The organism is Gammaproteobacteria bacterium (genome assembly GCA_029881255.1).
GTDB lineage: Bacteria > Pseudomonadota > Gammaproteobacteria > S012-40 > S012-40 > JAOUMY01.
Genome location: JAOUMY010000012.1, coordinates 1 through 57,671 on the forward strand (window position 1 = coordinate 1; position 57,671 = coordinate 57,671).

44 protein-coding genes, 1 tRNA gene and 3 pseudogenes (1 of these 48 running past the window's edge) are annotated in these 57,671 nt (G+C 47.6%); 37 read left to right on the forward strand and 11 right to left on the reverse strand.

Going from position 1 to position 57,671, the window contains the following annotated elements; translation table 11 throughout:
* From OEZ43_17790 to OEZ43_17845, 12 genes and pseudogenes are all read left to right on the forward strand, one after another.
* On the forward strand, positions 1–550 hold a 550-nt coding region (locus tag OEZ43_17790; GenBank protein MDH5547439.1), incomplete at its 5' end, for an RHS repeat-associated core domain-containing protein.
* Positions 551–571: 21 nt separating this feature from the next.
* The gene (locus tag OEZ43_17795) at positions 572–991 is read left to right on the forward strand and encodes a type II secretion system protein GspG (protein ID MDH5547440.1); all 420 of its coding nucleotides are present in this window, start codon (positions 572–574) and stop codon (positions 989–991) included.
* A gap of 131 nt (positions 992–1,122) precedes the next feature.
* Positions 1,123–1,283: pseudogene (locus OEZ43_17800) on the forward strand (RHS repeat-associated core domain-containing protein).
* Between the two features lie 424 nt (positions 1,284–1,707).
* On the forward strand, positions 1,708–2,073 hold the full coding sequence (locus tag OEZ43_17805) for a hypothetical protein (GenBank protein MDH5547441.1): 366 nt from the start codon (positions 1,708–1,710) through the stop codon (positions 2,071–2,073).
* 89 nt (positions 2,074–2,162) lie between these two features.
* A complete protein-coding gene (locus OEZ43_17810; protein ID MDH5547442.1) occupies positions 2,163–3,485 on the forward strand; it encodes an RHS domain-containing protein in 1,323 nt (440 codons plus the stop codon).
* Between the two features lie 20 nt (positions 3,486–3,505).
* The gene (locus OEZ43_17815; GenBank protein MDH5547443.1) at positions 3,506–3,922 is read left to right on the forward strand and encodes a type II secretion system protein GspG; all 417 of its coding nucleotides are present in this window, start codon (positions 3,506–3,508) and stop codon (positions 3,920–3,922) included.
* Between the two features lie 59 nt (positions 3,923–3,981).
* Positions 3,982–4,356: pseudogene (locus tag OEZ43_17820) on the forward strand (RHS repeat-associated core domain-containing protein).
* A gap of 395 nt (positions 4,357–4,751) precedes the next feature.
* The gene (locus OEZ43_17825) at positions 4,752–5,075 is read left to right on the forward strand and encodes a hypothetical protein (GenBank protein ID MDH5547444.1); all 324 of its coding nucleotides are present in this window, start codon (positions 4,752–4,754) and stop codon (positions 5,073–5,075) included.
* Between the two features lie 160 nt (positions 5,076–5,235).
* A complete protein-coding gene (locus OEZ43_17830; protein MDH5547445.1) occupies positions 5,236–5,859 on the forward strand; it encodes a hypothetical protein in 624 nt (207 codons plus the stop codon).
* A gap of 16 nt (positions 5,860–5,875) precedes the next feature.
* Positions 5,876–6,160: pseudogene (locus tag OEZ43_17835) on the forward strand (RHS repeat-associated core domain-containing protein).
* A 287-nt stretch (positions 6,161–6,447) separates the two neighbouring features.
* Positions 6,448–6,855: a hypothetical protein gene (locus OEZ43_17840; GenBank protein MDH5547446.1), complete on the forward strand. Its 408-nt coding sequence runs from the start codon at positions 6,448–6,450 to the stop codon at positions 6,853–6,855.
* 248 nt (positions 6,856–7,103) lie between these two features.
* Entirely contained in the window at positions 7,104–9,626 is a 2,523-nt protein-coding gene (locus OEZ43_17845; protein ID MDH5547447.1) for a hypothetical protein, read from the forward strand.
* Here OEZ43_17845 and OEZ43_17850 read toward each other — a convergent pair.
* Positions 9,522–9,884 (reverse strand): hypothetical protein, encoded by a 363-nt coding sequence (locus tag OEZ43_17850; protein MDH5547448.1) that lies wholly within the window; start codon positions 9,882–9,884, stop codon positions 9,522–9,524. The genes OEZ43_17845 and OEZ43_17850 overlap by 105 nt on opposite strands.
* A gap of 3 nt (positions 9,885–9,887) precedes the next feature.
* The gene (locus OEZ43_17855) at positions 9,888–10,337 is read right to left on the reverse strand and encodes a hypothetical protein (GenBank protein MDH5547449.1); all 450 of its coding nucleotides are present in this window, start codon (positions 10,335–10,337) and stop codon (positions 9,888–9,890) included.
* 445 nt (positions 10,338–10,782) lie between these two features.
* On the opposite strand from OEZ43_17855, the gene OEZ43_17860 reads away from it, so the two are divergent.
* The gene (locus OEZ43_17860) at positions 10,783–11,502 is read left to right on the forward strand and encodes a peptidyl-prolyl cis-trans isomerase (GenBank protein MDH5547450.1); all 720 of its coding nucleotides are present in this window, start codon (positions 10,783–10,785) and stop codon (positions 11,500–11,502) included.
* 275 nt (positions 11,503–11,777) lie between these two features.
* On the opposite strand, the gene OEZ43_17865 is transcribed toward OEZ43_17860, so the two are convergent.
* From OEZ43_17865 to OEZ43_17875, 3 genes are all read right to left on the reverse strand, one after another.
* Positions 11,778–12,062: an antibiotic biosynthesis monooxygenase gene (locus OEZ43_17865; GenBank protein ID MDH5547451.1), complete on the reverse strand. Its 285-nt coding sequence runs from the start codon at positions 12,060–12,062 to the stop codon at positions 11,778–11,780.
* Positions 12,063–12,278: 216 nt separating this feature from the next.
* Positions 12,279–12,355 (reverse strand) — tRNA-Met (locus tag OEZ43_17870).
* Between the two features lie 90 nt (positions 12,356–12,445).
* Complete coding sequence (locus OEZ43_17875; GenBank protein MDH5547452.1) at positions 12,446–13,459, reverse strand: squalene/phytoene synthase family protein; 1,014 nt, start codon at positions 13,457–13,459, stop codon at positions 12,446–12,448.
* Between the two features lie 237 nt (positions 13,460–13,696).
* Between OEZ43_17875 and OEZ43_17880 the strand changes: the two genes are divergently transcribed.
* Positions 13,697–13,900, forward strand: a complete 204-nt coding sequence (locus tag OEZ43_17880; protein ID MDH5547453.1) for a hypothetical protein — start codon at positions 13,697–13,699, stop codon at positions 13,898–13,900.
* An 11-nt stretch (positions 13,901–13,911) separates the two neighbouring features.
* Positions 13,912–14,514 (forward strand): hypothetical protein, encoded by a 603-nt coding sequence (locus tag OEZ43_17885; protein MDH5547454.1) that lies wholly within the window; start codon positions 13,912–13,914, stop codon positions 14,512–14,514.
* An 11-nt stretch (positions 14,515–14,525) separates the two neighbouring features.
* Here the strand turns inward: OEZ43_17885 and OEZ43_17890 are convergent, their stop codons facing one another.
* Both OEZ43_17890 and OEZ43_17895 read right to left on the reverse strand, forming a co-directional pair.
* Positions 14,526–16,544, reverse strand: coding sequence for an Ig-like domain-containing protein (locus OEZ43_17890; protein MDH5547455.1), 2,019 nt, complete (start codon positions 16,542–16,544; stop codon positions 14,526–14,528).
* Positions 16,545–16,625: 81 nt separating this feature from the next.
* A complete protein-coding gene (locus OEZ43_17895) occupies positions 16,626–19,865 on the reverse strand; it encodes a DUF6174 domain-containing protein (protein ID MDH5547456.1) in 3,240 nt (1,079 codons plus the stop codon).
* Positions 19,866–20,290: 425 nt separating this feature from the next.
* Between OEZ43_17895 and OEZ43_17900 the strand changes: the two genes are divergently transcribed.
* On the forward strand, positions 20,291–23,188 hold the full coding sequence (locus tag OEZ43_17900; protein ID MDH5547457.1) for a beta-propeller fold lactonase family protein: 2,898 nt from the start codon (positions 20,291–20,293) through the stop codon (positions 23,186–23,188).
* Between the two features lie 53 nt (positions 23,189–23,241).
* Here OEZ43_17900 and OEZ43_17905 read toward each other — a convergent pair whose 3' ends face one another.
* On the reverse strand, positions 23,242–25,785 hold the full coding sequence (locus OEZ43_17905) for a response regulator (protein ID MDH5547458.1): 2,544 nt from the start codon (positions 25,783–25,785) through the stop codon (positions 23,242–23,244).
* Positions 25,786–26,099: 314 nt separating this feature from the next.
* Between OEZ43_17905 and OEZ43_17910 the strand changes: the two genes are divergently transcribed.
* The 13 genes from OEZ43_17910 (at position 26,100) to OEZ43_17970 (ending at position 40,428) form a co-directional block, all read left to right on the forward strand.
* Positions 26,100–26,894, forward strand: a complete 795-nt coding sequence (locus OEZ43_17910; GenBank protein ID MDH5547459.1) for a hypothetical protein — start codon at positions 26,100–26,102, stop codon at positions 26,892–26,894.
* A gap of 11 nt (positions 26,895–26,905) precedes the next feature.
* Complete coding sequence (locus OEZ43_17915; GenBank protein ID MDH5547460.1) at positions 26,906–27,562, forward strand: hypothetical protein; 657 nt, start codon at positions 26,906–26,908, stop codon at positions 27,560–27,562.
* Positions 27,559–28,233 (forward strand): ABC transporter ATP-binding protein, encoded by a 675-nt coding sequence (locus OEZ43_17920; GenBank protein ID MDH5547461.1) that lies wholly within the window; start codon positions 27,559–27,561, stop codon positions 28,231–28,233. The genes OEZ43_17915 and OEZ43_17920 overlap by 4 nt, the downstream gene beginning before the upstream one ends.
* On the forward strand, positions 28,233–29,456 hold the full coding sequence (locus tag OEZ43_17925; protein MDH5547462.1) for an FtsX-like permease family protein: 1,224 nt from the start codon (positions 28,233–28,235) through the stop codon (positions 29,454–29,456). Before OEZ43_17920 ends, OEZ43_17925 begins: the two co-directional genes overlap by 1 nt.
* Positions 29,449–30,183, forward strand: a complete 735-nt coding sequence (locus OEZ43_17930; GenBank protein MDH5547463.1) for an outer membrane lipoprotein-sorting protein — start codon at positions 29,449–29,451, stop codon at positions 30,181–30,183. The genes OEZ43_17925 and OEZ43_17930 overlap by 8 nt, the downstream gene beginning before the upstream one ends.
* A complete protein-coding gene (locus OEZ43_17935) occupies positions 30,183–31,427 on the forward strand; it encodes a hypothetical protein (GenBank protein ID MDH5547464.1) in 1,245 nt (414 codons plus the stop codon). The genes OEZ43_17930 and OEZ43_17935 overlap by 1 nt, the downstream gene beginning before the upstream one ends.
* Before the next feature lie 7 nt (positions 31,428–31,434).
* The gene (locus OEZ43_17940) at positions 31,435–32,496 is read left to right on the forward strand and encodes a histidine kinase (protein ID MDH5547465.1); all 1,062 of its coding nucleotides are present in this window, start codon (positions 31,435–31,437) and stop codon (positions 32,494–32,496) included.
* Entirely contained in the window at positions 32,493–33,242 is a 750-nt protein-coding gene (locus OEZ43_17945; GenBank protein ID MDH5547466.1) for a LytTR family DNA-binding domain-containing protein, read from the forward strand. Before OEZ43_17940 ends, OEZ43_17945 begins: the two co-directional genes overlap by 4 nt.
* Positions 33,243–33,476: 234 nt before the next feature.
* Positions 33,477–34,025 (forward strand): hypothetical protein, encoded by a 549-nt coding sequence (locus OEZ43_17950; GenBank protein ID MDH5547467.1) that lies wholly within the window; start codon positions 33,477–33,479, stop codon positions 34,023–34,025.
* Between the two features lie 180 nt (positions 34,026–34,205).
* Positions 34,206–34,631 carry a hypothetical protein gene (locus tag OEZ43_17955; protein MDH5547468.1) on the forward strand — a complete coding sequence of 142 codons (426 nt, stop codon included), beginning with the start codon at positions 34,206–34,208 and terminating at the stop codon, positions 34,629–34,631.
* A 95-nt stretch (positions 34,632–34,726) separates the two neighbouring features.
* Positions 34,727–35,983, forward strand: a complete 1,257-nt coding sequence (locus OEZ43_17960) for a TolC family protein (GenBank protein MDH5547469.1) — start codon at positions 34,727–34,729, stop codon at positions 35,981–35,983.
* Positions 35,980–37,230 (forward strand): efflux RND transporter periplasmic adaptor subunit, encoded by a 1,251-nt coding sequence (locus OEZ43_17965; protein MDH5547470.1) that lies wholly within the window; start codon positions 35,980–35,982, stop codon positions 37,228–37,230. Before OEZ43_17960 ends, OEZ43_17965 begins: the two co-directional genes overlap by 4 nt.
* A gap of 18 nt (positions 37,231–37,248) precedes the next feature.
* Positions 37,249–40,428 carry a CusA/CzcA family heavy metal efflux RND transporter gene (locus tag OEZ43_17970; protein ID MDH5547471.1) on the forward strand — a complete coding sequence of 1,060 codons (3,180 nt, stop codon included), beginning with the start codon at positions 37,249–37,251 and terminating at the stop codon, positions 40,426–40,428.
* Between the two features lie 11 nt (positions 40,429–40,439).
* Here OEZ43_17970 and uvrA read toward each other — a convergent pair whose 3' ends face one another.
* On the reverse strand, positions 40,440–45,923 hold the full coding sequence (gene uvrA / locus OEZ43_17975) for an excinuclease ABC subunit UvrA (GenBank protein ID MDH5547472.1): 5,484 nt from the start codon (positions 45,921–45,923) through the stop codon (positions 40,440–40,442).
* Positions 45,924–46,050: 127 nt separating this feature from the next.
* Here uvrA and OEZ43_17980 point away from each other — a divergent pair, with 127 nt between their 5' ends.
* A complete protein-coding gene (locus tag OEZ43_17980) occupies positions 46,051–48,180 on the forward strand; it encodes a GNAT family N-acetyltransferase (GenBank protein ID MDH5547473.1) in 2,130 nt (709 codons plus the stop codon).
* Here the strand turns inward: OEZ43_17980 and OEZ43_17985 are convergent.
* A complete protein-coding gene (locus OEZ43_17985) occupies positions 48,177–49,712 on the reverse strand; it encodes a B12-binding domain-containing radical SAM protein (protein ID MDH5547474.1) in 1,536 nt (511 codons plus the stop codon). The genes OEZ43_17980 and OEZ43_17985 overlap by 4 nt on opposite strands.
* Before the next feature lie 229 nt (positions 49,713–49,941).
* Here OEZ43_17985 and OEZ43_17990 point away from each other — a divergent pair, with 229 nt between their 5' ends.
* Both OEZ43_17990 and tcdA read left to right on the forward strand, forming a co-directional pair.
* Positions 49,942–50,649, forward strand: a complete 708-nt coding sequence (locus OEZ43_17990) for a hypothetical protein (protein ID MDH5547475.1) — start codon at positions 49,942–49,944, stop codon at positions 50,647–50,649.
* A 146-nt stretch (positions 50,650–50,795) separates the two neighbouring features.
* Positions 50,796–51,608 (forward strand): tRNA cyclic N6-threonylcarbamoyladenosine(37) synthase TcdA, encoded by an 813-nt coding sequence (gene tcdA, locus OEZ43_17995; protein MDH5547476.1) that lies wholly within the window; start codon positions 50,796–50,798, stop codon positions 51,606–51,608.
* Here the strand turns inward: tcdA and infA are convergent.
* Positions 51,601–51,819, reverse strand: a complete 219-nt coding sequence (infA, locus tag OEZ43_18000) for a translation initiation factor IF-1 (protein ID MDH5547477.1) — start codon at positions 51,817–51,819, stop codon at positions 51,601–51,603. The genes tcdA and infA overlap by 8 nt on opposite strands.
* Before the next feature lie 191 nt (positions 51,820–52,010).
* On the opposite strand from infA, the gene OEZ43_18005 reads away from it, so the two are divergent.
* The 5 genes from OEZ43_18005 to OEZ43_18025 form a co-directional block, all read left to right on the forward strand.
* A complete protein-coding gene (locus OEZ43_18005; protein MDH5547478.1) occupies positions 52,011–53,009 on the forward strand; it encodes a DUF1835 domain-containing protein in 999 nt (332 codons plus the stop codon).
* 35 nt (positions 53,010–53,044) lie between these two features.
* Positions 53,045–54,481, forward strand: a complete 1,437-nt coding sequence (locus tag OEZ43_18010; GenBank protein MDH5547479.1) for a cation:proton antiporter — start codon at positions 53,045–53,047, stop codon at positions 54,479–54,481.
* A gap of 89 nt (positions 54,482–54,570) precedes the next feature.
* Complete coding sequence (locus OEZ43_18015; GenBank protein MDH5547480.1) at positions 54,571–55,017, forward strand: MarR family transcriptional regulator; 447 nt, start codon at positions 54,571–54,573, stop codon at positions 55,015–55,017.
* A complete protein-coding gene (locus tag OEZ43_18020) occupies positions 55,014–55,721 on the forward strand; it encodes a DUF4336 domain-containing protein (protein ID MDH5547481.1) in 708 nt (235 codons plus the stop codon). Before OEZ43_18015 ends, OEZ43_18020 begins: the two co-directional genes overlap by 4 nt.
* Positions 55,722–55,889: 168 nt before the next feature.
* On the forward strand, positions 55,890–57,671 hold the 5' portion of the coding sequence (locus OEZ43_18025; protein MDH5547482.1) for a cytochrome c. Its footprint extends 393 nt past the window's final position; 1,782 of the gene's 2,175 nt are visible here — the first part of the coding sequence; it begins with the start codon at positions 55,890–55,892; the stop codon falls past the right edge of the window.

A 57,671-nucleotide genomic window follows, 5' to 3' on the forward strand; every position in this document is an offset into this window, starting at 1 on the left:
TGCAGAGAGCGGATTGCACTATAATTATTTTCGGTACTATGATCCGAGTTCGGGGAGATATGTGACGTCTGATCCGATTGGGTTGGACGGTGGGTTGAATACGTTTGGGTATGTTGGGGGGAATCCTAATAATCGAATTGATCCATTTGGGCGTAGTCCTGAGGATGTTTCAAACGCATGGAAATGGCTTGAAATTAACTATCCTGAATTAACTAAAGATGTAAACTACTACACAAATCCCATATTAAACTATACTCTGTACAGTGGCATGGCGTATGGAAACAGTATCGTTTTTCGAGAAAAATATTTAACCGATTGCCTTAGTGACCAACAAGTTGAGGAGCTAAAGGATACATTGATTCATGAACTCTTGCATTTACATTTAAGCAAACAATTGGGTGGTGATTTTAACTATATGGCCTCGGATATATACAGCGGCGGAGAGTATCATGACTGGGTATATCAGAAATCAGCAGAAATTTTACAATATTGGCAAGGTACCGTACCTGCAAATTCAGCCAGGCCAAGTATTAATACTTATCCTAAGTAGAAAAATATTAGAGATTAAGAAATGCTAAAAGCACTCAAAAATAAGGCTGTATTTGTATTGGTTATTGCATTACTTTTTCTATCGGGCTCTTACTGGATACTGCCAATTGTATATCAGTTGACTACGCACTTTGACGGAGAGTCAAAAGCAAAACAAGTTAAAGCAAAGGCAGATTTAAATCTGATTTCCAAATATGTTGCTATATATGAGAAACTAAACGGCGTGTACCCTAGAGATCTAGAAGTTCTTGTTCCAGCCAATGGGGGAAGTGTTAATGAGTGGTCAATAAATAAGATTCCTATCGACCCATGGGGGAATCCTTATAACTATATAGTGAAAATAGAAAATGGAAATGAAACATTCAGGTTGTGGACTTATGGAAGTGATCAAAAAAAGGGTGGAATTGGTGAAGGTGAAGATTTGCAAGAAACTTCTGAATAGTTCTTTCAATTTTAATGTCTACTTATCTGCCTACTGTTCAATTATTTAAATTACGTGCTATGTATCGATAAGCATGGAGTGTCACGCCATTCAAGTGATAGACTCAAAACAGTGGCTTAGCACGAGATCTCGAAGACAACACAAGCATCGATCTCGGTTTCGCGGGACAGTATTATGATGCAGAGAGTGGATTGCACTAATTTATTTTCGGTACTATGATCCGAATTCTGGGAGATATGTGACATCTGATCCGATAGGGTTAGATGGTGGGTTGAATACGTTTGGGTATGTTAAAAATCAACCGACAATCTCTGTCGATCCGTATGGATTAAATCCGTTTTTGGTGGTTGTGCCGAAGCCAGGTCCGATAGCAAATCCCATTGCTAGTCCTGTGCCTGGAGTTAGCGACGTGGATAATGATGGTATCGACGATAACGTAGTTCCTTTTCCCGGTCGTGGAGACACCCAAAGTAAAGGTGAAAATTGTCCGGCTGAACCAGAGGAAAAGGACCCCTGTGTAGTAGAATGGAATTATCTAAGAGGCCTATGGGAAGATATTCGGAGAATCGAATCAACTCGAAGTTTGCCATGGGATCAGATAAAGCAAATGAAAAGGTACTATAATGATCACGCTGAACGGTACAATGATACATGCGCAGCGTTAGGAAAATACCCAACTGCACCAAAATATTCAATCTTTGAACTTAGGTAGCGTTATGAGTTGTGAAAAACTAGATGAAAATGAATTAAAAGAGGCGTCTTCAATATTAGCAAGAATTATCGCGGCTAATTCGCATAATACCTTTTCTATATCAGTAAATGAATTGAGTGAACAGATTTATGTAGAAGCTATGGGATTTTGTAATACATTGATCAGTAACAATTGTGATCCCAATTCCGTTTCTAGTGCGATGAAATATCTGTCAGAAAAGCACACTTTTTCCTTTGATAAGGACAATGGCATACACTGGCCCTATATGTTGGAAGTTTTGTTGGAGATCGTCTGTCCGCGAGTAGAGTCTGGTGAATACTCAAAGCCTTTTATAAAAGGCTTTGAAAACATACTTAAAAGCTATAGATAGTTAGCGCGTCTGCAACAAGAATTGAGACTGTACACACATTCTGTGTAACTGCGTTTACACAAAATGTGTCTACAGTCTACGCACTGCCCATGTTTGTATTCTTGTATGACGCCAACGGCAACCGCCTACAAAAGACGACAGATGAGCGCGATCTTGCCTATAACTATGAGACGAACACCAACCGCCTCACCCTGGCCAATAACCGTTCAGTAATTCTGGACGAACAGGGCAACACCCTCTCAGACAAAGACGGCAAACGTCGTTTTGAATACAACCTGGCCAATCGTTTGGTGCGTTTCTATCGCAAAGACAGACTACACGCTAGCTATGCCTATAACGCCTTCGGTCAACGCATCAGCAAGACCCTGCATCACCGTGAAGACAAACATCACGACGATCACGACGATCACGACGATCACGACGATCACGAGGCGTATGGCAAACACGATAAGCATCCACACCAGACGATCGTCTATCACTACGACCTCAACGGCCAGTTAATTGCAGAAACCAAACCGGAAGGGGACTTGATCAAGGCCTATGTATGGGTGGATGCGACACCGCTTGCCCAGATCAGCGGACATGCAAACAAGGGAATTGGTCATGCGAAAGGTAAGCATAAAAGGGATGACAAGAAAGGTGACCGTGAATATGGACACAAACACGTAAAGGAAACGATACACTATCTCCACACCGATCACCTAGGTACACCGCGTATAGCTACGAATACAGACGGTGAACAGGTATGGCACTGGATGGGCAATGCGTTTGGAGATACGCAGCCGGTGTGGATAGATCATCACGAAGGGCATCATGAAGGAAAGGCCACACACAAATCGCATGACGAAGATAACGGACGTGAACATGACGATGAAGAACACATCAACCTCCGCTTTGCGGGACAGTATCATGATGCAGAGAGCGGATTGCACTATAATTATTTTCGGTACTATGATCCTAGTACAGGGAGATATGTGACGTCTGATCCGATTGGGTTGGATGGGGGGTTGAATACGTTTGGGTATGTTGGGGGGAGTCCTCTAAACTGGGTAGACCCTCTTGGGCTTGCGGAAGTATGCTGGAGCTGGGAGGGGCAATGGCCACATAAATATATTTGTGTAGGCGATAAATGTGCGGGAAATTGGCCGTGGCCCGAAGGTAATCACCCAGACTGTCCAAACAGAGGAATGATATTAGAAGAAACCAAAGATGTCGCTAAGTTCTGTACTAGCGATAATGGCGCTGGTGGCGAGTGTGAAAAAGAAGAATTTGACCAATGTGTTTTAGAAAGTATTGGAAAAGCAGGTGACTGTTCAGTGTACGACTGCATGACTAATAACTGTACTCACTGGGTAGATAATGTACGCGAAAGTTGCAAATGGGAAGCAACAAAAAATTGTTGTGCAAAGTGAGATAGTGTGAAGTAGCGACTATGAAAATCCAAAAATCAAAAAGCAATACTGCAGTTGTCGTAATGTTGCCGCTTGTTGCGGGATTCATTTTCTGGAATATTTTCACAAAAGAAAGTTCAGAATCGTTGGCAAGAAATAAATATGCACAGCTAGCTATAGATCAATTGAATGTAGAGATCGGTAAATTCCGGCAGCAACATGGTCGTTATCCGAACGAATCTGGTTGGTTCGTTGAGCTTAAGGACAGTAAACCAAATTCGGTATTTTTAGGAAAAATACCTTTAAAGAATGATGAACCTTTGGATCCTTGGGGCGCTCCGTATAGATATACGAATCCCGGAATACATAATACGGAAGCCTATGACCTTTGGACCTATGGCGCAGACTATAGTCCGAATGGCGAAGGGGAAAATAAAGATATTACTAATTGGAATTAGATCAAGGCCTTCTCGTAGGCAACACATCCGCGTAAAGGAAACGATACACTATCTCCACACACGATCACCTAGGTACACCGCGTATAGCTACGAATACAGACGGTGAACAGATATGGCGCTGGATGGGTAATGCGTTTGGAGATACGCAGCCGGAGTGGCTAGATCATCACGATGAGCATCACGAAGGAAAGGGTACGCACAAATCGCATGACGAAGACAATGGACGTGATCATGATGATGACGAATACATCAACCTCCGTTTCGCCGGACAGTATCATGATGCAGAGAGTGGATTGCACTATAATTACTTCCGATATTATGATCAGAGCACAGGACGGTATGTGACATCTGATCCGATTGGGTTGGATGGTGGGTTGAATACGTTTGGGTATGTTGGGGGGAATCCAAACAGAAATATTGATCTGTTGGGACTAAATTTATGTGATGTGCAGGTTGCCAGTAATTTAATTTCAGATACGTTTCCTGATTTAGATTTTCCCAACGTTACATACTCCTTCAGTTTACCTCGGGGCGTGGACGGAAGAATTATAGACGGCACAATCGTGCTTCCGGCTTATCAGATTTCGGCTACTTTGTCGCCGTCCCAGTTTAGGCAATTGGTAAATACCTTATATCATGAAACACTTCATGCTAATGATACAGTATTGGGGAGTGCTGAAAATTATTGGGGAGACAAATGGGACTCCGCTACAGGAGGATTTGGGCTCGGAGCGCACCACTTAGACATTTGGGAAAAAGCAGATATTTTTACCGAATCGAATAAGGAGAAAATTGATAGGTTGTATGATGAAACCAGCGGAGAGTGTGGATGCGAAAAATAGGATATGTCACTTTAGTTGTCATTACTATAATTGCTACTATTTTTCTCGTACCCCAATATTTTCCGCCAGATGATTCGCGTTGCATGGGAGAGATTGCGAGAATGCATTCTGTTAAAAGTGCCATTACGAAATTTAAGAATAAGTATAACCGATTGCCAAGCGATGTTGATCCCTGGCCTGATCTTGCTGAGTTTCTTGGTTATAATGCGACTCCATTGGATCGGTGGGGAAATGAATATGTGCTGAAATTTGGTAGGGACAAAAAAACAATAGAGGTTTTTGCAAAAGGGTTTGATGAAAATTGCCATTAATTACACAGAGACAGTAAACACCATTCTGTGTAACTGCATTTACACAAAATGTGTCTACAGTCTCCGTTTAGCCGGTGCTGCCTGAATCACACTATTCTTTGGGATACATTCCGCCGACTTTTGGGTATAATCCCGAGAAAATTATCTAAAACAATATCTCATGCGTCGCATCTCCTTATTTTTTCTTTTGATAACACCACTTTTCGGTTCAGTCTCGGCGGCGGACTATTCGACCTATTTTTCAATTGGGCGAGGGGTGTGGGCGCAGCAGCCTAGCTATCGGATAATTTATGACAATATTCAAATACAGGTAAATCCACTCACTGGGCTTGAAGAAGCGGTTAGAGGCTCTGGGGTTCTTGAGCATGAGCCTCTCGACCTGGCTAACCGCAACCATATCGAAATCGGTATTGATATACCATCGGATCTCCTTTCAGGATTTGTCTATGAGTTGAGTTTCGCCGCAAATTTCTGGTATCAGCCGACAGGGAAGACGGTGATATCGGAAGATACAACGCTTATCACCGGGTATACATGGCATGAATACCCCTTGACGATTGGACTTCGGTATACAGGTTTACCCAACGCAACGTCTTTAGCGGCCGGTGTTTCAAAACACTGGTCGTCGTTCCATTCGGTTTATTCGAATCTCAATACCTCGAATGTGCTTTCCTTATCAGTCGATGCTAGAACGCGTTTGGTTCGAGATCTTTACGCGGAAGTTGTATATAGTCGTAACCGATCACCTAGGCACGCCGCGTATAGCTACGAATACAGACGGTGAACAGATATGGCGCTGGATGGGTAATGCGTTTGGGGATACACAGCCGGAGTGGCTAGATCGTCACGATGAGCGTCACGACGGAAAGAGTAAACACAAATCGCATGTCGATGAAGAACACATCAACCTCCGCTTCGAGGGACAGTATTATGATGCAGAGAGTGGATTGCACTATAATTATTTTCGGTACTATGATTCGACTACCGGGAGATATGTGACGTCTGACCCGATTGGGTTGGATGGTGTGAAGAATACATATGACTATGTAAGTGGTAACCCTATTATTCGGATTGATCCAACTGGAAAAAACTGGATTGGGGTTTTTGTACCAGCTGTTTCTATTGGAGTCGGTTTAATCTGCAATTCTAAAGGCATTGGGAAATGCAAAAAGAATTTTCCTAACTACGGTGATCCTTTACACTCTGATTACAAGGGGTTCCTAAAATGTACTAGTGGTATTGCAGGAGTCGTAGGTCTAGGTATGGGAATCAGCACAGATCCGATTGGAGGGGCAGCTTCGGCGGTCGGCGATGCTGTTGGAAATACTAATAATTAGGACTGTGATATGTTCAATTTATTTGTCATTGGGTTATGAAATTATTTAATGTAATTTTGTCGGCATTGTTTTGTTTTATAGTTGCTTTTCTTCCATATATTCAGGCAGCTTCCGGGTCGGGAGTTGACTGGATTATAAGTGTTTGGAAAGCACTAAGTTTGGGAATTGATCTTCCAGAAGAAAGGCTGGCAGAGATATTCTATATCTCAATTGCAGGATTTTTAATTGGTGTTACATGTGTTGTTCTTCTAGTTACAAAAATAACTAAATGGAGTGAATTTTCAGTACTTTTGGGATCGTTGATATCCTTTGCTGCAACAATTTTGTTTGGCGTCTGGATTTTAAGAGATATTCCTGTGATTTCGATCGGTATGATACCTCTAATATTTTCGGTTTTCAGCTCTTTCAATTCAAAAACAAAACGTCAAGTTTCTGAGAATTGAGGCTTATCATAAGCTGGCTCACATTCAATGTCGATTTGGTGCTCATACAATGGCCATGACCTCTACTGCCTTCAAAAAACACAATAGTGAACCAACTCATAAGTATATCCCTGATATTAGGTAAAATACCAAATCTTGGGTATTCGCAGTGGTAAGAAATGACGGTATTCTGCGCATACGATTTAGACTAGCCGAAACAAAAGATATATTCGATAAATAACGGCGTAATCTGCAGAAGGAAAGGCAATATGAACAACAAGAATCAATTTTCACTCCTATTTTTAGTGGCTTCCATGACGATTTTGAATGCGTGCGGTAGTGTTACCGCGCCTGGTGATGAGAAAGACACCAATGTTTCTGCAGTCGTCAGTGAGAAAACGAAAGTCATATTGAATGGCAAGGACAGCACGCTTCAATTGACCGCTTATGCTGTAAATAAGATCGGCGAGCGCTTGGATACGCCACTTGAGTGGCATTCAGATAGTCCGGATCAGGTAGATGTAACACAAGAGGGCATTGTAACCAGTTATGTGACGAATGGATTTGCGCGTATTACTGCATCGGTGGGGGAGCATAGTGGCATACCTTTTAATATCACCGTCGCGACAGTGGCCGTTGATACATCTATTTTAGAGAGCGAACATATACTTGTGGTACCCGTTTTTAATGATCCCGATGCGCCACCGTCTAGCGAGAACCCGTTTAAGGTTACCGTATCGAATGAGCGTGTGGTTAACATAGGCGACAAATTCATTGTTGAAGGTGATAGGTTTTTCGGCGGTTCGGTAGTAGACATAGCGGAATCAAACGGGGGCAAAGTTATCACTGTTTCGCCACTGGCGCCCAAACTGTTATTTAGTGATTTAAAAGTTGAGCAGAAGACCAAAATCGAGAACTTGGAAAAATTCGTAAAACCTGAAGTACGCGATGCCTATGATATTAGCAGCGATGAGGAAGGGCGTCTTACTTTTACCTTGAAAAAAGAAAATGATAGTACACAAGCTAAACCACAGAACAAATTGCTCCCTCGCGCAGCAGCAATCGGAAGCGTCGACGGTAGTGCTAGCTATCGGGAGTGGTTTATGGTCTGTCGTGTTCAAGGGGCTGCGGGCGATACTGATCCTTTCTATATCACTCCTCCGGATAGTATTACCTTCGATTATGATCTCGATCTGGTATTCGATTATGACTCTGAAGGCATTGGTTTGAAGAGGCTCGCGATTGACGGTGTGATCGAGGGCGGGATGTATTTCGAGGCCGATGTTGTGGCGTTTGAGACTGCGACAGAATGTGAGATAGATATATTCGATATCCAGCTACAAGTCGATGGCATATTTGAGGAGTTTTATAAACTGGAGGTTCCTCTGCGAGTCGGAATGTTTGCGGAACAAAACGCCTTCGCGAATACCGGTAATATCAAGGCCAGCGCCCGTGTATTTGGGCAGCTATCAATGGGCTTGCAGTGTGATGCGGAGGGTTGTGGCCCTTTACAACAGAGCAGCGGCGAAGCTTGGGCGGATTTTGACAATATTGTGCCTGATATAAACACCTTAACTGAAACGGTAACCGTCCATCGTAAAGTGATGGCATATTTCGAAGCGGGATTACGTTTGTTAGGCTATGAGTTTTTTGGCTATCGCATCGGTATTTCGGAAACCACCAACATAATGACGGTACCCGGTGATATCGTAAACGAAAATTTTGAATCAGAGTATTTTCTGGCGATAGAGCAGGGGTTTGTGCCTGGTAAACATGAGGGTTTGTGGGCCTTAAAGCCTGTCGCAGAACTGCTCAAATACAAAGAAGATGCAGTGTTCACGCAAACCCTGGATCAACAGATACTTTCACGCTCGCCTCTTAGCGAAAGAGTGACTGCTTTCCGCTACCTAAATGAACAGGGAGAGCAACGCTTAAAGTTAACAGCCAATATTGTGCATACCTCGGAACGGTATTTGAAAATTCCCGAGAATACGAGCGACGAAACGGACATTTACAATATCCAGAATATTCAGTTTTATCGCGTGACTGACCCAGACAACGTCGTCGAAAGCATAAGTGAAGTTGAACCGGAACCACCTGTCGCGATAACACCTGGACGTACACAGTTCTCAGTTTCCGTTCCGGGAACATTTTCAGATGAACCGGACGTAGACTTTTATGCAGTGGTGACCACCAATCGAGGCCCCAAATCGCCTCGTACACTTTCTGATGGAACAAGAGCAGTCTTAAACACAAAATTCTTGCTCGGGAAGGCGATACGTCTCAGTGAGCGATATGAAGTGAGCTTCAGCAACTTCACACATGTAGGAAATTTTAATACTGGCAAAGTTGTCGGTAGAGTGATTGTTACTGATATCGTAGATGGTGTAAGAGTGCCAGTAGCAGGAGTGCCGGTGTCGTTCCTGAAAGACTTCGGGGACACGCCAACAGGCACTTATGAGTATCTTACTGTTGAGACAGATGCCTTTGGCGAGGCGATGGTAGAGCAGAATTATGTATTTGGTCCGGGTTTTTATACTTCCGCCAGTATCAATGTCTATGTTCACAACGATAACTATGGGGAGATCGTTGCGACTTACAATGACGGACCTGCTACATGCCCACCGCCTTGTTTTGCGAGTTTTGATAGCATAGAAATGCCCAATAGCCTGGATCGTATCATCGTTTCAAACGTAGAAGGTTTTCAACGCCGTCTGATGCCCGTTACATGGTTTCGAGAAATCGAATACAAGCCTTTTCGTCGGACGAAGACCAACCGTCATCAAGTATAGAAATAAGATGATTTCGCAGCCCAACATGGTGCTTGACGGCGAGACGAGTCGGTCCGGCTCAGCTGCCTGTTTTGCGCTAATAGCACCACTCTTGTAGGCCTGGGTCAGTTCTTCTGCCATTTCTTTGGTTTTTCGCATGTATTCAGCGCGTACAGCGGCGTCTTTTATAAAACGCGTAGCAAAGTTCACTGCCTGTACTTCGAGTTCTCTTATGGCGGCCTGGGCTTCAGGATCGCTTACGCGATTGTTGTCAGTCATGTGTTAACTTCCTTTCGGGCTTAGACGCTGGATACGAATAAAACGTTTTTCAAATACGTTATTGCGATGTGTCACTTCGGTTAAATCTTTTGCGAAGCGAAAACGTTGTCCGTTAGGTTCAATCGACACTTGGTATCGTGTCTCGGGGAGGAAGTCGAATTCCAAATCGTTTGAGGAAGTGATGCTGGCATTGTCAAACGCGGCAGCGGTGTAGGGTAGGCCTATATCCAGAATCTCCAGTATGTTGAACTGCTGATCGAGTAGTATGAGGTGTAGACCTTCTTCATAAGGGCAGTCGTCGGAGGTTATGAGCAAGTAGTACTGGTCGGATAACTGATATTGTTTTTCCAGCAGCAGTCCAGGGATAAGCAGCCCACAGGGTAATTTTTTATACTGCAGTTCTGAGTCGGTATCAGATTTGTTTTCGAGGGAAAACTCGGCGATTTCTTCCATAATTCATCGACTTGATTTTAATTCAATTTCCTACGAGGGTGACAGTTTACCCGTTTTCAGGGTGTTCGACTACTAGCCCCAATACAGACTAGGGTCAAATACAGTGTCTTTTTGGTCTGGTACTTAGACTTATTCAAACTCTTCTGCTTTACTCTATAGGTAAGTTCAAACTTCATTGTCACATCCCGACAAAAATCTGACGCCAGATGATTGTCTGTTTTGTCCTGTATTTAAAGACCAGGGGAATGACAGCAGTTGGAAGCGTTTGAATTTTTTATCTATTAACAAATAAGAATTCGGTCCTTCAGGCTTGGAATCGCGTTTGCATTGATGCTCTGAATATGTGGTCTACCTGGAACGCGAGATTTTTCTCAGTCTGTCTGGGTTGGTCGCGTATTGATCAAAATAAATTCAAATAGATTAGAAGGAAACAATGATGGGGATCATGTCAAAACATATCACGCATTATATTTTCACGGTACTTTTTCTTTTTGCTTTTTCGAGTGAGTCTCTCAATCAATCGAATGATAGTCACTACGCAACTCTTGAGTATAGTGGAAAGACGACTTCTTTTGATTACTTGAGTGAAGAGTCAAATAGTCGCATTGCACAAAAGAAGCTAAAAGAGTTACATCAACGATCAAAGATTTGGCTCGCTTACGCAGATGCAGAGAAGACGCCGTTTAAGAAAGTCGCTCGTGATGATGTGCATAAAGTGATCAGCACACCGGATGAGCTGGTTATCCGAAAATACTTCGATGAACATCCGAACCTTTTTATGAAACGGCGTGTATTTGAGCTTCAACAGGTAGCGTTTAAAAAGGGAATAGAAGCCAATAGAGTTCGCGATATATTGCAACAAAGCAGGTCTTACCCCGAATTTGTCTTATCACTGATACGAGCAAGAATAAATCACAACTCTTATTCCATCAGTACGACTTCGGAGAATATACCAGCTGACATTCTGGACGATGTCGCTGCGCTCGGAGATGGGCGAGCGGTAGTAAAAGAGATGCCTGCCGGTATACTCGTAGTATGGCGCGTATCGTCGAGTCCGGAACCCTGGTCTTACGAAGAGGCAAGGAGTTTTATAACGCGCACATTGAAGGATGCGAGACTCAGAAAGATCTCAATTCAGAAACCGCGAAATCTTCAACATACGTGACAAAATAGACGACCGTATTCGATACTGTGTCAATCGGGAATTTAACTGCCGTCGGTAGTTGAATGATAGCCGTTTATAATCATTAAAATGGATTCGGCTGGATTTCATGAGTTTCGCGAATTGGTAGATTGGCATTGTGACTTTACAGTACGTCTAATTTCCTAATCCACAAAACCGGGCTATGTATACCCTATGTTGAAATGGTGCATGTCGCAATAGGGAAATTACACTTGTTCAAACTCTGGCATCTGAAACGTAGAATTTAGAGGGTGCTCCTACGAGTCAATTCTCGTTACTTTGTAGTTTCTTTCCACATTCACAGTAATCGCTCCCCATTTGGAATTGCGCACTCGTTCCTGATGCAGGCTGAAATCGTCCTCACTCGCAAATTCTTCGTAGACGTCAAATCGGTTGCCGTTTTCCTTGTCTTGCGTGACCTCAAAGATGAGGCAGCCAGGTTCGCTACGCGTATTCTGAATATGATGAGGCAATTCTTCGAGTACCGCCGGAAGGTCAACGGTGGGTGCGATAATGTAACCTTGTAAGACGACCTTGGACATAGCTGATAATGGTAAATGAATTTACTAAATTAAATAGTGTTCACCGTAATAGTTCAAGGAAAACATATGCTGATATTGACGTTGGAATCGCTGGTGATGATAGAGAGAATTTGTCTCGTAAGAGTATGCGTCTAAATGTTTTTTATGAAATCAAAAACAATAGACAATGAAACCCTGTTAGAGAGTTCAACATGAACTGAATACACTTAAAGGAATTGGTAGCGGGGACCGGATTTGAACCGATGACCTTCGGGTTATGAGCCCGACGAGCTACCAGGCTGCTCCACCCCGCACCTGAAAGAGGTTGGTATACTACCACGGTTTTCTTCGATTACAAGTCCTTGGGAAAATAAAGTAAAAATAATAGATGTGAAGCAGAAAGGTTAGAAGTCAGTACACCATTTCGTGATCAACCTGTTTGACCAAACGCGTAAAAACGACGCGCACAGAATGCGATATACCTCTCGACGCGAGATTTTGTAGGGTATTAATTCGTCCTGTTGTTCGAGGTGGTTTCGAAGGCCTTTCAGTGTGTATAGTCCAATAATCATTGGCCAAAGGCAGGCGAGGCGTAGTCTGACCTGGGTTTTCGGTATGGCCAGAAAATAGGTGAGTGCATCGTCATAGTAGCGTCTGGCCTGTTCCAGTAAAGCCAATAATTCGTTCCTCAATTCCTGCTTCAGAGGCGAGGCTAACAAGTCAGTTGCGTTACTTCCAGCCGCACCAAGTATGTCTCCAGGGATGTAGCATCGACCAATTTCGGCATCTTTGCGGACGTCGCGCATAATATTAGTCAGCTGCAAGGCCTTCCCAAAGGCAATCCCGTAGTGGCTCTGTTTATCCAGTTCCCATCCACTAAGTGCCCCAATATTTTGCGCGCATAGACGAGTCCAGAATTCGCCTACGCAGCCTGCGACCATATAGGTGTAACGATCCAGTTCCTGTCTGCTTGCCAGCGCTTTGGGCGTTTGCACATCCTCAAAATAGTCCAGGTCAAACAACATGCCTTGGGTCAGCGTATCGAATACGCCCAAGACTAAAGACCGCTCGACTTTATCCAGGTGCTTCGCCCCTTCGATGGCGAGTGAGGTCTGTCCGAGTATGCTTTTTTCACTGGCACTAAGTGCAGCGATTTCAGCTTTAGTCAGTGGTGTGTATGGCTTATTGCTGAGCACTGACTCTCGAAACTGCTCCAGTCGCAGGTGGCGGACTTTTTGTGGCCAGTCATGATGGTCGGACAAGGTATCGGCGATACGCGCCAGCAGGTAGGCCAGGGAGATAGGGTAGCGTACGGCGGGGGGCAGAATCTTCAGAGTTAGATAGAAACTACGGGCCGAAAGCTTCAGTTGTTGGAACAACCAGGCGTGAGTTTGTGTAGAGCTTTTGTCTGTGGACATGTGCTTCCAACGCGTGAAAACTGGCAGTCTAATCTAGCATCGGGCACTTATGCCAGTTTCTGTGGCTGGGATTCACCCTCACACGTTAAAAAAGCAAGGGCATGCTTAGTGAATTAGGCCTCAAGGTTTCAGCGACTTACTTGAGAGCAGACGCTGCCAAATGTCCGAGAATATTGCCAAGGCGAGATCAGTCCCTATAATAAGAGCCCGTTTGAATTAAGGACTGAGATAGTAGCCATGAAAAAATACGGTATTCGCGTGACGCTCCCAGAGGGTGATGTGATGAGTTCTTCCCACTTGTTGGGTGCTGATTTTGAGAGCTTCCGCTGGTTTGACTCTGCCGAGGAACGGGACCGCGCATTTAATGACATGCAGAGGCATTTGCCGAATTATCGACGACAGGACTTTGTAACGCAGGTACTCGAAAAGGTAGATCGCTAATCCCCTCCAACATGAAGCCGCACCGACAGATTAGCCAGATATTCAGAGGGATACATGGCTATGTCGATCTTAGCGAGCGAGAAGAGGCGCACTTGCGCCTCATCAAATCCTCATCCACTTATGGCGAAATTACCAATATCGCGGCGCAAAAGCTGATTGATTACATAGGCCTGGGCCCAGATGACGTGTTTTATGATCTGGGCAGTGGTGTTGGCAAGTTAGTGATTCAAACTGCAATGTGTTCACCGGCAAAGAAAATCGTCGGTATCGAATTTTCGCGACAGAGGATCAAAATGGCACGAATGGGTCTGGCCGAGGCGAAAGCGCAAGACTTACTCGAATGTAGCCAGGTGAAATTCGTGTGTTCGGATTTGATGAGACGAAATCTCAATGATGCAACGGTGATCTACAGTTGTTCGACTGCGTTTCCCCCACGCTTTTTCCGCAAGATGGTAAAGAAGCTGGAGGGTATGCGATCAGGGTTTGTTTTCATCAGTTTAAGTGAGATTAAGAACAATCCCTATTTTGATTTAATCGATACCCTGCGCCTGAATATGAGTTGGCTGCCTAATACCCCCGTCTATGTGTATGAAAGAGTCGATCCTTTCAACTAGCGCTAAAAAGGCTAACGCACCACACCCGCGCTATCTACGCGCAGAATAAATCCGTCGGATCCGCCTATACTACTGTTGCCATCCACACCTCCGTGGGCACTACCGATACCAATAAGTTCTCCGCTGGGCGTAGGTAATAATGCAGCAAAGTTTGCGTGACCATTTACAGGTATCTCACTTGTCCAGAGTGGCTGTTCAGCATTTTGATCAAGTTTGCGGATCTGAAGATTGCTCGTTGGCATCTCAGGGCGTGGCGCCTGGCCGGGTCCAAAGACAGGCATAGACATGATGGGGTCAAAGTTAACTTCGATACCTGCGACATAAATAGATTGTGCGTCATCCAGGTAGACTAAATGGGTTTCGACTTGCTTGCCGCCCGTGGATGCCCATTGCCTGCGCCACAGCTCCTGGCCATTGCCATCAGTTTTAAGCAGAAATCCGCCGCTGGTATCGGTACCACTGGAATCAAAACCGCCATGAACCATACCCGGCATATAGAGCTCACCGGCGGCTGAAATCATCGGTCGAGAAACTTCTACATGGCCATTAAAAATATATTCATTCTGTCCAAGTTCCGTTCCATTACTATCGAAACGGAATAAACGAATATTGGCGCTTGGATTGGTGATATGAAACTGACCGCCCATTCCGCTGCCCATATCCATGGCTTTCTGCTCACTAACAACAACGTATAGTGTATTTGCAGAATATACGATACCCATCGCAACTTCGTCGTTTTCGGTACCTTTCTGCGTCAGTAATATTTGTTGACCATTGGTGTCATATTTTGCAAACAACAGATCGTGCTCACCGGCGTTCGTAAAACCGGCGACGGCTCCCATAGTCGAACCCGCCAGATAGATATTGTTCTGTTCATCAAGCGCTACTCCAGCAACCATGGCATGTTTATCGGTAGCGCCGAATTGCTGTTCCCATAGCTGATTGCCATTGGTATCGTATTTGGTGACAAATATATTCGATATCGTCTGCGGCGTGTCCAATTGCGGCATCAGGTTATCAGACTGACCGGTGGCTACAATTTCCGATGCGCTAGTCAACGCTAGTGCGGTGACGGTGTCATAGTTGTTTGCTCCAAATGTTTTCTCCCACAAGGTTGTACCGTTCATATCCATTTTAGCGATATAGGATTGGGTATCGGGAGGTCCGATGTTCGGGGGAAATATGCCAATACTAGGCGCGTTGGGCATTCCAACGGGTAGATCTATTGGCGTTTTACTACCACCAATATAGATATTGCCGTCACTTCCCAATACTGCATCGGCGATGGATTCGTCATCTGCACTGCCGAAATGCTTGGTGCTGGTGGGTTGTGTCGTAACCGTGAATGACCAGGTATGCGGAGTGGCGAACATCGGTTCGTTGGTAGATCTACGAATGTTGGTAGACAGGTTGACTGTATACGTCGCACCCGGTTGCCATGGTTGGGCAGGTGTAAACTCAGCGACATGATCGCGTATATCAATGCTACCTTGTACCGGCACGCTATTGAGACTGATAAAAAAGTTCTGCTGGTTAACGCTGGCGTTTTCGGGTGGATACTCAAATTCCAACCTGACTTTACTATTTACGCTGACATTTTGTGCCCCAGGCTCGGGTTGGTGAGTGAATATGGGAACGCGGTCTTCCGTATTAAACGTCCAGTCTCTTGCATTATCACCCAGATGTTCACCATTGGTGTTGGTGATGCTGTGATCCACGCTCATGGTATATAGGGTTTCGTAATACAGCTTTGCCGGTTTTAGCGTGGCGGTGCGTGTGGCGCTATTATAGCTTAGTTCGGCACGGACTTTTTCATGACCGTCAGATAACCAAAAAGAGCCAGAAGTCAGCGTGGCTTGATTGATGTCTTGACTGAATTGAACGGTAATCGCACTGTCTACTCTAACGTTTCCTCCGCTGGGTGTATGGTTTACGATACGGAAACCGTCATTTCCACTTCCACAGCCAAGAATTAGCAGCAAGCAAAAGTACACCGAATAGACTCGGAATTTTGTGATAAAAAAATCCATTTTTCTCCAACCTGGAATTATTTTTAAGTTATTTGTTTTCTTTATATTGTCTGTTGACCAAGCTTATTTACCGAACGGACATTAATATGCGCTGATTTTTTCCGCAGTGATTACATAGAGCAAAGAATCCATGTTCCCGGTAACGCTGATGCGCGCACCATCATTTAGACTAATTCCCTGATCTATCAGCGTCCCTGGTTGAATAACGCGCAATTCGTAGTTTATCCCTTGATCGGTTGTAAAAAGATAGTAGTCGCGGTTATAACCTCCATAATAAGAATATATCAGGCGTACTATCGTCCCCCGATAAACCGGTGTTTGTTGGCTGACAGCGTGAATTTCTCGCGGATAAAGTACTAATTGATTCGGCGCGCCTTGCAGCATAGGTAAAAGTAACTCGACCTCGGCGCCAGTAGTCATCGTAACGCCACTGAGTGCCAGTGTAGATTCGCTAATGGATACTAGTTTGAGTCCAAGATCTGTCATCACATGGTATCCAAGAAGATTGACTCCACAATCAAGTTGACGAGTTTGAGCTGTGCCTAATACTCTTGCTCGCAGAAGCGGCCCGTATAACATCGGTGCGGGGTTAGAGCTGTATTCAATGTGGGAGACGTTTATGGTGTTTCCACTTAACATCCCGCTGACAACAAGCGGCGGTCCCGCGGTGAATTCAAGTCCAGACGAAAAGGCCAGGGCGGTATCCACACTCAAGGTGTATTCCGTGCCGGAGGAATTGACGAACAGATATGTTCGGGTTAAGCCGTTATCACATAAACGCGTTACCACATAGCCTTCGAAACTTGTCTCGTTGCTAGTGTTGTTGGCATCAAAAAACGCTATACCGTGCAGCATGTGATTCGCGAGGTTACGAACATAGTGCGTTACGCTGAGTTGCATTCCGTCTGATATTACGAAGGGCAAAGTGTTTAGTGTGGCTTCATCTATGGCCAGACGCGTCGAACCTTCGGTCTGAGCTGCAAATTCAAACACGCGCAATACGCTGCAATTCAATTGAAGTGGCGTGAGTTCACCAATAATTGTTCCTGTGATTGGTGGAGGAACCATGGCAATCGTAGGCGCGCTTTGTATGGACACGGCTACGAACGTATCGGCCTGGTAATTACCCCATATCTCCCATGCGCCAACGCCGGGTTGTAAAAGATCTGGAAAGATTTGCTTGTCAATGCGTACGCTCACAGGCCCATTGGAATCAATAAAATAATATTCATTAGCATTGGTTTGTTGACAGTCGACAGCGGCGACATGGCCGAGTAGGCGCGTGTCAGTCGCGCGGGACATACTACTTACATGCATGACGTAGGTAGGACCGGTGTAGCGACCATTGGCCTGCACGCGTTCACCTGGTTGAGGAATACCCATAGGTAGAAAGTTTTGAGCGGGGCCGCGCAGGGTAAATTCAGTACCGTCGTCTCGACGCAAACTAACACTGAATATTCCGCCGGTACAGCTAAAGGTATCTTCTATTCCGATCGCAGTGACTGTGCCGCTAAGTCCCACCGTGATACTGCCCTGATAAGCAATGCTTTCGACCTTGAATCTGTTCTGGTCAATATAATAGCCTGTTACACGAACATTGTCGTCCCAGCTAAAATTATTGTTTGGCGCTGTTGCGCCAAAGATTGTTGTATTGGCATCCAACTCCAGCCGAACACTGCTTGCTGTTGCAGGAACAAACATAGTGTATCGGTTTTGCGTATCGCTACACGATACGGAACTAGCGAATTGACCAATATCACTAATGAAACCAACAACATTGACTTGCTGTTGAGTTGGTGGAATTTTGATAAACGCAGGAGGACGCGTTAGCACTAGTGCCCTCTGTCCATTCTCATCATTGATCCACTGACCCGCAACGAATACGGCCATTCCCGTTTGCAGAGGGGTGCCAGCATCTCGCACATAGGACGGGATGCTAATGCGTATCAATTCACCACTATCTATTCGCATAAGATAACTATCTTCAGAATTGACACCGCTGGTCGGCAAAACGACTTCTATGGTACCGGTGTATGTCTGCTCGATGAGATAATTTTGTATGCTTTCAATTTGGACGACTTTGATGGCCCATCCAGTAAATGGCTGCGGTACGCTTGCACCAAGAATTTTGACACGCAAGCCCCTGAGCCTAAAGTTCATGGCCAGGTCTGTTAATGCTGTTGACAGTTGCAGCGGAATGGTTTGACCGCTTTCTGTTACCAGATGAAATTTTTGTATGTCACTGCCGGAATTTCCGGAAATGAGAAAGCCGGTAAACTGTTCAAGATTCGCTGTACCGCTTTGGATTTTCGTCACTACAAACCACGCTGGATTGTTGCCAGTCGTCTCCCAATATCCAAGTAGTGAGACTTGTTGAGTACGCAGGGATATTGCCTGATGACGTAATGCTTCCTGCACTTTTAGCGTAATCGCCTGGCTACCCATTACTAGCGAAAAGACGTGACTTGCTTGTCCACCTGGCGTTAACGGATCGCCGACCATATAGGCAAGTATGCCGTTGAGATTGGTAAGATTATTTGTTGGTTTGACTGGCGTGGTTTCGCTTTCATCTTCGACATCGATTTCGGACACCTCGATACGCGCTTGCCCAAGAACGGGGTCTCTCTGTAACTGCCCCCGAATTTTTATGTGTGTGCCGATAGCAATTGAACTGAATTCGGTTTGCAGGCCAGGAGGAATGTTCAGCGCATACCAGCGGGCGAGGTCTGTAACCAGCCATAGACCACTACCAGGGAACGCCGCGTTTTGGCTTAGAACGCCATTGAATTGCAATGTGTTGTTGCCGTCATCGCGCAGTCTCAACACTCTGAAATCACTGGTATGGACGACTACGCCACTTTTGCGGCCATCGTATTGCATTTCAATGGTTTCAGGATAGTAATACCGAGGGTTATATCGAACGCGCTTGACCCGGTTTTGTGATACTGCCTGACGCAGATCAGTAAAGTAGTCATCCATACTGGAGACGTTATAGTTGCCCTGTAGAATTTCACTCGGGCGTTCTATATTGCTTCGTGATGTTAAATGTAGAGTGGAGTCTTCCTGTTCCGGACAGTCGCATTGTCTATGTATGGAAAATTCATATTCTTCTATCCCTGAACCCGCCCAGTTTTCCTGCATGCGAGTAAGTTCCGTCAAGAGTTCTGCTGTGGTTATGGGTTCATCAGAATTTTCCGACAGTGCTGGTTGGGAAAGTCCACATGCACTGATGAAGGATAGAAAAGTCGATAACAGAATTGCATAGCAAACCAGACGCACGCCCCAAAATGGGGACGGAACCGCTTTTAATGAGCCCGCCATTGTTTCTCCCCCGAGAAGATTATTTTTTTGATTGCTTTAAAGATTAGTTGAAGCTCAAGCTGAGAGTCAACTGAGCAATTTACTTTTCTTGTATTAACAAAGTGGCAAACCAGAAAATCGAAAATCTGGAAAATACTTAAATAAAACAATGTAATAGCTGGGTGTGAGGCATTTGTGTATAGCTATTAATCGTGACCATCCAGTAGTTTATAAAAATAATATGAAGTAATATGTTTCCTTTTTTGGCAATCATGATTTGGAAAGCGACGGGAGGAATTCGAAATTAAAGAGGATTTGTATGGGGGCGGGAGTTTCTTGTTGCGTGATAAAAAATGAGGGACTCTGCTGGATGCAGTATTCAGTTATCTGTTTTGAAAATAAGTAACAGCTGTGTGATGACTGAAATAGGAAGTAGGAAAATTCTGATGAAAATAATTACTCGATCATTTACAAAAATGAAAAATAGGGTATCCGGTTTTACGCCAGGATGCCGGCTGCTATTTTTGGGTTTAGCGTTGACGGTTTTTTCACTATTCTCGACCGTACACGCCGAGTCTTATACGCTTTTTGAATCCGGTCAGGTACGTCCCATAGTCTTGTCCGAAGATGGGGGCACTCTGTATGCTTTGAACACGCCAGATAATCGTCTGGAGATATTCGAAGTCGATTATAAAAAGCTCAAACACAAGGGATCGGTGCGTGTAGGTATCGAGCCAGTTGCAGTTGCGGTAAGAAACGATGACGAGGTCTGGGTTGTTAATCACCTTTCCGATAGCGTCAGCATTGTGGATGTTTCTGACAAAGAAAGACCTCGCGTCACGCGAACGTTGAATGTTGGCGATGAGCCACGCGATATCGTATTTGCGGGTACGGAAAATATTCGCGCATTTATTACCACAGCGCACCGTGGACAAAATTCCCCTGTCGATCCGCAACTGACTACGCCAGGTGTTGGACGTGCGGATGTTTGGGTGTTCGACGCAAAGACCGCTAGCAGGTCGACTAAGGCGAAGTACGAAACTATCATTACGGTGTTTACCGATACGCCACGAGCACTAGCTGTTTCGCCTGACGGTAAAAAGGTATACGTCGCTGGTTTCAATACCGGAAATCAAACAACGGTAATTTTTGACACTACCGTTTCCATGAACGGCGGTCTACCAAACGCCGTCGTCAATGCGGATATGAATGGCGATGGGTTTGCTGAACCACATGAACTAAATACCGCCGGAGAAATCCAGCCTTCCACCAGCTTGATCGTGAAATTTGATGGCCAGCATTGGGTGGATGACAAAGGACGTATCTGGGATGATCACGTTAAATTCAATCTACCGGATAAAGATGTGTTCGTTATAGATGCAACACAAAGCCCGCCACGCCAGATCAATGGTGAGTTGGGATATTATGCCGGCGTTGGATCGACATTGTTCAATATGGCAGTCAATCCGGTTAGCGGTAAAGTGTATGTGAGCAATCTGGAAGCCAGAAACCAGATTCGTTTTGAAGGTCCGGGTGGCGGCGGTAGCACCGTGCAAGGTCATAATGTCGAGAGCCGTATTACTGTACTCGATAGTGGCGTGACGCCGATACATCTGAACAAGCATATCGATCGCAGCGCGTGTTGCAAGTCCATTCCTAATGATGAGAATGCACGCAGCGTGGCCTTTCCGATGGATATGGCCGTTTCAAGAGACGGCAAGCAACTTTTTGTTGCGGGTTACGGATCTAACAAAATCGCTATTTACGATACCGAAAAGCTGGAAAAAAATAGTTTCGAGCCGAGTCTTGCTGATCAGGTTGTTCTGACGGGCGGTGGTCCGGCCGGTATTGTTGTAGATAAAAATGCACGTTTTGGATTTGTGCTGACACGCTTCGATGACGGAATTTCGGTTATCGATCTTAGAGAACGTAAAGAGCTGTCACACATCACGATGTACAGTCCTGAGCCGGCCAGCATTACTGAAGGCCGTCGTTTTCTCTATGATGCCTCTTTGACTTCTGGCAGTGGCGATCAGGCATGTGCCGGATGTCATGTATTCGGAGATTTCGATTCTATCGCCTGGGATCTGGGTAATCCGGATGGTAGTGATGTGCACAACCCTGGTCCATTAAAGATTGATCACGCAGATTTCGGTTTGCCACTTGATCCTAATTTCAAACCGATGAAAGGACCAATGTCGACGCAAAGCTTGCGCGGTCTGGCAAATCATGGCCCAATGCACTGGCGTGGTGATCGTCACGGTGGTGGTCCGGGTATTGTCAATGAGCAACCCGATGGTGGTTCGTTCAGCGAAGATGCTGCATATAAAGCGTTTAATGGCGCCTTTGTCGGTTTGATCGGACGCAGTGAACCGTTAACCAACGCACAAATGCAGGCATTTACGGATTTCGCCTTGCAGATCACCTATCCACCTAATCCAATCCGTGCTTTGGACAATTCACTTAGCACAGCGCAGGAGGCGGGACGTCAGTTCTTCTTCGATGAAACCAAGATTGCCGATTCGGTATTCCATTGCGGTGGTTGCCACGTCGTGGATAGAGAAGCCAACAAAGCCTTTGGTGTTTCCAAGCCGGGGTTTTTCGGTACCGATGGCAGTTACACCTTTGCCTTCCAGCCACAGTTTTACAAGGTTCCTCAGTTGAGAAATCTGTATCAGAAAGTGGGTAAGTTCGGCATGAGTAATAGCGGCTATTTTCTGGCTGATGATCCATTCTCGGGAAATCCGTTCTTTAATCCGAATCAACACATGGGAGATCAGATTCGTGGTTTCGGATTCATGCACGATGGATCGGTCGACACCACGTTTCGTTTTCACAACATAGTGGGATTCTTGCCGCGTCCAGCAGGTACGGTAACGCCTTTAGATCCAGGTAATCCGGAAAGTCTGCCTATTTCTCCAGAAGGCATGCAGATTCGCCGCAATCTGGAACAGTTTCTGTTCGTGTTTGACAGCAATCTGTTTCCCATCGTAGGGCAACAGGTCACTCTGACAGGAAACGATAGCGACAGCGCCAAGAGCCGTGTTGCATTAATGCAACAGCGTGCAGACCTGGGCGAGTGCGATCTGATTGCGACGAGTGGTTCAAGAGGGTATTTCTATGTTGGTGGTGGAGAATTTATATCCAGCAGTCAATTTGATGGTACCCTCGCGGCTGCAGACTTGATGCAAAATGCAGAAAGACGCGCTCTGACCTACACCTGTGCGGTCCCGGGTAATGGCGTCCGAATCGCGTTGGATAGAGATGAAGATGGTTTCTTTGATGGCGTGGAAATGCGATCAGGAAGTGATCCTGCTGACCCGAACAGCACACCGGCAATATAAGCCGACTTATCACTGTTCAAAAACTGAGGCCACTTTCAAAGTGGCCTCTTATTTTATGCGTTTTCCGTTTCTCGAAATTGGTATGCCTGCGAGACGACCTGACCGACTAATTCCTGGATCTTGTTTAATTGATCGTCAACATTTTCACCCGCTTCTTTGCAGCTGGATTCGAGGAGACCGGCGGCCTCTTGCAATGACGTGGCACCGATAGTTGCGGAGGCGCTCTTCAAGGAATGCGCTAGTCGTTCGGCATTGGTGAGATTGCGGTTTTCAATTTCCGAGGCGATGTCTGTAGTGACATGGGCGTATTGCGCTACAAACATGTCCAGTAACTTCTTATAAAGTGTGCGATCATTGTTCAATCGTTCAAGTGCGGTGGCTCTGTCCACATCCACAATCGCTTGCGTCGGCTGGACTGATTGAGGATTAACCCAGTTGGCGAGCGTCTTCCACATGGTATCGACGGAAATAGGCTTACTGATGAAATCATTCATTCCCACCTCCAATGCTTTTTCGCGATCGCCCGACATGGCGTTAGCCGTCAAGGCAATAATGGGCAAATGCTTTAGTTTTGGATTGGCGCGAATGCTTTGTGTCGTCATATATCCATCCATAACTGGCATCTGACAATCCATGAGTATTCCGTCAAAGTTTTCTGTTTCAAGTATGTTCAATGCTTCCTGGCCATTATTGGCAATGGAGACACGGATACCACTTTCCTGCAACAGGCTTTGAGTAAGCTCCTGGTTAAATGCGTTGTCCTCAACCACAAGTATATGACAACCGCGTAGTTTGCTCACGGCGGTCTTATCGATGTTTTTGCCAGCGTATTTTTGTACGACATTATTGCTATCGTGTCCCAGGGCGACTCGAATTGCGGTATATAACGAGGGCGTTGTTAGGGGCTTGGTAACACAGGTGGAAATGCCCGCAGAATGAAATTCCGCGCCATCATTTACGTCGCCATATGATGTCATTAATATCGTTGGAGGTATTTCGTCACGCTGGTGTAACTGTCGTATCCGTTGCAGGGTCGCGATACCACAGAGATTCGGCATGTCCCTGTCTATTATGATCAGGTCAAATCGTGAATGAAAATCAGACAGCCGCATTTTGGTAATGGCATCTTTCCCTGAATCTGCCAGGCTTACCTCGAAGCCCATGCGCTTTAGCATATTCGCCATGAGCCGTCGTGCATTCGCATTGTCATCGACGAGCAATATGCGTAAGCGTCCAACAGATTTAAAAGGAATCCGTTCCCGAGAAGAGGATTTCGTGTCTTTATTCAGTAAAACCGTTGCATGAAACGTACTGCCAACACCGGGTAAACTGTCGACAGTGATGTTGCCTTGCATTAAATGCGTCAGTTGTTTTGTGATTGCCAGTCCCAAGCCGGTGCCGCCATAGTTTCGAGTGGTGGAACTGTCGGCCTGATGAAAAGAACTGAATAGAGACTGTTGCTGGTCGAGGTTCATACCGATACCGGTATCCTTAACGGAGAAGCGCAAGTAAACCTCATTTGCAGATTCCTGTTCAGTCTGCACGGTCACCAGGATCTCGCCTTTTGCATTGGTAAACTTGACCGCGTTATTACAGAGGTTGACAAGAATTTGCCCCAAACGCAGCGGGTCACCTACGAGGTTTTTATTAACCTCAGGGTGAACATCAAACATCAATTCGATGCGCTTACGCTGCGCCGACAGTCCTATGACTGCCGCGAGATTTTCCAATACATCGTCAAGATTAAATGGTATAGATTCGATTTGCAGTTTACCCGCTTCAATCTTTGAGAAATCCAGGATGTCATTAATTACACCAAGCAGACTTTCTGCGGAGCTATTCGCTTTCGCGATATAGTCGCGTTGCTGTGGGTTTGACGAAAGCTTGAGGGCAAGATTAGACATTCCGATGACGGCATTTAGTGGTGTACGGATTTCATGACTCATGTTCGCCAGAAAACGGGATTTTGCATGATTGGCATCCTCTGCCTTTTCCTTGGCTCTGAGTAGATCCCCTTCGAAATGGATGCTCAAGCGTGCAAAATAAACCAGAACGCCAGTAACAATCACATACACCGTAATGGTGGACGCGAGATAAAAGTAATTATTCGCAATGACGGCATCGACTTCGCGGAAACCGAGCAATCCGTGGTCTGTCAACCATGTAGCAAACCACGCGGAAACAGATAGGAGTGCGCAGCAGAGTAGATAGATTTTTTCATAGCGCCACGAAAAGATGACAAAAGAAAGCGTGAATGCCAGAAGTAGCATTTGTTCAAGATGGCCAGATGGGCCAATGTCGTGGGCGCCTGCGGTGATTGCCAAGGTTGATATGAGCAACCAGGTCAGCCGCGCCACGGTGTGCTTGTGGCGGTTGTGGAAATAGCTTCCCATTAAGAAGCTAAGACATACTAAAAAGGCACAGGCGGCCAAAAAGGGGAGTTTGAAATAGAGCGCGAAAACCACCCACGCCAGACTAAACCACAGTATGACGCGGCATAACAATCTGGAAACGCCTATACGGCGCTGAAAATCAGAGCTTTCCTGGTAACTCTGCCTCTCCAGTTGTTTGTTGAGACTCGATCCTGAGTCCAGCATTTAGTTTCCCCTGAATGACATTTATCATTGTTATGGATAGTGCACGTAGCGGGCGAATACCTACGCGGCGTACTGAAATGGCATTTTGGGGGAAATTCGCTGTTTAAACAAGGGTATTACTCCAAGAAAGGTGGTATTTTCTTCTAAATCCGTAGCTTGTCAGTTCATTTGTTTGCCTGGGACGACACTTTGGTTTTCTATTCGGTCGCAATTCTTGTCCATTCACGACGCTATACTACCGCCTGTCGCATTTCCATTGAGTCGCCAGCCCCTGAGTCGTTAGAGTAGCGACATGCCCACTGCGAGAAAAAATAATGAGCAAACCTCTAACATTTACATTTCCGCTTTTGATGTTGTCGTTAGTGCTCAGTTCTTGTGCCAGTACAGGAATCGATGTTCGTTCAGTTAGAGAAACAGATAGCCTGTTGGTGAAACATGCGCTGGCAGAGAATGAGGCAATTCTGTTGGAACTTGGAAACTTTACGGACCAATTTAGTCGCTACGAACAGGCGAAAGCCCACTATCAAATAGCGTTGAATACACATGACAGGCCATCCACAAACAAAGCCATTGAGATATTCGAAGCACTATTGGATGAACCCCGGTTTGTTGCGGATGTGCGCCGATCGGCTGAATTAAACGCCTACTACGGATCTGCCTATACCCTGAAGGCGAGAGATTTTCCCGGGCTATGGATAGTCAACAATCTCACGCCTGTTGGTTACATACGTATTTACTACGTATGGAGAGGAAAACGCTATCTCAATCGGGCAGTAGACATCGAACCGAGTCATCCGGTGGTGAGATTGATACGCGCCAATACCCTGGTAAATATCCCCCGCGTTTTTGGACAGTTTGCGCGTGGGCGTGAGGATTTCGCATTACTCAGAAAGTGGATGGAAAATCCAGAGGAGAATGAGCGATATGAAATGCTATTGCGTGACGAACGATTCTATATGCCGGTGTATTTCTCTCTTGCAGAGTTCTATCGAATATACCTAAGCCCGGACCAGGCGCGTGAAATCTACGAAAAAATCATTCGGCTTTCACCGCATTCGGTATATGCCGAAGCGGCGCGAACAGCCCTGAACACCTTGCAGACATCCTAAGGAGTAAAACGATGGATTGGAAAACAACGATTGTTATCGGTTTTGGATTGCTGGTACTCAATACCTCTGCATTTTCAGTGACGATATTGGAGAACGAACCGCTCATGAAAGACGCGATGGTTCAATTCTCACTCGCCAGTGATGGCGTGGCCAGCGCAGTTGATCCTGCGCTAACATTTTTTCGCGAATTGCAGCAGCGGTACCCGGAAGATCCCATGATCCTGGCGCGAATCGGCAGTCTAACCTCGATGCAAGCGAGAGATGCATGGGCTCCCTGGAACAAGATGCGTTATGCCGAACAAGGACTGGATATGCTTGATCAGGCCCTGGAAAAAGTCGAACCAGACTCGAAAGATACTTTTCGCGGCGTGCACTATATTCATTCGGTTCGATTGATCGCTGCCATCACATTTTCTCAAATGCCAGGCTTTTTCAATCGCCACGGGCAGGCGGAAAGATTGTTCAACAAAATTGTGAGTGACTCAGCTTTCACACAGACGCCGCAAGATTTTCAGGCGCAGGTATGGTTGTCCTATGCCGATATGGCGGTGCAACAGAATCAGACGCTATTGGCTAGAACACGATTGAAAAAAGCTGCCGCGATCTCGCCTCAGAGCGAGGCGGGCAACAAGGCGACTCAATTATTGCTGAGTGGAGATATCCAATGAATACCAATGTCATTACGCTAAGCAATATACGAAAACGCTATCAGCTGGGCGATTCAACGGTCGATGCCCTGTGTGATGTCGATCTCTCTGTTAACAAAGGCGAGCTTGTCGCGCTTGAAGGCCCGTCCGGAAGTGGAAAAAGCACCTTGTTGAATATCTGCGGATTGCTGGATACCGCAGATAGCGGAGAGTTTTTTCTGTCAGGAAATCCCGTGGCGACGTTATCCGATAGGCGCCGTGCCGATATAAGGCGTAATCAGATCGGATTTATTTTTCAGTCTTTCAATCTCGTTCCAGTGATGTCGGCTTTTGAGAATATTGAGTATCCCTTACTACTTGCACATGTTTCAAGCGGACAGAGGCGCCAACGCGTCAATGCCATGTTGAAGCGCGTTGGACTCGACGGGTTTGCGGGTCACTTGCCAGACAAATTGTCCGGTGGTCAAAGACAAAGAGTCGCCATTGCCCGCGCACTGGTCAAGCAACCTACGCTAGTCATAGCCGATGAACCCACGGCGAGTTTGGATACACATACAGCCGAAGAAGTGATTGGCATAATGCGCGAACTATCACAACAGACCGGGGCCAGTTTTCTTATCGCTACACATGATGCGCGCATGTCGTCACATTGCGCACGACGTATCACTTTGCGCGACGGGAGGTTGCAGTAATGACAATACTGATCTGGCTAAAATTTGCGTGGAAGAATATCTGGCGCAATCGCCGCCGAAGTCTAACCACGATAGGAATTACCAGCGTAGGGGTAAGTGGCTTATTGTTTTTTGGTGGTTTCGCGCTGTTTACCTACGAGTCGCTTGAGGAATTTTCAGCACGTCAACAGGGCCATGTCATCATTGCCCATGCCGATTATTTCGATGTGGAGGAAGAAACGCCTATGTCACTGGGCCTGGATAACTGGCGCGTGTTGCGTGAGCAGATTGAAACCAGGGACAGAGTTCGACGAGTACTACCACGAATTGAGTTTTCAGGTCTTATATCCAATGGCGATAAATCCAGCATCTTTATCGCAGATGGAGTGGATGCCCGCTATGAGTTCACTGTAACGGGTCCGTTCATGAATGTGTCAAGCGGCGATGTGCTCAACCCGGAGCATCAAGGCACTCCACAGATTATGCTCGCCAGCGAGTTGGCCAGGCAGTTAAAGGCGGAGGTCGGCAGTACACTGACATTGCTATCGACAACAGCTGGTGGCGTACTCAACGGAATTGATGTGGAAGTGTCCGGTATTTTCGGCACAGGCATTCCCGAACTGGATAAACGCAAGGTGATGGTGACGCTTGAAACTGCTCAGGCCCTTATTGATAGCCAACGAGTCTCAAAGCTCGCCGTGTACTTGCGAGAAACAACGGATACCTATAATTTTCAGGAGCAGTTACAGAAGGAGTATTCTCATCTAGCAACACGCAACTGGAACGACATGGCGTTTTTCTATCACAAGGTGAAGAATCTGTATGATCGCATTTTCAGTATCGTCGGCGTTGTTATCGTTATTGTGGTGTTGTTGTCCGTCATCAATACCATCTCGATGACGGTAATGGAGCGTACGCGAGAAATTGGTACGATGGCAGCTTTAGGTACCTATCCCAGGGAAATGTTGACGAACTTTCTGCTGGAGTCGGTACTTATCGGATTGATTGGCGCATTTATTGGCGTGGTCATTGCCGGCGCGTTAACGCTGTATCTGCAATTTGCCAATATCATGATGCCTCCTCCCCCGGGTATGACTGAGGGTTATCCACTTAGCATCGCGTTCTCCCCATCGCTATATCTCGAAACGGCATTGGTAATGATTATTGTTACCGCAGTTGGAGCATTTTTCGCTGCACGCAAAGGTGTGCGCAGACCGATAGTGGAGGCGCTTGCACATGTTTAGATGGTTGGGATTGAGCACCGTTCTGGTGTTGTGTGGGATGAATGTTCAGGCGCAGGACGTCGACGATATCCTCAAACAGGCGGACAGTTATCGTCAGACCGCGGAGTCGATTCGTGTCGATCTTGATATTGATACGTATGAAAACGAACAGTTTGACAAGAAGCGGCAGTATCGCGTGTACATCAAACCTGGGAGGCGTTCGCTGGTAGTATTCAAAACGCCTGATCAGATAGGACAAAAAATTTTGCTCAACGGCGATAATTTCTATCTGTTTATGCCACAGTCAAGACGCGCGATACGCATTACCCCAATGCAAAAATTGCTCGGTGAGGCATCGACCGGCGATATTGCCAATATGACCTGGTCAGAGGATTACACGGGGACTTTGGCTTCTGCTGCGGTCGATGTGGAGGGAAGGCAATGTATTTTGCTGGAATTGGCGGCAAGCCGTAAGGGTGTCACATATGAGCGCATTGAACTCTATGTCGATCAGAAAGGCTATGCCCCTGTCTTTGCCAAACTGTATCTCAAATCCGGGAAACTCGCCAAGGAGGCCTATTATTATCTTGATAAGTTGAATGGTCGAATGCAAGTCACGCGTATGAAACTGGTTGATAAGATCAAGGATAATCGCTACACCCTGGTCAATTATCACGCTATGTCAGAGATGGCATTTAGCGATAATTATTTCAATTCCCAGTATCTGGCGCGTACCACGATTGAGTGATGACTAATAAAGTGTATAAATATATATTCATTTCACTCACTGTTGTTACAACGCTTGTCAATGTGTCACACGCGCAAGTGACGGGACGAGTGACGAGCTATTATAGCCATCAGTCGTTGTCTGAATCCGGTGTATTTGTTGTTCCGGAAGATTTTCGCGTCTTTCCAGAGGAAAGCGTCAGTCACGAACTGACACTGGCCTATGAACATCGAGGATGGCGCGTTAGTGGCGCGGCGGATGTCAGGCATCAGGACGAAGGTGAAACATTCTCGCAGAGAAATCGACTTAAAGAAGCCAGTTATGATTTTTCGACTGCCGGGCTGGAGGGAAGCGTAGGCAAGAAAGTGAGCAGTTGGGGTGTGTCATATGCCTTTCGGCCACTTGATATTTTACAACGAGAAGTCCGTCTGCAAGATGTACAGACTGACATCGAAGGCATATTACAGGCATCACTGCAAAAAATTTGGGATAGCCGCAGTTTGAGCATGTATTACCTGCCTGATATTGAATATTCTTCTAAAGAGTGGCGTTATAGAGGATGGAGCCTGGCTTCACAGTTGTATATGAACTCGGGGAATGCTGATTGGTATCTGGTATCACGAATAGAAAATACTCGTCACTACCAGTTAGGCGTAGGTTTCTCAAGCGTAGCTGGTGCAAATCTGGAGTTACATGGCGCCATTGCCTATCTTTCACACTACACGCGTCTGTTACGCAGACAAGATGCTAGCCTTGTTGAAATGACTTACCCATACACATATGAGGAGGACCGTCACGGCAAGCAGTTTCTACTTGGTGGAACGGTGACTGCTAATAACGGACTAAGTCTGCTTTTTGAGGCATGGTTTAACGCACTTGGCTATGGAAGGAATGATTGGCAGCGGATTATGGATCTGAGTGAGCAACAGGGCGCAATGCTCGATGTTGGAATTCCAGCGGAGGCTGTGTACGGCAATATCAACTGGAATACGACGATGTATGCTCAACCGGCAGTTGCCAGGTACAATTTGTTTTTACGCCTAAGTTATAGCGATGATAAACTCGATCCTTCACTTGATATTCTGTTTACTCCAGAGGACGGTGGATTGCTAGCACGCCTGAATTTGCGATATCGGATAGCGCCTGTCTGGACATTGTTCAGTCATTTGCGATTGCATGGAGGATATTCAGATTCTGCGTGGGCTCAGTCGCCGATGTCCTGGGTAATAATCGCCGGAACTCAGCTGTCATTAGCAAGCTTGTAATAGCGACATGGGAAAAACAATCAAAAAACGTTCTGTTACCACATTCGTCAAACAATTGAGTCTGGCGATAGTGTTCAATATAGTCGTTGCGCTGATATTGACAGCGATGGGCGGCGAATTCAGTATCAATATCATTTATTCTCAAAGTATAGGGTTAAGCATATTTGGTTTGTCTTATACGGCTTACGTCAGTGGATTGAGTGGCAGCGGTGTTCGATATATAGTCGTCACACTATTAACAATCGTCATAGGCGCCATATTGGGTTCTTCACTCGCGGAGGAAATTTTCGTCGTTACCGGTATTTGGGATAATCCCGGTTCTCGGAATTTTTTGCCAACACCCATTTTCCTGGGATTGTTGTTTGGTGGCGCGATTACCTATTTTTTTCATAGTCGTCTGAGCCTTGCTGACGCAGAGAATCGTGCCCGACAGGAAGCGTTGCAGGTGCTGCAAAAAGACCGTGACTTGACCGAAGCGCAATTGAAATTGGTACAGGCCCAGATCGAGCCGCATTTTCTGTTTAATACACTGGCCAATATACGCAGCCTCATGGAGCATGATGTCGAGACGGCCAAAACGATGTTGGATCATCTTAATCGATACTTGCGTATTTCTCTGGATCGCACCCGCGACGGTAATACCAGTTTGTGTGAAGAGCTGGATATTGTCGAAAACTATCTTTCGATTTTACAATTACGCATGCGAGATCGTTTGAAGTTTTCTATCCGGGCAGCACAATCTGTAGAACATATTTCGTTCCCTCCGTTACTCATACAACCCCTGGTGGAAAATGCAGTCAAGCATGGTCTGGAACCACGTATCGAAGGGGGAAGGGTAGACATCGTGGTTGAACCAGGCGCCGACAATAAACTAATCATTCAAGTGATTGACACTGGCCTTGGACTGGAAACGAATATTTCTCAGGGGATAGGTCTGAGTAATATACGCCAGCGCCTTGCTTCGCTTTATGGAGAGAAGGCCAGTTTGCATTTGGGTGAAACATCGGGAGGCGGCGTGACTGCAACAATCAATATACCGCTGGGTGATAGCAAGCAGGGCTCTAAATGAAAAGTATAGTCGTTGCCGATGATGAACCGGAGTTACGTCGCAATCTTGTGCGTGGCATTATGAAGCATTGGGCCGAGCTTGATGAGATCATAGAGGCAGCCGATGGCGTAAGTGCTTTGAAGGCTATTGAAACACATCGACCTGATGCTGTGTTTCTGGATATACAAATGCCTGGCATGACAGGAATACAGGTCGCGGAAAAATTACCAGAAGACTGCCATTTGGTGTTTGTTACTGCCTATGATCAATATGCGGTCAAGGCATTTGAACAACACGCGGTTGATTTTCTACTCAAGCCCTATACTGAAGATCGATTGTTAGAAACCATTAGCCGATTAAAACATCTGGGAAGGCCAAGAGTTAGCCAATTCGAATTACAAAGTCTGTTTGAGCAACTTGGAAAGAAGGAAAGTACATCGGCTCCTTTACAGTGGATACGCGCGGCCAAGGGTGAAGATATTTCTCTTATCAACGTCAACGATATCGTCTATTTTCAGGCTGGCGACAAATACACCACAGTGAAGACTGCTCAAAGTGCCTACTTGATTCGACTTTCATTAAAGGAACTCGAACAGCAACTCGATACGCAACAGTTTTGGCGCATACATCGTGGAATCATTCTCAATGTTCACTTCGTCGAAAATGCCCGACGAACGATCGATGGCAGTTACAAAATCCAACTACGTGGTTGTAAAGATACGCTCAAATCTAGCCGTGCCTATTCCCATCTGTTTCGCCAAATGTAGACACTCCGGCGTAGACGTTGATTACCCGAAATTCCCGGAAAAAACACTCCAACATAGAAAGGTTTGCACACCTCCTCCCTATCTCAATAGCTTTGAAATACGTCTTCGAACGCATTGACTATTAAAGGAATTCTAAACATTTCTGGAATAATGCCGATATTAGAAAGGATTTCAAGACCGGGAGTTCGCTTCCGGGACTCGCACAGAGAATGAAGGCCTACGGGGGTAAATAATATGGGTTCTGAATTATTTCGTTATACAGTTTTACCGTTTGTGATTTTCGTGTTGTTAATGGTGGGGGTAAGCGCAGGCTTGCAGCAAACCCTGTTGATATATAAGTTGGGTGGGGCCTATACGCACTGGGCAGTGATACTCTTGGGTCTACCGGTTCTAATAGGATTATTGTTACGCATACTGGAGACTTCGCAGCCACTGGTCGTGACGTTCCTGGCAGCAGTTGCATCAACAGGTGCGCTATATTTCCTATATAAGACTTATTTCTGGGCCCAGGCGCCAAGCATATTAAACGCATTGTTTTTTTTCGTTGTGATCGTTGGCGGCGCACACCTGCCGTATTCCCGTGGACCAATCGAACGCTTCTTTGGTGCCCTGGTGTATATGATCAGACCTACGCCTAAAAAGCGCACACGCGCACCGGCGAAAAAAGTCGCGGCTGGAAATACTGGCGCCTCGAGCAGCATGATACCAATGATAGAAATGACAGTCGGTATTGCCTCACTGGCATTGAGTGTTTATTCCATCGCATTTATGGGTAAGGCATAAGGTTTAGTAATTAAAAATTGATGACGATTGCCAGGGACGGTGATGTCTCACCCGACGCAAGGTCTGGTGAAAAGCGTGAATAACAAATTCGGGGACAGACTTGTCATCACTCGAGGTGCGTGCTAAGGTAGTTCCTAATTAAAAAAACGATTCTACAATTTCCTTTTTTCAGATATCACAATGACAACATTCGCGATAACTCGTCATCCACTCGTGTGCGCATTGATTGTGCTGATCTTGCTCGGGCGGATTTTCGGCTTACACGCACATAGTCACGTCGAGTTGGATGAACATCATCACGATCATGGCGAAGTCAGTAAAATTCATCTCGCCAGTGTCGTGGAAGAGGACATGGATTTTAGTCCGCAAAATATACAGGAACAGCATAGCGATCTCGATTTCGAGATTGAGCAGAATGCAATCGTCAAGTTCAAATTCAAGTCAGGTAATCAACTGGAATTAGTCTGGTTTTGCCTGGGCCTGATGTTATTTGTGAGCTTGTTTGTGCGCCTGCTTTTGGGCGTATTTCCTCGTAATCGTCTGATCTTATATATTGACGAACCCATCTACCTGAAGTTTCACGCGCTACGCGCACCTCCTCGCTAATCCGTTTCACTTTTTGTTTTATATCGGGCATTCGGTTGTGCAAGCAAGTGCGCACGGTGTCGAATCGACTTTTCTGAAATACAGAGGGCGCATCTATGCGTTTCGTATTGCTTTGTCTATTGATTATGGCAAGTGCCGGGTTATATGCAGATGATGAGGCTGTCGTTCAGCGCCTGGACCTGAACCAGGCTTATGACCTGGTCGAAAATTCTCATCCATATTTTCCATCCAGAGTCTTTGCACAAGAAGCTACCGTACTAGTCGAGAGACAGGCAGTCATGACTCCCTTACCTTATGTAAAGGTGGAAGTAGAGAATCTGGGAGAACAGGGTGATTACGCCTTTAGGCAACATGGCGAGATCACCTTGAGTGTGGGCAAAGTGTTGGAGTTGGGTGATAAGGCGCTGCAACGTAAGGCTTTGGCCAGTGAACGCAATGCCTTGCAAATGAATGAACAGCATCGTGTCGGTGCGGAACTGTACGCTGAGGTAGCGCGGAGATTCGTGCAAGTGTTGTCTGATCAACAACGTGTAGGGATTGCAATTGAGAAACGCGTGTTGGCTATGCGTGTTGCCAAGGTAGTGGATCAAAGGATAAAGGCAGGAAAGACCAGTAGCGCGGAACAACATCAGATCAACATCATGCAGTCGCGCGCCAGGCTGGATCTTTTACAAGCAGAACAAAACCTGGCTATTTCTCGAACCAGACTGGCTGCTTTGTGGGGCGATACGGAAGCGAAGTTTGACGTGGTTTCCGGTGATTTGTTTGCTCTTGCCATGCACGGTACGTATGAAGAGCTCATCGAGGAGTTAAAAAACAGTCCAATAGTGAAAAAGCGATTACTGGAGGCGGCAGTAATTAGGGCGCGTGGAAAATTGGAACGCGGAAAACGTGTGCCAGATGTCGAGTTGGCGGCGGGTATACGCTATTTGCGAGATAGTCACTCCGGTGCGTTGAATCTGTCGCTGAGTATGCCTATCGGAAGCGGTGCCAGGGCGAAACCAGCAGAGCGTGAGCAACAGCTGTTACTGCAAAGCGAGGAACTAAACACGCTGCAGTTGCAACAAGACTTAAAGTTTCGTCTCTACCAACTCTGGATGGAGCAAAAACAGACAAAAGTGGAATTCGATACCTTAAATCAACACATACTGGTTGAAAGCGAAAACGTGCTTGCAGAAGTGGAGCGTTTTTACGTGCAAGGGCGTTATTCACTCAAAGAGCTAATCTTCGCGCAACAGGCGCTGGTCGAAGCGCGGGAAGAGAGGCTTGTCGCGGCGACAGCATATCAACTTCTAAAGATTGACATTGAACAATTAATGGGGCGTTCGTTCTTCCGGGGAGAACAGCTATGATTCCAAAAAATATTTTTCCATTTGTATTTTTCGTGTTTGTTTTTCTCTCTTTCGCAGGATGTCAAAGCGATCACGAAGATGTTAGTACTCATGGGCATCATGGGGCAGGGGCAGAAGAGGACTTCGAACGTGGACCTCATCGCGGCCGGTTGCTTGAACAGGGAGACTTTTCCCTGGAAATCACCATATACGAGCAGGGCGTTGCGCCGGAGTTTCGCGTTTACGCCTATGAACACGGGAAACCGCTGGCGCCGCAAAAGATTGCGCTGGAAATTGTTCTCGTGCGCCTGGATGGACAGCGTGACACTCACCACTTTAGTGCCGTACAGGATTTTCTTCGCGGCGACAGTGTTGTCACCGAACCTCATTCTTTCGACGTCAGCGTTAACGCCGTATTTAACGGTCAGGCGATGAAGTGGGACTATGAAAACTATGAGGGTCGCGTGCAGATCGCGGCGGAGATGGCGGCAAAATCCGGTATTGTTACGTCGATCGCATCTGCTGGCGTGATTTCGGAAACCATAGCATTGAGCGGTAGGGTGCAGGTGGACCCTGATAAGCTGTCTTTTGCACGCGCGCGCTTTCCCGGCGTGGTGAAAAAAGTATTTCGACAAATCGGCGATCGGGTTAAACGCGGTGACAGGCTGGCGGAGATACAAAGCAATGATAGTCTGCAGGAGTATATCGTCAATGCACCAGTCGGCGGTGTAATCATCGGCCGTGATATCCAGTTGGGCGAGTCTGTCAATCAGGAGAACCTTTTCACTATTGTCGATCTTTCCAGTGTCTGGATAGAACTCGATGTGTTTGAAAAAGACCTTGCGCGTGTAGCGGTCGGACAGAAGGTCAGCGTTTCGTCTCTTAGTGGAGAGCTTGCCGAGGGCAAGATTAGCTGGTTGTCTCCGATGCTTGCCCATGCCAGTCAAAGCATACAGGCGCGAGTGGTGATTTCAAATCGCAAACAACGGTTTCGTCCGGGGCAGTTTGTCAGTGCCGAGTTAGTTGTCGCGCAACATAAGTCGCCTCTTGTGGTGCAAAAGTCGGCGATACAGCGCTTTCGTGATTTCGATGTTGTATTCGCTCGTGTAGGCGATTTCTATGAAGTGCGTATGCTTGAGCTGGGACGTGCAGATACGCAGTGGATTGAAGTTCTCGAGGGGCTAAAGCCGGGTACGCAATACGTCAGCGCAAATAGTTATTTGATCAAGGCCGACATTGAGAAGTCAGGTGCCAGTCATGATCACTAAGCTGCGAGGTTCCCGCATATGATAGAAAAAATAATTGGGTTTTCCCTTGCGCACCGAGGGCTGGTACTGGTGCTCGTCGTCGCTGTCAGTGTGTTTGGGTTGTTTCAGTATCAACACTTACCCATAGACGCGGTTCCCGATATTACCAACGTACAGGTACAGATCAATACAGAAGCACCTGGGTATTCGCCGCTGGAATCAGAGCAACGTATCACGTTTCCGATTGAGTCGGCGATGGCGGGTTTGCCAAACCTTGACTATACGCGCTCGATATCGCGTTATGGTTTGTCGCAGGTGACAGTTGTTTTCAAAGACGGGACGGATATCTATTTGTCCCGTCAATTGATTAATGAGCGACTCACCGAAGTGCGCGACCGCCTGCCCGCAGGACTGGAACCATCGATGGGTCCGATCGCCACCGGTCTGGGCGAAATATTTATGTATACCGTGTCATCCGATGCACAAGCAGAACATGACCCCATGTTTTTACGCACTGTACAGGACTGGATAGTGCGTCCACAGTTGCGGCAGACTCCGGGTGTTGTCGAGGTAAACACGATAGGTGGGTACGTCAAACAATATCATGTTTTACCTAATCCACAACGCATGTTAGCCAATGATCTCAATCTGCGCGATATCGTTGGCGCCCTGTCGCGCAATAATCAAAACGTCGGTGCCGGTTATATCGAGCGGTTTGGCGCGCAGTATCTGGTGCGTTCACCGGGACAATTAACACGTATCGAGGATATCGAATCAATCGTGATCGCAAAACGTGATGGCGTGCCGATACGTTTGGGCAGTGTCGCCGAAGTAAAGCCCGGGAGCGAGTTACGCACGGGCGCAGCAACACAGGACGGCAAAGAAGTCGTGCTCGGCACGGTGTTTATGCTCATGGGCGAAAACAGTCGTGAAGTGTCGCGTGCAGCAGCGCAAAAACTGGAAAAGATAAAAGCGTCTCTTCCCAAAGGCGTCGAGTTAACGCCTTTATATGACCGAACCACGCTGGTGGATAAAACCATAGATACGGTCAAAAAGAATCTTGCCGAAGGAGCACTGCTGGTTATTGCGATATTGTTTTTATTGCTCGGAAACTGGAAAGCGGCGCTGGTAACCGCGACTGTGATACCCGTAGCAATGCTGATGACGATAAGCGGCATGGTGCAAAGTCGTGTATCCGGTAATTTGATGAGCCTGGGTGCGTTGGATTTTGGTTTGATAGTCGATGGCGCTGTGATTATTGTTGAAAATTGTCTGCGTCATCTCGCCGCATTTAGCAAGACTTACGCTAGTAGACCCGATCTGGCCACGCGATTACAAATTGTACGCAAGGCGACAGTCGAGGTGATTCGTCCCAGTGTGTTCGGTGTAATGATTATCTTGATTGTATACCTGCCGATATTTGCGCTGAGCGGTGTCGAGGGCAAGATGTTTCATCCGATGGCCTTGACCGTGGTGATGGCCTTGAGCGCAGCACTGCTGCTTTCGTTAACGGCTGTACCCGCAGCGGTGGCATTGTTTGTCAGTGGCCGAGTTGACGAAAAAGAAAATCGTATTATGCACACGACGCGCGTTCTCTATCAGCGGGGTTTGCGATGGGCGATGACGCGTCAATCATGGGTAATCATCTTCGCCGTGATACTGGTGGTCTTATCAACTTTACAGGTCACTCGTATGGGTAGTGAGTTTGTGCCAAGTCTCGACGAAGGTGATGTTGCCTTACATGCTTTACGTATTCCAGGCACAAGTCTTGAGCAGGCGATAGCGATGCAGGGCGTTCTAGAATCAGAATTGCAACGCCTACCCGAGGTCTCTCACATCTTTACCAAGATTGGTACCGCAGAGGTGGCCACAGATCCGATGCCACCACACGTGGCCGATACTTTCGTTATGATGAAGCCGCGTGAGCAATGGCCGGACCCGCGCAAAAGTAAGGCGCACCTGGTCGAGGAACTGGAAGCCGTTGCCCGCAGTGTGCCGGGAAATAATTACGAATTCACCCAGCCCATACAAATGCGTTTCAATGAATTGATTTCCGGCGTTCGATCAGACCTGGCGGTAAAGGTCTATGGTGATGATCTGGATACGCTTACCGAGCTGGCAGATCAGATTGAACACCGCATCGCAAAAATTCCTGGCGCTGCCGATGTGCGCGTGGAACAACTCAATGGTTTGCCGTTGTTGTCTGTTGTGCCGATACGTCGACGTTTGGCTCTGTATGGAATTGATATTGAGACCGTGCAGCAAAGTTTACAACTGGCTGTCGGTGGTGAAACCGTCGGCCAGGTGTTTGAAGGGGACAGGCGTTTCGATCTGGTGGTGCGCTTGCCCGAATCGTTGCGTCAGGATATAGAAACACTGTCGCGCCTACCGATTCCTTTACCGGGGAAGGGAAGCGAACGCGTTGTCGATGCAGACAACACAGGGTTGATCCGCGATCTTCCCCATCATATTCCGCTGCGGGAAGTGGCAAATATCGAGGTCATACTCGGTCCCAATCAAATCAGTCGTGAAAATGGGAAACGTCGTATCGTGGTAACGGCCAATGTGCGCGGCCGTGATCTCGGCGGTTTCGTGCAGGAGGTCCAGTCGGCCGTTGCCAGTGATGTGTCGATACCCGCGGGCTATTGGCTCGAATACGGCGGAACGTTTGAACAGTTGATTTCAGCCTCGCAACGTTTTGCGGTTGTGGTGCCGCTGACCTTGCTAATTATTTTGGGGCTGCTATTCATGGCCTTCGCATCGATAAAAGATGCCTTGTTGGTATTTAGTGGCGTTCCACTAGCACTCACAGGAGGCGTGGCGGCGTTAGCTTTGCGTGATCTGCCCTTGTCGATTTCTGCCGTCGTCGGTTTTATCGCTCTGTCCGGTATTGCGGTGTTAAATGGCGTGGTGATGCTGTCATTTATTCGTGAATTGGTAGGGCAGGGTCAGGATATACTGACAGCTGTATACGAAGGTGCGCTAACACGTCTGCGTCCGGTGTTGATGACAGCGCTGGTTGCCAGTCTTGGGTTCATACCGATGGCGCTCAACGTCGGTACCGGCGCTGAAGTCCAGCGCCCACTGGCTACCGTGGTAATCGGTGGAATCGTGTCTTCGACACTATTGACGCTCTTCGTGTTGCCTGTGTTGTACCTCACGGTGTATAGAAAAACGAGAACTGTGCCGCGTCGGCAAACTCTTCCGAACCCTGGCTGATGTCAACTGTTTCACAAAAAGTCCTGCAGCATTTCTGTGGTCTTTGAGGATTTGAACTTTCCGGCAAGTTTTTCGGGAACGCCCTGGGCAACAATACGGCCGCCATTGCGACCGCCACCGGGACCCATGTCGACGAGCCAATCGGCCTCTGCCATGATGTCCATATTGTGCTCGATAACAATAAGTGAGTTTCCCGCATCGACGAGTTGGTGAAACACGTGGATGAGTTTTTCCACATCGGCCATGTGTAAGCCGACTGTTGGTTCATCGAGAATAAACAGCGTTTGGCGCGTGTTCTTGCGCGGTGACAGACTGATATCATCATGCGCCTTGGTGATAAATGACTTGGACAATTCGGTGACCAGTTTAATACGCTGCGCCTCGCCACCACTGAGCGTCGGACTTGCCTGGCCCAGGGTCAGATAGCCCAGACCGATGTCCTGCAAGAGTTTGAGGCTGACATAAATGGATTTGTGTTTTTCAAAAAATATCACCGCCTCGTCAATATTCATCTCCAGTATGTCGGCGATATTTTTACCGCGATAGGTAATATCCAGGGTGTCATCGGTAAATCGTTTGCCATTGCATACGTCACACTTGAGTGACACATTAGGCAGGAAACTCATCTCCAGCCTTTGCATGCCCTGGCCTTTACACGCTGGACAGGTGCCTGTGCTGGTATTAAAGGAAAAACGACTGGCGTTATAACCACGTACTCGGGCCTCTGGCACATCGGCAAATATGCGACGTATTTGATCCCAGAAGCCAATATATGTTGCCGGGCAGGAACGAGGCGTTTTACCGATGGGCGACTGGTCAACTTCCAGTACGCGTTGCAGTGTTTCATGCCCGTGAATAGATTTACAACCGGAAAACACAGCTTTGCGAGTTTTCTTGCCGACGTTTTCACGGAGATTATTCAATAACACGTGACGTATCAGCGTGCTCTTGCCGCTACCGCTGACGCCGGTGACGACGACAAATCGCCCCAGGGGCAATTTGACTGAGACCTCGCGCAGATTGTGCAGATTGGCCTTTTCGATGCTCAAAAAAGTTTCGGCCTTTTCTATGCGACGCGGATACATAGGATGCTTGAGCGGGTTAGCCATATAACGGCCGGTGATCGAGTTTTTATTTTTTTTAAGTTGCGCCAGTGTCCCCTGGGCAATGATTTCTCCGCCGCGCTTTCCGGCACCTGGACCGAGATCGACAATATGTTGTGCCATGCGTATGGTGTCTTCGTCGTGTTCGACAACGACCAGTGTGTTACCTTTTTTCTCCAGACTTTGTAAAGACTTTAACAACATCTTGTTGTCGTGGGGATGCAGGCCGATGGTCGGCTCATCAAGTATGTAACATACGCCCTGAAGATTGGTACCCAATTGAGCGGCAAGCCGTATGCGTTGCGCCTCGCCGCCAGAAAGCGTTGGTGCCGCGCGGTTCAAATCCAGATAGGCGAGGCCGACTTGCGCAAGAAACTGCAGGCGTGACACGATCTCTTTAACGATATCCTCGGCGATGGTTTTTTCGCGGGCTGCGAGTTTCATTTTCTGAAACTGCTTGAGTGTATCTTCGACATTCTGTCGCGTCATCTGCGCGATTGATTGCTGTTTGAACTTGACTGACAGGGCGACAGGATTGAGTCTATCGCCGTCACATTGCGGACATACCCGGGCTTCCTGATTATCGTCTTCGTCATAATTCTCTTCATCGATATCGGTGATATAGCCGTTGCCATGACAACTCTCGCACCAACCGTGTTTAGAGTTATAGGAAAACAGGCGAGGGTCCAGGGCCTCGAAACTTTCGCCACACGAGATACAGGCGCGATGTATGGAGAACAGTTGTGGTTTGCCGCGCTCAGTTTGAATGCGCAACACGCCCTTGCCTATAGTTAGTGCATTGCTGATTTCTCGGCGTAGTTGTTCTTCTTTGTTCGCAGCGACGCGCAACGTGGCGACAGGCAGATCAATGTTGTGTTCTTTGTATCGATCCAGTCGCGGCCATTCCGCTGTAGAGATTGCTTCACCGTCGACAATAAGATGATCGTAACCTTTGTTCGCCGCCCATGCCGCAAGGTCGGTGTAATAGCCCTTACGATTGACGACGAGTGGAGCAAGCAGATGTATAGTTTTGTTGCGGTATTGCTTGAAAATATTGGCGACAATTTCTTCTTGAGATTGCTCCTGTATCGGTATGTCGCACACAGGGCAGAACTGAGTACCGAGTTTGACATAAAGCAATCGAAGAAAGTGATAAATCTCAGTGACAGTCGCAACGGTGCTTTTGTAGCCGCCGCGACTGGTACGTTGTTCAATGGCAACAGTAGGTGGTATGCCATAGATGGCATCGATATCAGCTCTTCCCGCCGGTTGCACGAATTGGCGCGCATAGGCATTGAGTGATTCCAGATAACGTCGTTGTCCCTCTGCGAACAGGATGTCAAACGCAATTGTGCTTTTGCCGCTACCACTCAGGCCGGTTATTACCGTGAGCTTGTCGCGTGGGATACGTAAGTCGATATTCTTCAGATTGTGTTCGCGCGCGTTGTGTATGATGATGGCATTTTCGCCAGTGGATTTTTTTGTGGCGGAACTGGTGGCGCTAAAGGCTTTGCCTTGAAAGTAATCACGAAGGGCGGCAGAAGTGTGACCGTTTTTCTTGTTCGCCAGCGCTTTTGGCGTGGCGCAGTCGATCAATCGACCTCCTTGATCGCCACCTTCCGGTCCGAGATCGACAACCCAGTCGCTGGCGGCGATGATATCCAGGTTGTGTTCAATAATAATCAGCGTGTGTCCGGCCTCGCGTAATTGCTGGAAGGCGCCGAGTAAGACCTTGATGTCATGAAAATGCAGACCGGTTGAGGGTTCATCGAAAAGAAACAACATGCGCTGTTGTTGTTTAGCCGAGGTCCTGGCCAGGTGTCCAGCGAGCTTCAATCGTTGCGCCTCTCCTCCACTGAGCGTTGGTACCGGTTGACCCAGACGCACATAACCTAGTCCGACATCAACTAATGGGCGCAGGCTGCGTAACACCGCTTCATGACCGGCGAAAAACACCAGTGCTTCTGTGACAGAAAGGTCGAGAATATCGGCCACTGACTTTGCCGGGTAGTCGGTTTTGCTGTCCGGCAATAAAGAAACATCGAGAATTTCCTTGCGATAACGCGTGCCATTGCATTCGCCGCAGCGCAGATAAACGTCGCTGAGAAACTGCATCTCGATATGTTCGAAGCCATTACCCGAACAGGTAGGGCAGCGGCCATTACCCGAGTTAAAGCTAAAGGTGCCAGGGGTGTATTTTCGTTCTTTCGACAAGGGCTGCGCGGCGAACAGTTTGCGTATCTCTTCCCAGGCGCCGACATAGCTGACCGGATTTGAGCGCGTGGTCTTACCGATGGGTGATTGATCGACAATGTGTACCGCCTCGAAATAGTCGTGTCCTCGAATATCGGCGTGTTTGCCGACGGATTCCACTGCGTTGCCCAGACGCTTCTGCAAACCAGCGTATAGAACGCTGTGCAGCAGCGTCGATTTTCCTGAGCCGCTGACGCCAGTCAGTGTGGTAATGCAATCGGCGGGAAAGCGCACATCGAGTTCTTTGAGATTGTTCTCACACGCGCCCTTTATCTCTATCCAATGGGTATGTTCTCCCGGTGGACGATGAATGAAATTTTCCGGCAACACCTCTCGCTTACCACTGAGGTAATCTCCAGTCAGCGAATTCTTTTGCCGGGTAATATCCTCAGCCGGTCCAAAAAAAACCTTGTTGCCGCCTAGTTCGCCTGGGCCTGGACCAATATCTAACAAATAGTCCGCGTGGCGCATGATGTCGGCATCGTGTTCAACCACGATCAAGGAATTGCCGGCATCGCGCAGACGGAGCAGGGTCTTTGCCATGCGCTCGATATCGCGGGCGTGCAGTCCAATACTCGGTTCATCGAGAACGAACAAGGTATTGACCAGCGAGGTACCCAGCGCGGTGGTGAGATTAATGCGTTGCACTTCACCACCGCTGAGCGTGCGCGATTGGCGATCGAGGGTCAAATACCCCAGGCCGACATCGACCAGATAACGCAGACGTGAACGTATCTCGTCGAGCAATAACTCCGTGGCCTCATCAAAGGGTTTAGGGAGCTGTAGTGATTCGAACAAGGTTAAGGTTTTCTCGATCGGCAGAAACATGATGTCCTGAATGGACAGACCGGGCATCTTGGCGAACACCTCAGGTGTCATGTTTAAACCCGGTGGCATAAAGCGTTGCTCGCGGGGAAGCGTCTTGTCGATACCCTGCTCACAGGCGATACGCCAGAGCAGGGCGTGTGGTTTTAAACGTGAACCATGACATGCGCTACATTCGTCATACGAACGATACTTGGAAAGCAACACGCGAATGTGCATCTTGTAACTCTTGCTTTCCAGCCATTTAAAAAAGCGGGTGACGCCGTACCACACCTTGTCATCGAAATCACCGTCGCCTTCGATAACCCATTGCTGTTGCTTTGCGCTAAGTTTATTCCAGGGTTTATCCGTGGGTATCCCTTTTTTGCGCGCATACTTCATCAGGTCTCCCTGACACTCTATATAGGATGGCGACTGAAACGGTTTTATCGCACCTTCGGCAATCGTCTTTTTGTCATCGGGTATGGCGAGCTGATAATTAATGCCTATGGTACGTCCAAAGCCGCGACAACAGTCACAGGCACCTATCGGCGAATTAAAGGAAAAGTGGCTTGCCTGAACAGGTGAGTAGTCGATATCGCAGGGTGCGCAATGTAATTTATCTGAAAACTGCCAGGTCTCTCCGGTCAGTTCACGCTGGCGCATGGCGCGTATGCGTAAATGACCGTGTCCATGTTTGAGTGCCGCTTCGAGTGCCTCGGTAATGCGATCAACGTTGTCTTTGCTAAAACGTACTCTGTCCTGTATGACTTCGATTCTGTTCTGGTCCTGTTGATGGATAAGGATATAGCCATTTTGTTCGAGAAAGGCACTGACTTCCTTCGGGCTGAAATTGTCAGGGACACGCACATCAAAACTTATCATGATGCTGTCGAGGGATTTCTGTCGCTGCATGCTTGCCAATATCGAGGCCGGCGTGTCTTTCTCTACCGCGTGTCCACACGCGTGACAATGCAATTTTGCGGTGCGCGCAAACAGTAATTTCAGGTGATCGTTGAGTTCGGTCATGGTGCCAACTGTTGAGCGCGAGGTGCGTACCGGATTGGCCTGATCAATGGCGATTGCTGGTGGAATACCATCAATACGTTCCACCTGCGGCCGGTCCATGCGATCGAGAAACTGGCGCGCATACGGTGAAAAGGTCTCAACATAACGGCGCTGGCCTTCTGCATAGATGGTATCGAAGGCGAGGCTGGATTTGCCGGAGCCACTGACGCCGGTGACGACCACCAGACTGTTGAGTGGGATTTTTATATCCAGATTTTTTAGATTGTTTTGTTTCGCGCCTTTAATATCAATGTGTTGGCTGGACATGACTACACCTGTCGATGGCTGGGGGCGTATTATAAGAATTCGCCTATGGAAAAGGTAGCGCGCCTCGACTGGCCAGTATGATCTCTTGTGATAGTATGGCCGCCAACCCATAGTGACCTTTTATTTAATGGACATCCTTGCCAGCTATAAACAGATTTCGACGCATGCGCAGCGGAGTTTTCAACGCCGGTTGATGATACTCAGCGGTAGTCGTGAATGGTGTTTAGCACGATTGAATTCCCTTGCTTCAGCCATCGATAGTCAAAACTTGTTGTGTTTGAGTGATGACCAGAGGTTGCCATTTCCGGTTTTGGGGATTAAGCGTTTTCGCCAGATCCTGGGGCGTGAGTTTCACACCGTTATTCTGGATGGCCATGAGCGTCTGCACCCGGATGTGCTTGGCGCAGCGGCGGGAACTTTGTGCGGTGGTGGTGTGTTCATGCTGTTGTTACCTGATCTGGATGAATGGGTGTCTACAGGTGATGCACTGTTTTCGAATGCTACAGGCTCCGCAAGCAACCGCTTTATTCGACGACTCGTCGACACGTTTTCACCAACGCAATATTCGATTTATCTTTATCGCCAAGATGCCGATTCGGACGCGACGACTTTGTTGGCAAGTGAAAAGACACGAATCGAGATTGATGCGGACACACACCGGCAACGACTGATAACTCACCAGCAAGGCGTCGTCGATGAGATTCAGCATGTGGTCACCGGACATCGTCGACGACCACTGGTGATTACCGCCGATCGTGGGCGAGGCAAAAGCGCCTGTCTGGGGATGGCTGCTGCCAGGCTGCTGGCTCAACGACAGGAAGATATTCTGCTTACCGCACCTCATCGCGCCGCCCTGGATTCGTTATATAAACATGCGCGGATTGAAGGCGTTGATGAAAGCAGACTACACTTTATACCCGTCGATGAGTTATGTCAGAAACCAAGCAAGGGGCAGTTGCTGATTGTTGACGAGGCCGGTGCGATTCCGTTACCACAGTTAGAGCAATTGACAGAACACTATTCACGCATCGTTTTTTCCACCACTATTCACGGCTACGAAGGTAATGGACGTGGATTCGCCTTACGTTTTCTGCATCGACTCGATCAGCTTTGCCCCGGTTGGACTCGCAGTGAACTTACTATACCGGCGCGTTGGGCTGAAGACGATCCGTTAGAAGACTGGCTAAACACCGCGTTATTGCTGGACAGTGATGTGTCGACGCCGGCAACACCGGTAACAGGTGTCCACTTTGTCGAACTGGAGCGGGATAAGCTCGTTGGTGATGAGGCTTTACTCAGAAATGTTTTCGGACTGTTGGTATTGGCCCATTATCAAACCCGTCCTTATGACTTGCGGTTGATGCTGGACGGCGAGGGTATTTCAGTTTATGCGGGCTTTGAAGGCGAGACACTCGTTGCCGCAGCTATAGGCGTGCGTGAAGGGGGCTTGCCAGACAGTCTTGCGCTGGACATACAGCAGGGAAAGAGGCGTTTGCAGGGCGAGGTTTTACCACAAACCCTGGCGCAATATCTCAATCAGGAAAATGCACTTAGCCTGCGCTGTCTGCGTGTAATGCGCATTGCTGTTCATCCCGTTTTACAGGGACAGGGTATTGGCTCACGCATGCTGAGCTTTATTCAGGAATGCGCCGCGCGAGAAGGTCTTGATGCCCTCGGCGTCAATTTTGGTGTGCGCGAGGGCTTATTGCGCTTTTGGCAAACGTCCGGCTATCGCACGTTACGTCTTGGGGTCCAGAAAGAATCCTCTAGTGGTGAGTATTCTTTGCTGATGTTGCGTGAACTAAAACAACAGGACTTTTTACAACCCTATTATGATCGGTTTGCGCAACAGCTATTGGCCGCGCTCAGTGCCCATTTTCGACTGTTGTCGCCTGCGCTAGTCGATACCTTGCTGTATACGGTTGATGTCTTTCCGCCAAAGCTTGGCGATGAAGATATGCGCGAGCTAATAGACTTTGTCTATGGACGTGGCGGATACGAGAGTAGTCTGTTGTCTATCCATCGCCAGCTTGAATCGATTCTGCTGTCTAAACATCATCGTCTGCAACTCACCGATGACGACAGGCAATTTCTTATTGTTACGGTATTACAACAATGTGATATTGCCGTTGTCGAGCAGCAGTTTGATTTGCAGGGCAAGGAAGCGATGCTCCGTCGTCTACGGCAGACACTTGCGATAGTGCTCGACAATGAACCCACGTTGCAATCACGAATTTCACTTTATCGAAACGACTAATCGTCTTCCTGGGTGGAAATGTGTCTCGCCTGTCTTTGAAAAGGACTGGCTTCTGGCACAATCGCGTCGTTTTGCTGACGTTGTTCAAAACGCGTCAAAACATTTTCCAATGTCCCTTTTACACCGGAGATGGCAAAGTCTTTTTGTAATGCGGGGAGGAGTTCGTCCGTCGTCAGGTGTAAAGCCAGTTGTGCACCCTGGTAAAGCAGATAAAACAGGCGTTGCAGTGATAGCTTGTGCATGCGTTGCGTTTGTCGATATATCCATTGGCTCAGCGCCATGAATCGTTGAAACGGATGTTCGCCAAGAATGAGGGGCAGACTGTGTTTAAAACGTCCCGAGTTCGCACACAAATCCCAGTAGCGGGCAAAGCGTGAGATGTCCTGTAACTGAGAAAAGCTGAGCAGATTAGTGGAAAGTATGTTGTAAGGTGGCGCTGGATTGAAGCGCAAACTAAACTCTTCTGTATGTCGAATGATAGGCGAGCCACGCAGGCGTTTCAGAATGCCCACTTGAATCTCATGCGGTCGCAGGACGACCAGATCATCAAATCCGCGGGCAAAACTTTCCAGATCTTCGCCCGGCAGGCCCGCAATCAAATCCGCATGGATATGGGCGTGGGTGTGTTCACGTAACCAGCGCAGATTGGTGCGCGTTTTTTCGTTGTCCTGGCGGCGGCTGATCAGTTGTTGTACTTCGGGGTTGAACGTTTGTACTCCCACCTCAAATTGCAGACACCCCGGTGGGAATTGCACGATTAATTCTTTGAGTTGCTCAGGCAGGTGGTCAGGTATGACCTCGAAGTGCACGAATAAATCATCACTCATATGTTCGAGGAAAAACTGCAGTATCCGCGCGCTGGCCGCTGCCTTGAGATTGAACGTCCGGTCGACGAAGCGAAAACTCCGTGCGCCTCTCTCATACAGAGACTGGATTTGTTCCAGAAACCTGTTTTGGTCAAAGGCCCATGCGGTTTTGTCCAGTGAGGAAAGGCAGAACTCGCACTTGAACGGGCAACCACGGGAGGCTTCGACATAGATATTGCGAGTAGCGATATCCATTTCGTTATATTCCTGGTAAGGCAGTTGCAATTGTTCCAGTTTGAAGGGCAGCGGTGTAACGATTTTATTTTGCGGAGGCTTGCCGTCAAGGATTTCCCGACACAGATCAGGGAATGCCAGATCGGCCTGACCGCAAATAAGATAGTCGGCGTATTGCATGATGGGTTGTTGGAGATATTCGTAACTCACTTCCGGACCACCCAACACGACGACTGTTTGCGGCGATACCGTTTTGATCAGCGCGGCGAGTGCCAGGGATTGTTCAATATTCCAGATATACACGCCAAGGCCGATAACGATAGGCTGGTGCTGTAACAGTTGTTCCAGCGCATCAATCGGGCGGGTATCGAGGATGAATTCCTCAATATGGGTGGCCGCAGTCAGATCTCCCATGTTGGCACGTAGATAACGAAGTCCGAGCGAAGCATGGCTATATCGAGCATTAAATGTCGTGAGAATTACGTTGTACATATCACTGCAGGTTTAGATTTGCAGGCGATGATAGCACTGTTCAGTACCGCCTCGTTTTAATTCTGCCGGTGAAATTTTCGAGGAAGAAAAAACAGCAGGTATTGACAAGGCTAAGTCCTTGTTTTAAGAATGGCATCTACTAAAGTTTTTGTTGTTGGGGACCGTAATCTAACGGCATGCAGATTGCTAAAAGTTAGAATTTTCGTTATGGAAACACTAGGAGGTTTGAATGGCTAAGAAAAAGGCTTCAAAGAAGGCAGCGTCGAAAGCCCGCGTTGCCAAGAAAAAGACAACCGCAAAGAAAGCGACAGTGAAGAAGGCTTCTGCAAAGAAAGTTTCTGCAAAGAAGGTTTCTGCGAAGAAAGTATCGGCGAAAAAGGCCACTGGCGCCAAGCGTGCTGCATCACCTGCACATGCGTCTTTGTTAAAGAGAATTGCTACTGCAGTATCTGAGCAGCGCAAGGTCGAAGTCAGCCTGAAGAAGGCGGACAAGGCAGTATCGGCAGCAGAAAAACGCGCCAGCAAGGCTAGCGCGGCAGCAAAGAAAAAGTCTAATCCGACCAACAAAAAGGCGGTCAAATCGGCAGCTTCTGCTGTGAAGAAAGCCAAGGCGGCGGCGGCGAAAGTGAAGAAGCAGGCCATGGCGGCGGCGAGTAAGGTGAAAGATGCAGAATCCGCTCTTCAGGCAGTCGAGAAGAAGGAAGCGGCAATGAAGAAAGCCGTTGCTGCGTTTACGCGTACCTGGTCTCGCGAGTACGATGCGAAAATGCGTACAAGCAAAGCTTCCACCAAGAAGGCGGCGCCTCGTAAGAAAGCGGCTAAAAAGCCAGCTGTTGCTAAGCCGACCATCGTATCGACTACGGTCGAACCGGAGAAGAAGCCGGATCAGACTCCACCAAGAAGTATATTTGGTAATCCATTTTCTTCAGGTAATTAATCTTGAAACAGGGCGCTCTGATCCAGGGCGCCCTGTCTTCCTTTCTGATGTTCTCTAAACATTCTCCTGTTTGTTTGTGTCCCGCGGTTTGTTTTGTGGGAAAATGGCCGCCTGTCGATTATCTCTCCACCTGGAATTCTTGACCTATGTCTGCGGACGAACAGCAATACCTTAAATTATTTGACGGAATAAGGCGCCTATACGGCAATGAGAAATTTGCCTTGCTACGCGAACTGCATATTTGCGTTATAGGTGTGGGTGGTGTCGGCTCATGGGTGGTTGAAGCGCTGGCACGTACGGCGATTGGGCGTCTTACGATTATTGATAACGACACCGTGAGTCTTTCGAACATGAATCGGCAGTTACACACCTTGCAGTCAACAGTCGATCGCTCAAAGGTAGAGGTGATGCAAGCGCGGGTGCTGGAAATCAATCCGTGGTGCGAGGTGAATGTCATAGACGATTTTCTCACCATGAAAACCTTGCCTGACTATCTCGACCCAGGTCGTGGTTATGACTATGTCATCGATGCGATCGATAGCATCAAATTCAAATCGGCGATGATCGCTCACTGCAAGCGCAACAAGATACCGATGATTATGACCGGTGGTGCAGGTGGTTTAACGGATCCGACATTGATACAGATCGCCGATTTGACCAAGACATTTAATGATCCACTGGCTGCAAAAGTCAGAAGCCAGTTGCGTAGTGATTACGGTTTCACGCGAAATCCCAAACGCCGATTCGGTGTAGAGTGCGTGTTTTCATCACAGCAGCAGGTATATCCAAAAGATGATGGAAGCGTTAGTCATGAGAAACCGGGAATACATGGCGTTTCCCTGGATTGTCGATTCGGCTACGGATCAGCCAGCTTCGTGACGGGAAGTTTTGCCTATTTTGCAGCGGCCAGGGCTATCGAAAAGGCACTCGAACGGCGCCTGAAGAAGACGCCTATTTAGCGCGATACACGATACGACCTTTACTCAGGTCGTAGGGTGTTAATTGAACAGTGACCTTATCACCTGTAAGGATACGAATATAGTTCTTACGCATTTTTCCCGAAATATGCGCTGTCACAACGTGACCATTCTCAAGTTCTACTCGAAACATAGTGTTTGGCAGTGTCTCCACTACCGTACCGTCCATCTCGATGTTGTCTTCTTTTGCCATATGCGATCAGACTTTCTCCAGAAACAGGTGTACAAAAACTTGTGGGCCGGGATTATAGCGCTCCACTCGGGCTAACTCTAGCCCAAATTACGGTTTGTTTGGCATTTTTCACGCATGAAGCCTCTGCACAACGGAAAACTGTCACCCGCCCGAACACGCCATTTTCTCAAAAACAAGGAGTCACCAAACCCATGATTCTGTCGCTAACCAGTACCCGCGCCAATGCAGATGCCATCAACCGAGCGCAACTATTCGGGGATGTCGTGGCCTGCGAGGACGTATTGTACGAGGGGCCACTGATGCAGGGGAAATCGCCTGTGGAGATGGCGCGCATACGCAGTCAGTACTTTTCGCAGCAAGGCATGACTTCGGCAAAAATCCTGGCAGATCGTTATATCCAGCGACTTGCTCGTATACATGACTTTGCGCAATACGATGAAATGATTTTGTGGTTTAGTGATAATTTGTATAACCAGCTCATCTTGTTGCAACTGCTTTACTGGCTATCTGAATTGAATACCGGCCGCCTGGAAATTACCTATATCTCTCCGGATCGCCTTCCTGTGAGTAAACACCTTCGTACATTTGATGTGATGAGCGATGATCAGATCTACCTGTTATACAAAAAGCGTCTGGATATTTCGATCAACCAGATTGATATTGCCCGTTCTGTGTGGCAGGCCATCTGTAGTGATGACCCGCGCGACCTTTTGGGTTTTACTCCGCGTCATTTGGCGGCGATTCCATACCTTGCCGACGCCGTTCAGCGCTTGATTCAACAGTATCCGTCCAAGAGCAATGGTTTGTCGCGTAGCGAAAAACAGATATTGGAAATTATGAGTACTGGCGAAAACGATCTGGAAAAGATTTTTATTCGCACGCAACGCAAAGAAGACAAGCCCTTTATGAATCAAACGATGTTTTGGCTAACCGTCTCGCGTCTGGTACAGGCAGAAATGCCTGCGATTGAGCTTGAGCAAGACGAACCTGATGACGACGGCGACGATGTTATGGAGTTGACGCGTATAAAAATGCATATGACAACTTTTGGTAAAAGTATATTACGCAATCATGATGACTGGATTCATCACAACGGCATTGACCGCTGGGTTGGCGGCGTTCATATACACGACAGAAATATCTGGCGCTGGGATGGTCAGCACAAATCGATTATGCGAACATACGTATAGTCGCCTTCTCCGAGCCTTGGACTCGTATTCAGGCCATGCATACGCAACATAGTATTTTCAATACCGGTTTGTTCGGCAGCCTGTTACTGTTTTTCCCCTTTACTGCTTCTGCAAACAATAATGGGATGCACACAGATCCTATTGCGCCTGTGATACTCGGTGTCACGGGGATATTATTGTTTGCCCTGATCGGACGATTTATCGCACGGCGTTTTGGTCAACCATCGGTGCTGGGTGAGCTCATCATGGGCGTGATCCTTGGCAATATCGGCTATTACTTCGGTTCAGATTTTATCACCGTATTACGCGAAGGGCCGGCGATATTCGATATGTTCGAGCAAACGCTCAGCGGCGTGGATCTGCAAACCGCTGCTATTGCCGCTGTCGGCGAGCACGATGCGCAACGCCTGATCGGTATACTCAACGGCCCAGACGGCGCAGAGTTGATTCAGGTTGCGCATACGGTGGATATCTTTTCCCGTTACGGTGTCATCTTTCTCTTGTTTCTGGTGGGGCTGGATACCTCGATTGGTGAAATGCGCGCTGTTGGTTCGGCCTCATTGCGTGTCGCCGTGGTCGGTGTGGTATTGCCCTTTGTTTTGGGCTTTGCCGCGGCGCGGGTGTTGATGCCCGAATTATCGGTCAGCACCGACTTATTTGTTGCGGCAACCCTGGGTGCGACCAGTATCGGTATCACCGCTAGCGTCCTCAAGGAGATGAATAAATCTCATACACAAGAGGCACACATAATCCTGGGGGCGGCCGTTATCGACGACATCCTCGGGCTGGTGATGTTGGCTATCGTCACCGGCATTATCGTATCGGGTAGCGTCGATGTAGAGAACATCGTCATAACTATAGGTTGGGCGGCCTTGTTCCTGGTGACGGCCTTCGCTTTCGGTCCGATACTCATACGTAAGCTCATTGAGTGGTTGCGACATCTCGATATTGTCGAAGCCAAAATGTTTGTCTCATTTATGTTTGTAATGGTGCTGGCGTGGCTGGCCAATTTTGTCGGTCTTGCCACCATCGTCGGCGCGTTTGCCGCAGGCGTGATTATGCAGGACGCCTATTTCAAATACTGGGGTGATTCCCGGTTTCACAAGATCAGTATCAAGGATTTAATATCGCCACTAGAGGCGATCATGGTTCCAATCTTTTTCGTGGTGATGGGGATACAGGTCAAACTCGAAAGTTTTCTCGATGAAAAAGTCGGCATTATGGCCAGTGGACTTTTGCTTGCGGCGATCGTGGGTAAGATTCTATGCGGCTTCGTCAGTTCTCGTGGTACGAATAGACTGGCCATCGGCATCGGCATGTTGCCACGTGGCGAGGTCGGTTTGATCTTCGCTTCGATCGGTACCAGTCTTGGCGTGATTAGCGATGCCTTGTTTTCAGCCATCGTGTTGATGGTTATCACCACTACGCTTATCGTTCCACCGCTATTGAAATGGGGTTTTAGACGAATATAGCCCGTGATTTAAATTTAGTCACACAGGTTGACTAATGATCCCCGCTTGTCTACGCTTCTACTGAATCGACAGTCACAAGAGAGTAGGCGATGCCTCGTTACGAATTACAACCCACTGCACGCTTGATGTTGATGGCATTTCGCCGCTTTGAGGACTACCTCAGCGAACAACTACATGCACGCGGATTTACTAATGTGAAACCGTCCCACTTCAATATTCTGCGACACCTTAACCCAGAGGGAATGCGGCAGGTCGATTTGGCCCGAGATGCGGGAATTACGAAACAGGCCGTAGGCAAAATGGTTGGTGAGCTGATCGAAGAAGGTTTTATCTCGATTGAGGATGATGTTACCGACAGACGGGCGAAAAAAGTCGTTTACACCGAAACCGGCTTAGACCTGGTCCGTCAAAGCGTGCAAATCGTGAAGGCGCTGGAAATCAAATTTAGTGAGATTCTCGGTATCGAAAGTTATGCCAATCTGCGGACCGGATTGGTGCAAATCATGGAATACTTTTCAGAGGAGGATGAGGAATGAGTAGGAATGACATAGACGATTTGAGACTGTTCACGAATAACATTTGGACGGCGGATGGTAAGTTTAATCTTCTCGGCGCGAAGGCAGGAACGCGCATGACTGTCGTGAAGTTAAGCGACGGCAGTCTATGGATACATTCCCCAATCCCCTGCACGGACGCACTGGCGCAACAAGTCAATGACATTGGTCGACCAGCCTATATTGTTGCCCCAAGCAAGATGCATAATCTCAATACCGGAAGCTGGAAAAAACGCTATCCCGATGCAAAGGTTTTTCAGGCAGAAGGGGCGAAGATCAAATGGGATTACGAAAAAATCGTAATCAATGAGAATGCGTTGTCACCCTGGCGTGGCGATATCAAGCAGCATTTTCTCAGAGGCATGCCGATGGTTAACGAGTGGGTATTTTTTCACGTACCAAGCCGAACGCTGATCGTCGCCGATATGCTGTTTAATTTTCAGGATCCATTGGATAACTGGACGCGGTTACTGACCCGCATGTACGGGGTATACGGCCGTGTTTCAGCCAGTCGCCTTTTTCGCAAGATGATTAGGGACAGACACGCATTTGAGATTTCTCTAAGAGAGATTCTTAGTGATGAAATCGATAATCTGGTGCTGTCACACGGAAATAACGTACTGGGAAACGCGGGCGAAATGATAAAAGACGCCTATGCAGATATTTTGTCGGAAGCACTTGCGTGAATAAGGCATATCCTCAGCCTTGTATGGCTTTTCAGCAAAGGTTAAACTGAAGCCGTTTACAATGCCCAACAATCCAATGTTCGGACTGTGTAGGAACAGGCTGACAAGCCAATAATAATCATAAAATTGGGTATAAATAGAAAAAACAGGCTGGTGGGGAGCAGTACGATGCCGGGTAGTTTGTCCTTCATAAAGCACGGAATAATTCCATTTGTTGCCATTTCTGTTTTGGCACTGATCTCGTCCTGTGGTGAGTCTCTCCCAGGTTTCTCCTTTAAACAAACCAGCGGTTTATCCCAACGAAATGCGGTTTCTCTCGAGGCTAGTAATGTCGATGCCTTTGTTCAAACCCTGTATCCCGTTTTAAGAAGCAATTGCGCCGCGTGCCACGACTCACAGGGGCCCACGCCGAATACCCCGTTTTTCGCCGATGTTGATACCAATGTCGCCCTAGGCGAAGCCTTACAGCGGGTCGACCTTATTGATCCAGTCAATTCCAGAATCGTTCAGAAGCTGGTACTGGAATCTCACAATTGCTGGTCGGGGAACTGTCTGGCTGATGCATCAGTCCTTCAAGCTGCTATTGAACAGTGGGCGGGACTAGCCAATGTCGGCCAGGTTGCCTTTATACAGCAATGCGCCAGTTGTCACGGCGCGAATGGCCAGGGTGTCAATGGCACAATCGGGTTGACGCGTCCACTACCACTGGCGGAGTTGACGACGTTTATTGAAAACAATATGCCGCCAGCCAATCCAGCAGCCTGTGTTGGTGTTTGTGCGGCTGATCTAGCGCAATTCATTTTTAATAACTTCAATGCAAGTAATAGCGGCGTGGTGCAAGACCCGCTTGCCACCTTGCCGGAAAGTAAAGCGCAACTGGATCTGTTATGCGCCCGACTAGCTGCGCAGAATGCACAGAATGTAGTGCGAGACGCGTTTTGTGGAGCTGTTCCACCAGCCATCACAAGTCTTAGAGACCTGCAAGCTGCATTAGGACTTGCGTTTACCAATCCAAATGCGGCCGGACGACGTAATAATGGTCGTGGGGGAAATCCTGCTTTTACATTGGTAGGACATTCGTCATCTCTGGTTGCCCGTTTTACTAACCCGATTAATCCGAGAGCGCTTATATTTACACCGCCAAATGGGCGTAACCAAACGCCGGGTTTGATCGCTATGGGCTTTGTGCGCGGTGATCAATTTGCGGAACTGGTGGTGTCGGATCGCGTCACCAACGATTTGCAATTCTTCCTTTTTACCTTTAAGCAGCAATGCAATCTGACCAATAGTTGCGCTATCGGCGAATTGCTCACACCTGCTGTCGAGAGAAACTGGGTAGACTACACCATCTACGGTCAGGTTGATCTGGCCAATACGGTGTTTGATTGTCTGCAATGTCACCAGACCGGAGGACCGGGAACTCCATCCATACTGCGCATGCAGGAACTGGCGAATCCTTGGAACCACTTTTTGCGTAATAATCGCCAGGGTGGACAAGTATTATTAAATGCCTTTACCGCAGCTCATGGTACTAATGAAGATTATGCAGGCATACCGGCAGCGTTGATTCCTGCATCCGATCCTGCGTTGCTGGAGGATCTTGTCAGAGGCAACGGATTCGGAAACCAGCCTAATGCATTCAATTCCGGGCTCATCGAAAATCAGGTAAATCAAACACCAGGTCAACCGGCTGATAACACAACTCCGGGGACGAGCGCAGAATGGCAGCGTATCTATAACAATACGGTATTGGGACAATTTATCGCGGTTCCATACCACGATATCCTGGTAACTGATCCGGCGCAGTTACAATCGGCAACCCAGGCCTATCAGAATTTTCTCGGTGGCGCACTTACAGCGGCGGCACTTCCAGACATTCGTAACATCTTTATGACATCAGCCTTGCGAGATATTGGTTTTCGTGTAATGGCTGGACTGGATGGCCAGCAG

Excerpts from the sequence above, each read along its gene's own strand:
- OEZ43_17795 (MDH5547440.1), top strand. The coding sequence starts at position 572 with ATGCTAAAAGCACTCAAAAATAAGGCTGTATTTGTATTGGTTATTGCA.
- OEZ43_17805 (MDH5547441.1), top strand. The coding sequence starts at position 1,708 with ATGAGTTGTGAAAAACTAGATGAAAATGAATTAAAAGAGGCGTCTTCA.
- OEZ43_17810 (MDH5547442.1), top strand. The coding sequence starts at position 2,163 with ATGTTTGTATTCTTGTATGACGCCAACGGCAACCGCCTACAAAAGACG.
- OEZ43_17815 (MDH5547443.1), top strand. The coding sequence starts at position 3,506 with ATGAAAATCCAAAAATCAAAAAGCAATACTGCAGTTGTCGTAATGTTG.
- OEZ43_17825 (MDH5547444.1), top strand. The coding sequence starts at position 4,752 with ATGCGAAAAATAGGATATGTCACTTTAGTTGTCATTACTATAATTGCT.
- OEZ43_17830 (MDH5547445.1), top strand. The coding sequence starts at position 5,236 with ATGCGTCGCATCTCCTTATTTTTTCTTTTGATAACACCACTTTTCGGT.
- OEZ43_17840 (MDH5547446.1), top strand. The coding sequence starts at position 6,448 with ATGAAATTATTTAATGTAATTTTGTCGGCATTGTTTTGTTTTATAGTT.
- OEZ43_17845 (MDH5547447.1), top strand. The coding sequence starts at position 7,104 with ATGAACAACAAGAATCAATTTTCACTCCTATTTTTAGTGGCTTCCATG.
- OEZ43_17850 (MDH5547448.1), bottom strand. The coding sequence starts at position 9,884 with ATGACTGACAACAATCGCGTAAGCGATCCTGAAGCCCAGGCCGCCATA.
- OEZ43_17855 (MDH5547449.1), bottom strand. The coding sequence starts at position 10,337 with ATGGAAGAAATCGCCGAGTTTTCCCTCGAAAACAAATCTGATACCGAC.
- OEZ43_17860 (MDH5547450.1), top strand. The coding sequence starts at position 10,783 with ATGTCAAAACATATCACGCATTATATTTTCACGGTACTTTTTCTTTTT.
- OEZ43_17865 (MDH5547451.1), bottom strand. The coding sequence starts at position 12,062 with ATGTCCAAGGTCGTCTTACAAGGTTACATTATCGCACCCACCGTTGAC.
- OEZ43_17875 (MDH5547452.1), bottom strand. The coding sequence starts at position 13,459 with ATGTCCACAGACAAAAGCTCTACACAAACTCACGCCTGGTTGTTCCAA.
- OEZ43_17880 (MDH5547453.1), top strand. The coding sequence starts at position 13,697 with ATGAAAAAATACGGTATTCGCGTGACGCTCCCAGAGGGTGATGTGATG.
- OEZ43_17885 (MDH5547454.1), top strand. The coding sequence starts at position 13,912 with ATGAAGCCGCACCGACAGATTAGCCAGATATTCAGAGGGATACATGGC.
- OEZ43_17890 (MDH5547455.1), bottom strand. The coding sequence starts at position 16,544 with ATGGATTTTTTTATCACAAAATTCCGAGTCTATTCGGTGTACTTTTGC.
- OEZ43_17895 (MDH5547456.1), bottom strand. The coding sequence starts at position 19,865 with ATGGCGGGCTCATTAAAAGCGGTTCCGTCCCCATTTTGGGGCGTGCGT.
- OEZ43_17900 (MDH5547457.1), top strand. The coding sequence starts at position 20,291 with ATGAAAATAATTACTCGATCATTTACAAAAATGAAAAATAGGGTATCC.
- OEZ43_17905 (MDH5547458.1), bottom strand. The coding sequence starts at position 25,785 with ATGCTGGACTCAGGATCGAGTCTCAACAAACAACTGGAGAGGCAGAGT.
- OEZ43_17910 (MDH5547459.1), top strand. The coding sequence starts at position 26,100 with ATGAGCAAACCTCTAACATTTACATTTCCGCTTTTGATGTTGTCGTTA.
- OEZ43_17915 (MDH5547460.1), top strand. The coding sequence starts at position 26,906 with ATGGATTGGAAAACAACGATTGTTATCGGTTTTGGATTGCTGGTACTC.
- OEZ43_17920 (MDH5547461.1), top strand. The coding sequence starts at position 27,559 with ATGAATACCAATGTCATTACGCTAAGCAATATACGAAAACGCTATCAG.
- OEZ43_17925 (MDH5547462.1), top strand. The coding sequence starts at position 28,233 with ATGACAATACTGATCTGGCTAAAATTTGCGTGGAAGAATATCTGGCGC.
- OEZ43_17930 (MDH5547463.1), top strand. The coding sequence starts at position 29,449 with ATGTTTAGATGGTTGGGATTGAGCACCGTTCTGGTGTTGTGTGGGATG.
- OEZ43_17935 (MDH5547464.1), top strand. The coding sequence starts at position 30,183 with ATGACTAATAAAGTGTATAAATATATATTCATTTCACTCACTGTTGTT.
- OEZ43_17940 (MDH5547465.1), top strand. The coding sequence starts at position 31,435 with ATGGGAAAAACAATCAAAAAACGTTCTGTTACCACATTCGTCAAACAA.
- OEZ43_17945 (MDH5547466.1), top strand. The coding sequence starts at position 32,493 with ATGAAAAGTATAGTCGTTGCCGATGATGAACCGGAGTTACGTCGCAAT.
- OEZ43_17950 (MDH5547467.1), top strand. The coding sequence starts at position 33,477 with ATGGGTTCTGAATTATTTCGTTATACAGTTTTACCGTTTGTGATTTTC.
- OEZ43_17955 (MDH5547468.1), top strand. The coding sequence starts at position 34,206 with ATGACAACATTCGCGATAACTCGTCATCCACTCGTGTGCGCATTGATT.
- OEZ43_17960 (MDH5547469.1), top strand. The coding sequence starts at position 34,727 with ATGCGTTTCGTATTGCTTTGTCTATTGATTATGGCAAGTGCCGGGTTA.
- OEZ43_17965 (MDH5547470.1), top strand. The coding sequence starts at position 35,980 with ATGATTCCAAAAAATATTTTTCCATTTGTATTTTTCGTGTTTGTTTTT.
- OEZ43_17970 (MDH5547471.1), top strand. The coding sequence starts at position 37,249 with ATGATAGAAAAAATAATTGGGTTTTCCCTTGCGCACCGAGGGCTGGTA.
- uvrA (MDH5547472.1), bottom strand. The coding sequence starts at position 45,923 with ATGTCCAGCCAACACATTGATATTAAAGGCGCGAAACAAAACAATCTA.
- OEZ43_17980 (MDH5547473.1), top strand. The coding sequence starts at position 46,051 with ATGGACATCCTTGCCAGCTATAAACAGATTTCGACGCATGCGCAGCGG.
- OEZ43_17985 (MDH5547474.1), bottom strand. The coding sequence starts at position 49,712 with ATGTACAACGTAATTCTCACGACATTTAATGCTCGATATAGCCATGCT.
- OEZ43_17990 (MDH5547475.1), top strand. The coding sequence starts at position 49,942 with ATGGCTAAGAAAAAGGCTTCAAAGAAGGCAGCGTCGAAAGCCCGCGTT.
- tcdA (MDH5547476.1), top strand. The coding sequence starts at position 50,796 with ATGTCTGCGGACGAACAGCAATACCTTAAATTATTTGACGGAATAAGG.
- infA (MDH5547477.1), bottom strand. The coding sequence starts at position 51,819 with ATGGCAAAAGAAGACAACATCGAGATGGACGGTACGGTAGTGGAGACA.
- OEZ43_18005 (MDH5547478.1), top strand. The coding sequence starts at position 52,011 with ATGATTCTGTCGCTAACCAGTACCCGCGCCAATGCAGATGCCATCAAC.
- OEZ43_18010 (MDH5547479.1), top strand. The coding sequence starts at position 53,045 with ATGCATACGCAACATAGTATTTTCAATACCGGTTTGTTCGGCAGCCTG.
- OEZ43_18015 (MDH5547480.1), top strand. The coding sequence starts at position 54,571 with ATGCCTCGTTACGAATTACAACCCACTGCACGCTTGATGTTGATGGCA.
- OEZ43_18020 (MDH5547481.1), top strand. The coding sequence starts at position 55,014 with ATGAGTAGGAATGACATAGACGATTTGAGACTGTTCACGAATAACATT.